The sequence below is a fragment of the Microscilla marina ATCC 23134 genome, from assembly GCF_000169175.1.
Taxonomy (GTDB): domain Bacteria; phylum Bacteroidota; class Bacteroidia; order Cytophagales; family Microscillaceae; genus Microscilla; species Microscilla marina.
Map to the genome: position 1 here is coordinate 115343 of NZ_AAWS01000011.1, position 57671 is coordinate 173013.

40 protein-coding genes and 4 tRNA genes (2 of these 44 running past the window's edge) are annotated in these 57671 nt (G+C 40.2%); 34 read left to right on the forward strand and 10 right to left on the reverse strand.

Features of this window, described 5'->3' with window-relative positions; genetic code table 11:
- Window positions 1-2423, forward strand: the 3' portion of a protein-coding gene (gene polA / locus M23134_RS12090) for a DNA polymerase I (RefSeq protein WP_002696374.1). 445 nt of this gene lie to the left of the window's left edge; the window shows 2423 of its 2868 coding nt (coding positions 446-2868); its start codon lies off the left edge, out of view; its stop codon occupies window positions 2421-2423.
- A 1483-nt stretch (window positions 2424-3906) separates the two neighbouring features.
- Here the strand turns inward: polA and M23134_RS12095 are convergent.
- The gene (locus M23134_RS12095; protein WP_045113450.1) at window positions 3907-4389 is read right to left on the reverse strand and encodes a hypothetical protein; all 483 of its coding nucleotides are present in this window, start codon (window positions 4387-4389) and stop codon (window positions 3907-3909) included.
- A gap of 919 nt (window positions 4390-5308) precedes the next feature.
- Between M23134_RS12095 and M23134_RS12100 the strand changes: the two genes are divergently transcribed.
- From M23134_RS12100 to M23134_RS12135, 8 genes are all read left to right on the forward strand, one after another.
- Complete coding sequence (locus tag M23134_RS12100; RefSeq protein ID WP_002696380.1) at window positions 5309-6058, forward strand: helix-turn-helix transcriptional regulator; 750 nt, start codon at window positions 5309-5311, stop codon at window positions 6056-6058.
- 193 nt (window positions 6059-6251) lie between these two features.
- Complete coding sequence (locus M23134_RS12105) at window positions 6252-6968, forward strand: hypothetical protein (protein ID WP_002696383.1); 717 nt, start codon at window positions 6252-6254, stop codon at window positions 6966-6968.
- A 296-nt stretch (window positions 6969-7264) separates the two neighbouring features.
- The gene (locus tag M23134_RS41080) at window positions 7265-7660 is read left to right on the forward strand and encodes a hypothetical protein (protein WP_157558456.1); all 396 of its coding nucleotides are present in this window, start codon (window positions 7265-7267) and stop codon (window positions 7658-7660) included.
- A complete protein-coding gene (locus tag M23134_RS12115; RefSeq protein ID WP_002696387.1) occupies window positions 7639-8448 on the forward strand; it encodes a sensor histidine kinase in 810 nt (269 codons plus the stop codon). Before M23134_RS41080 ends, M23134_RS12115 begins: the two co-directional genes overlap by 22 nt.
- A 54-nt stretch (window positions 8449-8502) precedes the next feature.
- Window positions 8503-9174 (forward strand): response regulator, encoded by a 672-nt coding sequence (locus tag M23134_RS12120; protein ID WP_002696389.1) that lies wholly within the window; start codon window positions 8503-8505, stop codon window positions 9172-9174.
- 79 nt (window positions 9175-9253) lie between these two features.
- Complete coding sequence (locus M23134_RS12125; RefSeq protein ID WP_045113453.1) at window positions 9254-9514, forward strand: hypothetical protein; 261 nt, start codon at window positions 9254-9256, stop codon at window positions 9512-9514.
- Between the two features lie 165 nt (window positions 9515-9679).
- A complete protein-coding gene (locus M23134_RS12130; protein ID WP_045113454.1) occupies window positions 9680-10255 on the forward strand; it encodes a hypothetical protein in 576 nt (191 codons plus the stop codon).
- A gap of 182 nt (window positions 10256-10437) precedes the next feature.
- Window positions 10438-12678: a helix-turn-helix domain-containing protein gene (locus M23134_RS12135; RefSeq protein ID WP_053337300.1), complete on the forward strand. Its 2241-nt coding sequence runs from the start codon at window positions 10438-10440 to the stop codon at window positions 12676-12678.
- A gap of 400 nt (window positions 12679-13078) precedes the next feature.
- On the opposite strand, the gene M23134_RS12140 is transcribed toward M23134_RS12135, so the two are convergent.
- The 5 genes from M23134_RS12140 to M23134_RS12160 all read right to left on the reverse strand — a co-directional run bounded on the left by M23134_RS12140 (window position 13079) and on the right by M23134_RS12160 (window position 23275).
- Complete coding sequence (locus tag M23134_RS12140) at window positions 13079-14560, reverse strand: RelA/SpoT domain-containing protein (RefSeq protein WP_002696399.1); 1482 nt, start codon at window positions 14558-14560, stop codon at window positions 13079-13081.
- Window positions 14561-14740: 180 nt separating this feature from the next.
- On the reverse strand, window positions 14741-16225 hold the full coding sequence (locus tag M23134_RS12145) for an FG-GAP repeat domain-containing protein (protein WP_075164020.1): 1485 nt from the start codon (window positions 16223-16225) through the stop codon (window positions 14741-14743).
- 86 nt (window positions 16226-16311) lie between these two features.
- Window positions 16312-17853 (reverse strand): PorP/SprF family type IX secretion system membrane protein, encoded by a 1542-nt coding sequence (locus M23134_RS37990; protein WP_002696403.1) that lies wholly within the window; start codon window positions 17851-17853, stop codon window positions 16312-16314.
- 77 nt (window positions 17854-17930) lie between these two features.
- Window positions 17931-21665 carry a T9SS C-terminal target domain-containing protein gene (locus tag M23134_RS12155; RefSeq protein WP_002696404.1) on the reverse strand — a complete coding sequence of 1245 codons (3735 nt, stop codon included), beginning with the start codon at window positions 21663-21665 and terminating at the stop codon, window positions 17931-17933.
- Window positions 21666-22657: 992 nt separating this feature from the next.
- Entirely contained in the window at window positions 22658-23275 is a 618-nt protein-coding gene (locus tag M23134_RS12160) for a class I SAM-dependent methyltransferase (protein ID WP_002696405.1), read from the reverse strand.
- A gap of 501 nt (window positions 23276-23776) precedes the next feature.
- Here M23134_RS12160 and M23134_RS12165 point away from each other — a divergent pair.
- The 6 genes from M23134_RS12165 to M23134_RS12195 all read left to right on the forward strand — a co-directional run bounded on the left by M23134_RS12165 (window position 23777) and on the right by M23134_RS12195 (window position 32387).
- Window positions 23777-24301 carry a DinB family protein gene (locus tag M23134_RS12165; RefSeq protein WP_002696407.1) on the forward strand — a complete coding sequence of 175 codons (525 nt, stop codon included), beginning with the start codon at window positions 23777-23779 and terminating at the stop codon, window positions 24299-24301.
- A gap of 507 nt (window positions 24302-24808) precedes the next feature.
- Complete coding sequence (locus tag M23134_RS12170) at window positions 24809-26101, forward strand: pyridoxal phosphate-dependent aminotransferase (protein WP_002696408.1); 1293 nt, start codon at window positions 24809-24811, stop codon at window positions 26099-26101.
- A 159-nt stretch (window positions 26102-26260) separates the two neighbouring features.
- Window positions 26261-27556 carry an aminotransferase class V-fold PLP-dependent enzyme gene (locus M23134_RS12180; protein ID WP_002696409.1) on the forward strand — a complete coding sequence of 432 codons (1296 nt, stop codon included), beginning with the start codon at window positions 26261-26263 and terminating at the stop codon, window positions 27554-27556.
- 185 nt (window positions 27557-27741) lie between these two features.
- Window positions 27742-27957 carry a hypothetical protein gene (locus M23134_RS12185; RefSeq protein WP_002696412.1) on the forward strand — a complete coding sequence of 72 codons (216 nt, stop codon included), beginning with the start codon at window positions 27742-27744 and terminating at the stop codon, window positions 27955-27957.
- Window positions 27958-28662: 705 nt separating this feature from the next.
- Window positions 28663-31917 carry an IPT/TIG domain-containing protein gene (locus tag M23134_RS12190; protein WP_198145010.1) on the forward strand — a complete coding sequence of 1085 codons (3255 nt, stop codon included), beginning with the start codon at window positions 28663-28665 and terminating at the stop codon, window positions 31915-31917.
- Window positions 31918-31943: 26 nt separating this feature from the next.
- A complete protein-coding gene (locus M23134_RS12195; protein WP_075164021.1) occupies window positions 31944-32387 on the forward strand; it encodes a lipocalin family protein in 444 nt (147 codons plus the stop codon).
- A gap of 506 nt (window positions 32388-32893) precedes the next feature.
- Here M23134_RS12195 and ccsA read toward each other — a convergent pair.
- Window positions 32894-35899, reverse strand: coding sequence for a cytochrome c biogenesis protein CcsA (ccsA, locus tag M23134_RS12200; RefSeq protein WP_002696418.1), 3006 nt, complete (start codon window positions 35897-35899; stop codon window positions 32894-32896).
- A gap of 881 nt (window positions 35900-36780) precedes the next feature.
- Between ccsA and M23134_RS12205 the strand changes: the two genes are divergently transcribed.
- The 10 genes from M23134_RS12205 (at window position 36781) to M23134_RS12235 (ending at window position 49163) form a co-directional block, all read left to right on the forward strand.
- Window positions 36781-38004, forward strand: a complete 1224-nt coding sequence (locus M23134_RS12205) for a 4-hydroxy-3-methylbut-2-enyl diphosphate reductase (protein ID WP_002696419.1) — start codon at window positions 36781-36783, stop codon at window positions 38002-38004.
- Window positions 38005-38483: 479 nt separating this feature from the next.
- A complete protein-coding gene (locus M23134_RS41085) occupies window positions 38484-39053 on the forward strand; it encodes an IS110 family transposase (protein ID WP_002696422.1) in 570 nt (189 codons plus the stop codon).
- A 2-nt stretch (window positions 39054-39055) separates the two neighbouring features.
- On the forward strand, window positions 39056-39406 hold the full coding sequence (locus M23134_RS42060) for a hypothetical protein (protein ID WP_002696424.1): 351 nt from the start codon (window positions 39056-39058) through the stop codon (window positions 39404-39406).
- Entirely contained in the window at window positions 39313-39603 is a 291-nt protein-coding gene (locus M23134_RS42705; protein ID WP_082226559.1) for a transposase, read from the forward strand. Before M23134_RS42060 ends, M23134_RS42705 begins: the two co-directional genes overlap by 94 nt.
- A gap of 125 nt (window positions 39604-39728) precedes the next feature.
- On the forward strand, window positions 39729-39857 hold the full coding sequence (locus tag M23134_RS42485) for a hypothetical protein (protein WP_262492903.1): 129 nt from the start codon (window positions 39729-39731) through the stop codon (window positions 39855-39857).
- A 994-nt stretch (window positions 39858-40851) separates the two neighbouring features.
- Window positions 40852-45021 (forward strand): SpoIIE family protein phosphatase, encoded by a 4170-nt coding sequence (locus M23134_RS12215; protein WP_002696433.1) that lies wholly within the window; start codon window positions 40852-40854, stop codon window positions 45019-45021.
- 94 nt (window positions 45022-45115) lie between these two features.
- The gene (locus tag M23134_RS12220) at window positions 45116-45667 is read left to right on the forward strand and encodes a SiaB family protein kinase (RefSeq protein ID WP_002696435.1); all 552 of its coding nucleotides are present in this window, start codon (window positions 45116-45118) and stop codon (window positions 45665-45667) included.
- Between the two features lie 122 nt (window positions 45668-45789).
- Complete coding sequence (locus M23134_RS12225; RefSeq protein ID WP_002696438.1) at window positions 45790-46185, forward strand: DUF1987 domain-containing protein; 396 nt, start codon at window positions 45790-45792, stop codon at window positions 46183-46185.
- 252 nt (window positions 46186-46437) lie between these two features.
- Window positions 46438-48462 carry a tetratricopeptide repeat protein gene (locus tag M23134_RS12230; RefSeq protein WP_002696440.1) on the forward strand — a complete coding sequence of 675 codons (2025 nt, stop codon included), beginning with the start codon at window positions 46438-46440 and terminating at the stop codon, window positions 48460-48462.
- Between the two features lie 305 nt (window positions 48463-48767).
- Entirely contained in the window at window positions 48768-49163 is a 396-nt protein-coding gene (locus M23134_RS12235) for a DUF1987 domain-containing protein (RefSeq protein ID WP_002696442.1), read from the forward strand.
- A gap of 37 nt (window positions 49164-49200) precedes the next feature.
- On the opposite strand, the gene M23134_RS12240 is transcribed toward M23134_RS12235, so the two are convergent.
- Together M23134_RS12240 and M23134_RS12245 are read right to left on the reverse strand one after the other, a co-directional pair.
- Window positions 49201-50052, reverse strand: coding sequence for a hypothetical protein (locus M23134_RS12240; RefSeq protein WP_002696444.1), 852 nt, complete (start codon window positions 50050-50052; stop codon window positions 49201-49203).
- Window positions 50049-51038, reverse strand: a complete 990-nt coding sequence (locus tag M23134_RS12245) for a vWA domain-containing protein (RefSeq protein ID WP_045113492.1) — start codon at window positions 51036-51038, stop codon at window positions 50049-50051. The genes M23134_RS12240 and M23134_RS12245 overlap by 4 nt, the downstream gene beginning before the upstream one ends.
- A 392-nt stretch (window positions 51039-51430) precedes the next feature.
- Here M23134_RS12245 and M23134_RS12250 point away from each other — a divergent pair.
- From M23134_RS12250 to M23134_RS41090, 6 genes are all read left to right on the forward strand, one after another.
- Window positions 51431-51517: transfer RNA gene (locus M23134_RS12250), tRNA-Ser, on the forward strand.
- 20 nt (window positions 51518-51537) lie between these two features.
- Window positions 51538-51612, forward strand: a tRNA-Pro gene (locus M23134_RS12255).
- A gap of 60 nt (window positions 51613-51672) precedes the next feature.
- Window positions 51673-51746, forward strand: a tRNA-Arg gene (locus M23134_RS12260).
- Window positions 51747-51923: 177 nt separating this feature from the next.
- Window positions 51924-51998: transfer RNA gene (locus tag M23134_RS12265), tRNA-Pro, on the forward strand.
- A 351-nt stretch (window positions 51999-52349) separates the two neighbouring features.
- Window positions 52350-52550 carry a hypothetical protein gene (locus M23134_RS12270; protein WP_002696450.1) on the forward strand — a complete coding sequence of 67 codons (201 nt, stop codon included), beginning with the start codon at window positions 52350-52352 and terminating at the stop codon, window positions 52548-52550.
- Between the two features lie 415 nt (window positions 52551-52965).
- Window positions 52966-53415 carry a hypothetical protein gene (locus tag M23134_RS41090; RefSeq protein WP_157558458.1) on the forward strand — a complete coding sequence of 150 codons (450 nt, stop codon included), beginning with the start codon at window positions 52966-52968 and terminating at the stop codon, window positions 53413-53415.
- On the opposite strand, the gene M23134_RS12275 is transcribed toward M23134_RS41090, so the two are convergent.
- Entirely contained in the window at window positions 53333-54475 is a 1143-nt protein-coding gene (locus M23134_RS12275) for a hypothetical protein (RefSeq protein ID WP_157558275.1), read from the reverse strand. The genes M23134_RS41090 and M23134_RS12275 overlap by 83 nt on opposite strands.
- A gap of 262 nt (window positions 54476-54737) precedes the next feature.
- Here M23134_RS12275 and M23134_RS12280 point away from each other — a divergent pair, with 262 nt between their 5' ends.
- The 3 genes from M23134_RS12280 to M23134_RS12290 all read left to right on the forward strand — a co-directional run.
- The gene (locus M23134_RS12280; RefSeq protein WP_002696452.1) at window positions 54738-55352 is read left to right on the forward strand and encodes a leucine-rich repeat domain-containing protein; all 615 of its coding nucleotides are present in this window, start codon (window positions 54738-54740) and stop codon (window positions 55350-55352) included.
- Window positions 55353-56021: 669 nt separating this feature from the next.
- A complete protein-coding gene (locus tag M23134_RS12285; RefSeq protein WP_002696454.1) occupies window positions 56022-56984 on the forward strand; it encodes an IS110 family RNA-guided transposase in 963 nt (320 codons plus the stop codon).
- A gap of 296 nt (window positions 56985-57280) precedes the next feature.
- Window positions 57281-57671: the beginning of an ATP-binding protein gene (locus M23134_RS12290; protein ID WP_002696455.1), read on the forward strand. Its footprint extends 1736 nt past the window's final position; only the first 391 of its 2127 coding nucleotides appear in the window; the start codon lies at window positions 57281-57283; its stop codon lies off the right edge, out of view.

Genomic DNA, 57671 nt, shown 5'->3' on the forward strand with positions numbered 1-57671 from the left:
TGTACAAACCCTCGTACATGGGCAATGGCATTGATATTTGGGATGTAAACAAGGTGTTAGAAAAGTTTGACATTGAGCGGGTAGATCAGGTGATTGACTTTTTGGGCATGCAAGGCGATGCTGTAGATAATATACCAGGCATACCAGGCGTAGGTCCCAAAACTGCCGTGAAGTTTTTGAAGGCGTATGGCTCGGTAGAAGGCTTGCTGGAAAATACGGATAAACTGAAAGGCAAACAAAAAGAAAAGGTAGAAGCCAGTCGAGACCAAGCGTTGCTCTCGAAAAAACTTGCCACGATTAATATAGAAGTGCCCATAGACTTTAGCGAAGAAAACCTGAAGTACGAATCGTTTGACAAAGACAAAGTGAAGGCGTTGTTTGAAGAGCTGGAGTTTAGAACCCTCACCAGACGTTTGTTTAAAGAAGATGCCCCGGCTGGTGCCACCAAGAAAAAGACCAAGCGTAGCCCCAAAGTAGCCGCCAACCAAATGGGGTTGTTTGGTGATGGCACCCCTGCCGATGATAGCCAAGCCACAGCCCCCGCCACCAGTCTGGCAAATATTGGCAACACCGTACACCATTATTATGCTATAGATACTCCCGGAAAACGTACCGAGCTGATTGCCCATCTCAAGCAGCAAGACGAGTTTTGTTTTGATACCGAAACTACGAGTTTAGTAGCTCAAGATGCCGAATTGGTAGGAATCGCCTTTGCTACTTATGCGGGCGAGGCGTACTATGTGCCTACACCTGCCGATCAAAAAGAAGCCCAGGCAATTGTTGATGAGTTTAAAGAGGTTTTTGAGGACGAAAGCATTGGCAAAATTGCCCAAAACCTAAAATACGATTGGGTGGTGCTCAAAAACTATGGCATTGAGCCCAAGGGAAAGTTTTTTGATACGATGTTGGCGCATTACCTGCTGCAACCCGACATGCGCCACAATATGGACGTGCTTGCCAAGAGTTACCTCAACTATGAGCCAGTAGAAATTACGAGTTTGATTGGCAAAAAAGGGAAGAAGCAAGGCAGCATGCGCGATGTGGAACTAGATAAAATAACCGAGTATGCAGGCGAAGATGCCGACATTACTTTGCAATTGAAAGAAATTTTTGATGCCCAGATAAAGGCTCAAGACTTGCGCCACCCTGCCCCTGAAGATGGTGGCGAAAAAGTAACCCTAGAGAAGTTGCTCGACGAAGTAGAAACCCCTTTGATTGAGGTGCTTGCCACGGTAGAAACCAACGGAGTAAGGCTAGACTCGGAGAGCTTGGCAAAATTGTCGAAAGAACTTGCCAAAGAGGTGGTGGTGTTGGAAGAAAAGATTTACAAAATTGCGGGTGAACAGTTCAATATTGCCTCCCCCAAACAACTGGGCGAAATCTTGTTTGGCAAACTACAGCTAGACCCCAAAGCCAAAAAAACCAAGTCGGGGCAATATGCCACGGGCGAAGAGATTTTGGTAAAGCTTGCCGACAAAAACGAGATTGTGCAGCACATCTTGGATTTTAGAGGCTTGCAAAAGCTGAAGAACACTTACGTAGATGCTTTGCCTGAATTGGTCAACAAAAAAACGGGCTTGATTCATACTTCTTATAACCAGGCCGTAGCTGCCACAGGTCGTTTGAGTTCTACCAACCCCAACCTGCAAAACATTCCTATCCGTACCGCTCAAGGGCGTGAAGTGCGTCGTGCTTTTATTCCGCGCAGCGATGAGTTTGTATTGTTAGCAGCAGATTATTCTCAAATTGAGTTGCGTATTATGGCAGAGTTTAGCCAGGATGCTACTATGATCAAGGCTTTCCAAAATGGCGAAGACATTCACGCCACTACCGCCAGCAAAATATACAAAGTACCGCTCGACCAAGTAGACAGCGACATGCGACGCAAGGCAAAAACTGCCAACTTTGGGATTATTTACGGTATTTCGGCGCATGGGCTTTCCGAGCGTTTGAACATTCCACGCAAAGAAGCGGGCGAGATCATCAAAGCCTATTTTGAAGAATTTCCTGCGGTGAAGCAATACATGGATGACATGATCAATAAGGCACGCGAGCAAGAGTATGTAGAAACCATACTAGGGCGTCGTCGTTATTTGCGCAACATCAATTCACGCAATGCGGTGGAGCGGGGCAATGCCGAACGCAACGCTATCAACGCGCCCATCCAAGGAAGCGCCGCCGACATGATCAAAATTGCGATGATTCGTTTGCACGAATTTCTCAAAAAAGAGCATCTCAAAAGCAAAATGATTCTGCAAGTACACGATGAATTGGTGTTTGATGCCCACAAAGATGAACTGGGCATACTAAAACCCGCCATTGTAGACTTGATGAAAAATGCTTTATCTTCTATTAATCGCACCATGCAAGTGCCTATGGAGGTAGAAGTAGGAGAGGGGACGACTTGGTTGGAGGCGCATTAGATAGCATTCAGTCGATAGCTTCTACAGCCTCAAGTCCTTAGATGCCGATGCATATCGGTGCTTCAAGTTTGACGCTGCTCTACAAGCAACTTACCGATTTTATAGGACGTTGATTTTTAGCGGTTTATAAAATCGGTAGGTAGAAGTTTTATAAACCCAACCAACGCAAGCCAAAAGTAAAACTACTTTTCAAAGCACTGGTGCAAGCTTAGCATGAGCGTAGCTTGTACCTAGTATTGGGGAAGCTTGCAGCTTCCATTGCGCAAGCAAAACAAAGCCCAGTTCAGGCAAGCATGAATTGGGCTTTTTGTTATGCTTAGAGTAATTTGTTTTTTGCAAAAACCTGAAAGCAGGATGCTTTCTCAATAAACTAGCACAAGCTACACTGCGTTAAGCTTGCGCTAGGGGGTGTCTGGCTCAACATCCCCCAACCGACGCAAGCCAAAAGTAAAACTACTTTTCAAAGCACTGGTGCAAGCTTAGCGTGAGCGTAGCTTGTACCTAGTATTGGGGAAGCTTGCAGCTTCCATTGCGCCAGCAAAACAAAGCCCAGTTCAGGCAAACATGAATTGGGCTTTTTGTTATGCTTAGAGTAATTTGTTTTTTGTAAAAACATGAAATCAGGATGCTTTCTCAATAAACTAGCACAAGCTACACAGCGTTAAGCTTGCGCTAGAGGGGTTTTTCCTAGCCGACGCAAGCCAAAAGTAAAACTACTTTTCAAAGCACTGGTGCAAGCTTAGCGTGAGCGTAGCTTGTACCTAGTATTGGGGAAGCTTGCAGCTTCCATTGCGCCAGCAAAACAAAGCCCAGTTCAGGCAAGCCTGAATTGGGCTTTTTGTTATACTTAGAGTAATTTGTTTTTTGCAAAAACATGAAAGCAGGATGCTTTCTCAATAAACTAGCACAAGCTACACTGCGTTAAGCTTGCGCTAGGGGGTGTTTGATGCCCCAACCAACGCAAGCCAAAAGTAAAACTACTTTTCAAAGCACTGGTGCAAGCTTAGCGTGAGCGTAGCTTGTACCTAGTATTGGGGAAGCTTGCAGCTTCCATTGCGCCAGCAAAACAAAGCCCAGTTCAGGCAAACATGAATTGGGCTTTTTGTTATGCTTAGAGTAATTTGTTTTTTGCAAAAACATGAAAGCAGGATGCTTTCTCAATAAACTAGCACAAGCTACACTGCGTTAAGCTTGCGCTAGGGGGTGTCTGGCTCAACATCCCCCAACCGACGCAAGCCAAAAGTAAAACTACTTTTCAAAGCACTGGTGCAAGCTTAGCGTGAGCGTAGCTTGTACCTAGTCTTGGGGAAGCTTGCAGCTTCCATTGCGCAAGCAAAACAAAGCCCCAGTTCAGGCAAACATGAATTGGGCTTTTTGTTATGCTTAGAGTAATTTGTTTTTTGCAAAAACATGAAAGCAGGATGCTTTCTCAATAAACTAGCACAAGCTACACTGCGTTAAGCTTGCACTAGGGGGGGATACCTTATTGACAATACTTGATTGTTGTTACATTTACATTTAATATTCCATTTCGTACAATGTTCTCTACAGAAAACAAAATATTTCCTACATAGATGTAAGTCTGACCATTAACATCACCGTGCATTTCAGAAATTTGGTTACTAAAATTAATAGTCGCCTGATTATTTCCAAAAACGTTTAATCTAATAAACCCTCTTACTCCTTGAGGATATGTAGTATTAGAAGCTGATGCTATTAGTGGATCACCTCCAAAGTCTAGTTGAGTTCCAGGCTCTAATCTTTCTTCCCATGTTCCTTGTGTTGGGTAAAGGAGGCTAGACATTATGGTAATATTCCACTGAACGTTTTTGGGTAACTCTTTAATCTTGTTGTCAATAGTTACATTTACGCTACGTAAGTAAGTAGAATCATTTATTGGAGTTGGTCCAAGTACACTTAACACTCCTTCTTGTATTACATTTAATTTTTTTTTTGAATTTGACATGATGTTAATAACTTTTAAGTTGGATTTACCTACTCTCTTCAAGGCTTTTCGGCAACCGCCTATTGAATAATCAACATTGCAAACCTAGCCCAAAACTTACCTTCCCATTTTCTCAAAAAGGACAACTACTTGCTGAAAAAGGACTTTTTAACATCATCTCCGTGAAAACCCCGAGAAACCTCTGAGAAAACCCCTATTTTGTCAAAATGCCAGTTTCCCCCGATGGTATTAGATGCCCTTAAGTGAGAATTTTACTCCCGATTTAATTTACAATAGTCCATAGCATTTAGTCGATAGTCCATAGCTGATTTGAGTAAATATTCACCTTGTTAAATGCTGTAAACCAGTGTTTTATATTAAGATTGTGTACTCACTTTATTTTTAAAAGTGTTTCGGTTTTACGCCTAAGTGATCTTTCATAAATAATTTGAGCCATTAAAGTGTATCTATTGCCCTCATTCTTCTCAAAAAAAAAGCTTCATAGCTTTGGCTATGCACCGTTTTTTTTGAATCGTCTGAGAACAATATATTTTCTTGAATTGGCACATCTTATTTTTTCCAGATCACTAAACACCCAATTAAATAGTTTTTAAATTCATAAATAACTGATAACCAGCAACCAACTTTGACTAAAATCACTGCGGAGTATTGATTTATCTGCAATTTATTTTTAGAACCCCTGCTCATTCATCTATTAGGAATGGTGTAAAAATAAATTTACATAGTTTAGGCTAAGATTTTTTCGTCAGGTGAGGCAGGGCAATATCCAGTGGATGTTGAGCCAGCCCTGCGGGACGGCGTCATAGCAGCGCTATTGAAAGATTTTACAACGAAACATGGCGGTAAAACATAAGCTTAAGAATGTAAATTTATTTCGGTATCATTCCTTAGATGAAAAAGTATACTCAACCTATGTAAAATGATGACCACCGATTTTTTTATCATGATTTTGGGCGAAGCAGTAGCAAGCCCAAAAGAACTATCAAAATTGAGAGCGTTTCAGCCCGAGCTTTTATGCTTTGCTGCCTCAGAGTTTACAGACCAACACATAAGTTTTTTGCGCACCACCCAAACCCCAGAGTTGACAGCCAATGACTGTAATATTTGTCAGGAGGCAAAAAATCAAGCAATGAAGAATCCCCAAACGACTGTGATTTTGCATAAATCAGCCACGGGGCAACTGAACCTGCTATCTTTTAGGCAAGCTGCTGGCGGATGTCACCACAGTAAAAAAAGCTTGGTAGAAAAACTGGCAGAGATAGAAGAAATGCTGTTTGGTTACAGGCAAGTGAGTCAGCTACAACCTTTGCTTTGTCAGGCAATTGTGCACCATACCCTAAGCGATAAAGACCGCAACTGGATCAAAAGCTTAGAAAATGCCATAGAGCAACACTTGAGGCAAGCTTCTCTCAAGGTAGAAGAACTTGCCTCTATTGCCTGCCTGAGCAAACGCCAATTGAACCGACGCTTGCAATCAGTATTGGGGGTTACCCCAGCCCAATTAATCAGAGAAGTACAACTACAGCTTGCCTGGCAAGAACTCGCCAACGGAAAGCCCGAATCGGTTATTCAAGTAGCATTGAACAGCGGCTTTGAGCACGCCAGCACCTTTTCTACTTTGTTTAAACAACGTTTTGGACGTTCACCCAAGCAGTGCTTAGCACAATAGAAAAACTGAAGGTGTCCTCCGTGTTTATCCTGATTTTTATCAGGGTAAACACGGATATTTGTTGAACAAGTACTTGTTTAATTGATTGACTAATAATGTTTTATGGTTTTAAAGGCTTGTCAGTAAATTGCTTTACTCGCTAGAAGTAAGCAACTTTACAACAATTTTTTTATTTACTTTAATCTGTTTGCTAATGGCAATTATTATTGATAAGCTGGAGCTTGACGAGCTTACCCAATGTTGGGCAGTACACATTGATCGGGACAAACCTGAAGATTTGTCTAAATACTTTATAAATAGCAATGGGTATTTTATAGAAGGGTATGAAATTTCATTTAATGAATATTTAGAGTTGATTAATTCGGTGGGTACGCACATTTTTAAAGTGCGTTTTGCCTTAATGAAAAGCTCATTGTCAACAAACCTTCTGTTTACCATTGTGCTGTGGGGAGAAGATAAAAATGGTAACCCAACCACTGGTTATCTTAAGCTAGAAGAAAACGATGCAAGGTTTGGTGGTAAAAAAAATACACCAATACCTGACGTGCTTGCCAACGAACGTTTAAAAGCTTGGGAAGCGTTAAAAGATGTGACCACTCCTTTAAAAAGGATATTTCAGTTAGATGCCTACGGTGGAATGAATTTGCGGGGGTATAATTATCAGTTAGACGATTTTTTTGATATTCTTAAGGGACTAGAGAATCAAAAGTCTGAAGATATAAGCATTCATTTTAAGTTTTGTTGCTTGATTTATGATTTCCAAAAGAATGGGAAAACGCAAATAAAGGAACCTCAAAATGGGTATTTTGATCTGATGATAGCGTCATCTACTGAGGCTTATGATCAAGTCCTTCATAACTTGTTTTATGACGCAGGAGCCCCTTGTCCGCCTATGTGTGGGGAGAATTAACCTGCTGGAATTTAGATAAGATATTACCTAATTAATCACCTGCAAATTTGAAAACCCTTGTTTATACTGTATTTGCCTTCATGCTTTTTTGGGGAGTGGTTCCAATAGTTATAGGACTGTTAAAGTATCACTCCCTTTCATTCCACAAACGTTTAATATTTGTGCTGATGCTTTGCTCTGTGGGTTTAAACCTTACGCAAATTATACTGGCATTGCATCACATACCCAACCTGTTTATTGGTCATATATATACATTGTTTGAATTTGTATTGATTGCTTTCATCTACAAAAGTACATTGAGCAAATTCATCCCAAACATTGCTTTTCCCCTCATTTTGGTTGTTTTTATACTTTTCTCTTTATTGAATGCCTTCTTTATTCAGGGGCTTCATGCCAATAATTCTTACCAAAGAACAGTGGAAGGTTTGCTGGTAATTCTATTTGTTTTGCTGTACTTTTACAACACCGCCAAAGAACTCAAGGTAAAAAGGATTGAACAAGAGCCTATGTTTTGGTTTAGCGTGGGTGCTTTGCTGTATTTTTCGGGTGCTTTATTCATTTTCATTTTCAGCAATTATTTGCTTTATTACTCCAAAAATTTAGGGGTCACCTTTTGGGCAGCCCATGCTGTTTTTCTCATCATATTTTACATTAGCGCCGCTATTGCTTTATGGATCAAACCCAAGAAATAGAGTTTGCCTGGTTGCTTACTACTGGCATAGGCATTACCTTTATGTTGGCTGTGGCAATCATCTTATTTGTAGTGTTTTACCAAAAACGCCTCTCTCAACAACAGTTGCGCATGCAAGCCCTCAAAAACGAACAACAACAACAATTGATTTCGGTAACCAACCAAGTGCAAGAGAAAGAACGCAAACGCATTGCCCATGACTTACACGACGATGTAGGGGTGGTGCTCTCTACCGCCAAGCTCTACCTAAGCCATTTGATGAACCAACCAGAGGCGCAAACCGTTGCCCAAAAGATAGACCAACTCGTTGCCACGGCTGCCCAAAGTGTACGGCAAATTTCGCACAACCTAAGCCCACAAAACCTAGAGAAGTTTGGGCTCGTGAGTGCCATCGACGAAATGTGCAAGCATATACGAGAGGCGCATCAAACAGAGGTAACGTTTGAACACAATGATGCGCAGCGTTTAGACCTAGACAAAGAACTGGGAGTATATCGCATTGTGCAAGAGTTGTTGAACAATACCCTCAAACACGCCCAAGCAACCTATATTAACTTAGCTATCAAATTTGAGAATGAACAATTAATCCTGCAATACCATGACAATGGGGTAGGGGTAGACCTTGAAGGCGTGGCAAACACCCATCGTTTTGGCTTAGGTCTGCAAAATATGATAGGCAAAGCTGAGGCACTCAAGGGGCAAATCAAATTTCAGTCGAGCAAAGGCGAAGGTTTTCAAGCAACCCTAAACATCAAGATAAAAGCTCACTTGTTATCCGATAAATCGTAATAATTTGTACTTTTAAGGATAGAGTTAACCAATGATCCTTAACGTAGAAAATGTATGAACACCATCACTATAGCTATTGCAGACGACCAGCAGCTCTTTAGAGAAGGGCTTACTTTTATTATTCACCAACATGCCGATTTAAAAATTGCATTGGAAGCCGAACACGGGCAAGACTTGCTCAACCAACTAGCACAAGCCGATAAACTGCCCGAGGTGATACTTATGGACATTAAAATGCCCCAAATGGATGGTATGGAATGCGCCAAAATACTCAAACAACGTTACCCAAAAATCAAAATCATAACCTTGACTGTATACGACCAAGAAGACTATGTGCTACACTTGCTCGACTTGGGGGTCAATGGCTATTTGCGCAAGCTCACCTCGGGGCAAGACGTGTGCAAGGCTATCCGTACAGTGTGCGAAAAGGGCTACTATTTCGACGATTTTGTTACCCAAATTATGTTGAGTGGGCTCAAGCGAAAGCGGCAAATTAGCTCTAAACCCAAGGTAGACGATGACGTACACATGACCCCTCGAGAGCGTGAAGTATTAGCCTTGATTTTGAAAGAATATACCACCCAAGAAATTGCCGACCAGTTGTTTGTGAGTATTCGCACTGTAGAAACGCATCGAAAAAATTTATTGACTAAGTTTGGGGTAAAAAACGTAGTGGGTTTGGTAGTCAAAGCTTTGCAAATGGGAGAATTTTCGGCAGCCTCATGAAGATAGAAGTAAGGCTGAATTGAAACCCAAAGACAAGAACCTTGCGTAAACAAAGGCATTGATCAAACTTTTAAAAATTATGAAACATACCATCCAACGTTTTGTCTTGCTTCTATTAACGAGCCTGACTTTTGTCCAATGTAGCAACAATCAGGTGCACACTACTTCTGCTCAAAACACTGTTTTTATTTGGGACTTTAGCAAGCCTAAAAAGTACATTTATCGCTATACCAAAACAACTACTCAAAAAAAACACCCCTTTTTCTCAGGAGATGACCTAGACAAAACAGTATCCCAAACTATTCAAGCCCAACTAGTACTTAGTCAAGGTTATATTTAGGGATAACTGCGGCGAATAATTTTGTCATTCTTTGTTGCAAAAAAAACTTGCGTAGCTACAGCTATGCGCGTTTTTTGCGCCTCGCCTGACTGCATTATTCATCCACATTCTATCCCCAATCCAAGCATTGACTAAGCACTGGTGGTAAAAGTAAAAAGCAATCAAATGGCAGATTTGATAGTGACTGATATTCGGGAGAAAAACACGATTTTTGATAAAGAGAAAATGTTTGGTAAAGGGCATCTTGGGTCAAATGTTCAGGTAATTTATCAGGATTATCCAGCAGGTGGGCAAACTCAAATTTTGCGGGGCGACTTTACCTTGAGTACCTTGTTTCCTTTGCCTCCTTATGACTTTGCCAAGGGGGGAAGCGCCAAAAGCCCCGTAAAACTACCTTTTCGCCTACAGGCTTCTACTTTGTTTGTAAATGGTTATCATAAGTTGTATTACAAGGAAAAAGCCAAAAAAATGCAACGAAATTGCGCCGTTTTAACCAGTCATTGGAATGTGTCAGACTTGAAAATACCAGAAGAACTGGAGGCTGAGGCAACATTTGAGGGTAAGGGCAAGGGGACTTACTTTTTTGATTATGAAAATCATTGCTTCGTTTCTTCTCAGGTAACCTTGCACACCAAAATGTATGTAGACCTGAAAAGCGACACTTTCAAAAGCCTCAATAAAACTACAGTTGATGCCACTATAAAAATAGCGCTGAAGCTGATGAAAGTAGAAGAGGAATGATCTATGGTCATCAAAAGTCATCAAAACATTTGAAAAAAATGTGCACTCCTGCTTAGGTATGACTAAAATGGGTACGATGTGCATGAGCGAGTGCCCAAATCTATACTTGACTTTGGTTGATTAAAACCTGTCTAATAAATTGCATTTCAGCCTTGACAAGCCTTAATTTGACCATGCAAAATATGGAACTTTCGGAAGTGGCACAACTAGCCGTACATTATGTAAATGCGACCCATCGACATATATTTTTGACAGGCAAAGCAGGGTCGGGTAAAACAACCTTGCTTAAGTACATTATCCAAAATACTTACAAAACTACCGCAGTAGCGGCACCCACAGGCATTGCCGCCATCAATGCCGGAGGCGTAAGTTTGCACTCTCTTTTGCAATTGCCCATTGGTAGTTTTGTGCCTGAAGATGACCCCCAGGTGCCCGCCCACACCAGTAGCAATCGACGCTTTTATACCCCCAAAGTTGTACTGGCAGAGCAACGCATTGGTAAGGAAAAACGAAAACTACTCCGAAAGTTAGAATTACTCATTATTGATGAGGTGAGCATGTTACGTGCCGATTTGCTTGATTGTGCCGACCTGATTTTGCGCAAGGTTCGCCGGGATTCAAGCCCTTTTGGAGGTTTGCAAGTATTGTTTATTGGCGACCTGAACCAACTGCCCCCCATTGTACGCCCCGACGAATGGCAGGTATTGAGAAATTATTACTCCAGTATCTTTTTTTTTGGTGCCAGGGTGTTGGCGCATCACCCACCCGTGTATATAGAGTTAGACAAAATCTACCGCCAGTCTGATCAACGTTTTATCCAGTTACTCAACCGTTTAAGAGACAATCAATTATACCCCGAAGATATACAACTGCTGAACCAATACCACGACCCCGACCTGACAGCAGATACTAAAGAGGGTTATATCAATATTACTACCCACAACCACCAGGCAGACACGATCAACCAACGGGAATTAAATAAAATTTTGTCTGCGGTGCATCAATATCCGGCCGAGGTATCCGGCGATTTTCCTGAACGTATGTACCCTTGTGCCGAAAATCTGGAGCTTAAAAAAGGAACACAGGTAATGTTTATCAAAAACGATTCGGGCGAAAGCCCTCGCTACTATAATGGTAAAATAGGCAAAGTGGTAGCACTGGAAAATGACGCCATTGGTATAAGGGTAGACGACGAAACAGAAGGCAAGCGGCCTAAGGTGATTTATGTAGCGCCTTTTGAATGGGAAAACAAACGATATATTGTAGATAAAGAAACTGGCGAAACCGAAGAAGAAATTATTGGTACTTTTACTCAATATCCGCTCAAACTTGCCTGGGCAATCACCGTGCACAAAAGCCAGGGGTTAACCTTCGAAAAAGCCATGTTAGACCTTTCCAAAACCTTTGCTCCCGGGCAAATGTATGTGGCACTTTCCCGCCTGACGGGTTTGCAGGGAATGGTGTTGGCTGCCCCGATTCCCCCCCGACGAATTGCCCAAGACCCCAATCTGATAAATTTTAACCAGCAAAAAGCTTCGGCAGCTGTGCTCAGCGAAAACCTGGAAAAAGAAAGACAAAGTTTTGTGATGAGGTTTGCCTACAAGGCTTTTGACTTGAGCGGGTGGGAAAGCCTGCTCAAAGAGCATTTGCAGTCTTTTGACAAAGACGCGAAACTGTCGACAAAACAAGCTTTTAAGGGTTGGACACAAGACCTATTAGCCGAGTTTGTGCCCCTGCGGGAGGTAGGCGATAAGTTTGTGAAGCAAATTGCCCGAATGTTTTCTCTGCCTCAGTCTCACCAAACCATAGAGCACCTGCAAGAACGGGTGGACAAGGCTACCGCTTATTTTTTACCCCAGTTGTTGTCTTTATACGATAAGCTTGAAGCCCACAAAAAAGAAGTAGGGCAAAAGAAAAAAGTTAAAAAATACCGCAAAGAGCTGACAGAAATCCAGCAAAGCCTGGTAGACTTGAACAAACAAATAGTAAAAGCCGAGCTGTTGGTAAATAGTGTAGCCAACAACGAAATACTGAGCAAAGAAAGCCTGGAAAGTTCATCGAACTATCAAGCCCAAAAACAGCATTTTTCTGTCGCCCAACCAACCCCCAAAACCACCACCCACGACCTTAGCCTTGAGCTATACCAGACGGGCAAAAGCCTCGAAGAAATCGCCGTAGAAAGGGGATTGACTCCTGCCACTATAGAGGGGCACTTGTCGCGCTTTGTAGAGAGTGGGCAGCTGTCGGTCACCGATTTTTTGCCCCAATCAGACCTGGACATTATTTTGGCAAAGGCGGCACTTTTGCAAACTACCAGCCTCCAGGTTCTCAAAGAAGCGCTACAGCATGTCTATGACTACCCTCAACTAAAAATGGCGCTGGCACACCAGCGGTTTTTAGAGGGCACACCAAGCAAAACTTAGGTTTGCATTGAATGATAAAAAAAAGCAGAAATTTTACCTGGCAAGTTTTCAAAAACCTGCCAGGCAGGACTGAAAGCTACTACTAAAGGTGCACATTGATAGGTGTGCACCTTTGGTGAATGCTTAGTAACGTATTCAAAATAGGTGTCTGAATTTTGGGCAAAGACTCAAAACTGACCGAGGCATTTAGCCATCGGTTTTTGCGTCCATAGCATCGCTATGGGCAATAAAAACTCATAGTCCCGGCGGAACGAAGGACAGTGAAGAGAACCGCAGAACGAAGTTCAAGCTCTGCGAAGCTAACTTATTCTAAACCAGACAGCTTCAAAGTCCCGATTTCTTATCGGGGTTATTGTTGAGGGCTACGCCCGAAATCCCGTTTACGGGGCGAACACGTTACTTAACCTACTCCGAAAGTCGTCCTTAAACTTGCACTAGCTTCTATTTCTTTGGTAATACCCTTTTCAGCACTTGCATAAACATCTTTACTAATTTCTTTGAGTAATGCACCTTCTTCTGAGTTCAGGTTGAACGATTGTCCGTAGTCAATGCTAGCTATGAGCCATCTAACAAAAGCAATCTTACGGTCGTGTGTCTTGGGGTTGAATGGGCCTAGAGTGGTGCTTAGCCCTGTTTTGTTTTGGTGGTTGGCAATGGCTTTTTGCTTGTTTGCCCGCAAAGTTTGTAGTACTGGCTGTAGTCTGTCAACAGCTTTTTTGGGGTCATCGTTGAAATTACTAGTTTTTCCTTCGTCAAAATCCCTGATTAAGCGGTACAAGCCGTGTCCACCCGCATGTTTACTTTCTACCATGCTTTGTAGGTGGAGCTGTAGCTCGCCTATATGCCCCGTGCTTAATTTTACATTTATTTTCATATCTTGGTAGCCGGTCTCGGTAGGGTGCCCAATGGAGTTTTTGGTACCGTATACTGTAAAACACTGATAGATGTAATCTCGCCCCTGTACAAGATCAGTTACAGAGTTAAATACCAAAGTACCCCTTACCAAGTCTTTGATTAGGCTAGCATCACGGTATTTATTTTGTTGTTTGTCATAAGCCCTGTCCCAACCCTTGATGTCAGACTTATGTGCTGTTACCTTCCTGTGACCCTTCGATAACAGTTTTTGAACTTCCAATAGTTGTGTATCAAACTCCTTTTGTGATAAATTTGCTTGAATAAATAATTCGTCCAACGCTGCCTTACTATCTACAGGGTGTTGCAAACGTATCCCTTGGTGGAGCTTGCCTCGATCGTCTTTTTTGGGACGCCTGCTTTGGCTACCACTCATTTGGTCTATATACTTTGCTTTCTCTTTGGGATCTTTATGTAAATCCTCTACTTTGTCTGGGTACATCTGTTGATCCAGTTGGCTGTTCATAGTACCCGCGGTCATTCCTCTACTTCTTGGGTCTTTTACAAATAGAGGAGCCATATACTTATGCATTTGCAGTGCTAAGTCTGCAGCGTCTAGTCTTTTAGGATCAACCCCATCTCTGCCCACTAAATATTTCATAATGTGCGCGTGCAAATCGATCTTATCCATCTCTAAATCCTTAAATTCTTTTTTGAGCAATTTTAAGGTGTGGGTTACTTGAGCATCTACACGTTTATCACTTAGGTCAAACCTAATGCTGTGAGGGTCTCCTGACCCTTTGAGTGGTACTGATTCGCTTACTGTTGCTAGGTTTGGATGTTTAGAGCTATGTGGCGGGTGTTTAGATTTATGTGGCTTCTTGTGTTTAGAGCTATGCAGTGGTTGGCTTGATTGATTACCTGATTGGGCACTTCCCCCTTTTGATTTTTTCTTTTTTTTCGATTGACTTTGACTACTCTGAGCATTTTGAGTATCCTTATCCTTTTTATTTTTCCCAAATAATGGCATAATTCCTTTCTTTAATATTTTTTATAGTTTATAAAATAAGAAAGAAGGCAAGAGGCGTTTTGTAATGTAATTAATAGATGTATTTATATGGTTTTAAGATGTTTTTATGTTAATGTGAATAAAAAAACCCCTGTATTACTTGCAATACAGGGGTTTTTTACAGAAGATAATGTAATGGTTTTACTGTACTACAAAAGATTTTTCTTCCGAAAATTTAGAACTTTTAAAAGCACTGTTAATGGTTTGCACGCTCCAGTAATATTTGCCTGGAGGCAGGTTCTTAATCACCCAATGATCGTGGTGTTGGGCATTGCCACTGTTGGCCACCAACCTAAAGCCACTCTGGGCATTTGCCATAGGCGATAGTCGGTCGTGTTTACCCGGAGCGGTGCCAATTCTTATGTTGTAAGTAAGCCCCTTAGTATCTTGCACCTTTTTCCATGTCAACTTTACGGCTTTGTTATTTACCTCGGCGTCAAGGTCTGAGGGAGGCACAATGGCGATGTTTTTCCCCTTGTCTAAGGTATTCTGGTATATTTTGGTGTGTTGGTTAAAGTGCTGATCTTCGCCTGTAATTAAAATGTCCAGGTCGCCATCGTTGTCGTAATCGCCCCAGGCCACCGACCCAGCCGATAAGCCCATCAGTTGAGCGTTGGCATCCTTAAATTTACCCCCATTGTTTTGGTAAACCTTAGACAATCTTTTGCCATTGTTGTCCATGCCATTAATCAAAATATCGAGGTCGCCATCGTTGTCGTAGTCACCCCAGGCAAGCGAACTGCGCGATACCTGGATCAGTGGAGTAGGGGTCACGGCAAATTTGCCTTGGTGGTTTGTATACAATAACGTGGTTCGCTTACGGTTGCTGGCAAGTCCACTCATCAACAGGTCTAAATCTCCGTCATTGTCATAGTCACCCCATACAGCCGTGCCACGCGACAAGCCTGTCATAGGAGCGCCAATATCGGTAAACTTGCCGTTGTCATTGCGGTAAATTACACACTTTGCCAGTTTTTTGGTAGGATGATACCTGCCCGATACCAAAATGTCCAAATCACCGTCGTTGTCGTAGTCACCCCACGCAGCTGTTCCGCGCGATACCCCCAACAAGCGAGCCTTTATATTTACCAGTTTGCCTTGGTCATTCCTGAAAATTTGGGTTTTTCTACCACCACTTTTGGTATTGCCCGCCATCAACAAATCCAAGTCGCCGTCGTTGTCATAATCGCCCCACACTACAGTACTGGCATATACTCCTCCTAGTTTTTGAGGCATTTCTTTGAAATAATTGCTTCCTTCATTGCTAAATACCTTGGCAATTCGGTTAAAACCATCCTGCCCGGTCAGCATCAAATCCAAATCATTGTCGTTGTCCAGGTCAGTCCAGGCAAGGTTGTTCGACGCTACACTGTTTACCCCTGGCAAACTCGCCTCAATGTCTTCAAACTGCCCTTGGTTATTATTATAAATGCGAGTGACACGTTTTTTGCCGTTCCACCCCATCACAAATATATCCAAGTCACCGTCGTTGTCCTGATCACCCCAGGCAACCGAACTGTACTTAAGGTTGACAATGTTGGTTTTAATTTCTTTAAACTGAGCCTGGGCTTGTTGTATGCCCACCAGTAGCCCAAAGGTGCAAGCAAAATATGTTAGATATTTCATTAAGTTTTGTCTTTGTAAGTGATTGACCAAAAGTACTTGAGGGTATTTCTGATCAATCACTGGTGTATTGATATGATTTTTTTAAATTACTTACTATCCGATTGATCCGGAAACCTCATCTTAAATGCTACCCTACGGTTTTTCTTACGATTGGGCTCATTTACGTTGGGCACCAACGGACGGTTGTCGGCATACCCAGCCGTTTTAATGCGTTTGGGGTCAATACCATCGTATTCCATCAAGTATTTACGCACTGCCTCGGCACGTTTTTTCGATAATCTCAGGTTACCCGCTTTGGTACCAATGTTACAAGTGTGTCCCGATACCTCAATCTCTGCCTCTGGAAACTCCATCATTTTTTGGGCTACACTATCCAGCAAAGCCTTCGACTTTTCGTCCAACTCGTCACTGCCCAGCTTAAAGCGGAAAGCGCCATCTTCGAGCCCTGGCTTGGTTTTCGGCTTTTCTTTGGGTGGGGGAGGAGTAGGCACCATGGCCATAGGAATCGCCCCTGGAGGTACAGGGTTAAACTTCATGCCTGAGTCTGGGTCGATGGGGGGGATTTCGTAGTGAGGTTTTTTAAGGGGCTTGCGCTTAAACTTAAATCCTACGGTGATTTCAAACACACTGTGTCCCTGCCAGATGGTAGACGATTGAGCCGTTGGCCAGTCAAAGTTAAACGCTACAAAATAAGAAGGTTTGTGAAACTCCAGCGATGCTATAATTGCCTTGTTGAGGTTGTACCAGGCACCCACCCCTACTTTGGCATCTTTGAAATAAGGCGCGATTTGGCCTAAGATAAAAGGACTGGCAAAAACCCAGGCACCCGCATTGATCTGGTTGTTTCCAGTTCGGTTGATCCATCTAAAGTTAGGAAACACCGAAAAGTTTCGGTTTTCCCATACCCTCATTCCCCCTGTCATCGTAAACTTTCGTCGGATGACATCTTTTACTTCGTTGAAAAACGACTGGTTGGGTTCGTTGATGTTGTACAACGATATGCCCAAAAAAGCCTTGGTGTTGCCCAGCGTATCTTCGGCTTGCCACATCATACCCGCACTGGCCGAAAAATAGCTTTGCGAGGTATTGGCTGCACTTTCGCCCAGTCCGGCGTTGGGGTTTACGGTTCCCCCCTGAAACTGAGCATCAGTGGTGAGGTTGTCAAAGCGAATAGAGCGCTGAAAGTAGCCCCCTTGTGCCCCAAAACTGATATGATGCTTGCCCCAGTTTTTGGTATAATACTTATCGGTTTTTTTGCCCAAAAAGTGTGAACCAATCTCGTGGTTATAGGCAAAAGCTCCGGTAAACCCATTGGTGTGCAGGAAAGTGCCATTTTGGTCATTGACAAAGCCCAAGGCTACCCCTCCCCATCTTTTTTGGGTGTTTTTGTTGATCAGCGGGTAGACCCCGGTAGCCATAAAAAACCGGTAGTTTTCATCGGCCACATTGGGCTGATTACGGTAGTTCAAAAAAATCTGACGATCGTTGCTTGCCGCAGCTCTTGCCGGGTTGGTAAGCAAAGGCGTATAATGGTATTGGGTCATGTTAAAGTCTTGTGCCTGCCCCAGGGTATGCAACCCCAATAACAAACCACAGATTACCCAAAAATTTTGTGTAAAATTTTTCATCTGTATTACTTAGTTAAGATGTAGCTGTTTTTTTAGTAAGAGCAACGCTGTCACCCGTTGCTCTATGTCTGAATAATTTATCTAAGTAGGTTAATTTTTCCGGCTTTTGCCCCCTTGAAGCTTATTTCCCGTCCATCTACAAAAGCTCCGGTAATGCTCCAGGTATACATACCTATAGGTTGATTTACCCCATCTTTGGTACCGTCCCAACCAGTGGTGGTTGCCTCATCTACCGAGTTGGTTTCATAAATCAAGTGTCCTGAACGGTCAAATACCCTGAAAGTAATTCTTTGAATGCCTGTACCCCTTACAATAAAGCGATCGTTTTGACCATCTCCATTGGGTGAAAACAGCGAAGGAATAAATAGGTCAGTCTTAGGATTCACTATCACCTTGAGGCTGGAAGGTGCCGCGCCCTGACATCCGGTAGCACTCGTAGCAGTTACCACATAAGTAGTAGTACTGGTAGGAGCCAATACTACCTGCGCACCATCTGCCGATTGAGAGTTAATACCTGTGGCAGGAGTCCAGGTATAAGTAGCCGCTCCGGTAAGATCAATAGTGATACTTTCACCTTCGGTAATCGTTACCTCATTATTGCTAATAGTGGCACTGTTAGTCGCAAAAGTGATAGTAGGCAACGCATTGACAGTGACCAATATTTCATTAGAATTTACTGTTTGGGGACAGCTTATATTGGCTTGCATCACCACAGTAACGGCGTCGTTATGACTAAGCGCATTAGAGGTGAAAAAACTTTGGGTGGCACCCGCTACATTGTTACCATTGACTTGCCATTGGTAGGTAGGATTGGTTCCTCCGTTGGTGGCAGTAGCAGTAAAGGCAATGCTTTGTCCGGCACACACCGCGTTGTTGTTGGCGTTAGAAGCAATCGTTACCGATGAGTTTATTTGATTGAAGGTAACTATACTTGCTTCTGACGTATTGGTACAACCACCCACCAACACGGTTACTGTATAACTACCTGCTTCGGTTACGGTGAGCTGGTTGCTATTGGTGCCAATGTTGGCTCCCTCTTTTTTCCATTGATAAGTAGCTCCGGTTACAGCAGTAGCAGTAAGTACCCCGCTGGTACCACAAAAAGACACTTTGGCTCCATTAGCAATGGCAACAGTAGGCCCATTGAGTGAGACCGCAAAAGCCGGAGATGTATTGGTACAACCTTCTTTTTCGATAGTAAGCGTATAGTCTGCACCAATGTTGGCGGCTTGTATATTGTTAATGGTCAAGGTTTGTGAATTACCTACTTCAACTCCTCCTTTTTTCCAGCTATACGAGGTGGCCACTGTTTCGTCGGCAACCAGGGTAAGTGTACCACCCAGACATACATCGGTAGTTCCGGTAAAGCTTATGTGGGGAAATATACTTACCTGAAACGATTTACTACTTGTACAACCGTTTTTGACTACAGTAAGGGTATAGGTTCCTTCATTGGCAGCAGCCATACTGGCAATTGAAAAAGTTTGTGTACTGGCCACTTCAACTCCCTCTTTTTTCCAGCTATAAGAAGTAGCCCCTGTTTCTTCTGCTGTAAGGTTGAGGGCATTGCCTACACAAGCACTGGTAGATCCGGTAAAGTTAGACGAAGGACCAGCCGTTACTATAAAAGAAGCACTGCTGTTGCTGTTGCCATCACTTACAAATACCGTAATAGTAGATGAGCCACTTTGCCCACTGGCAGGGGTCACCGTAATGGTACGGTTAGCACCTGCTCCACCCAATACAATGTTTGCTATAGGTACAATAGTAAGGTTGCTTGATGAAGCGCTTACCGTAAGCGAACCAGCCGCGGTTTCGGCATCGCCTACAGTAAAGTTAATGATAGAGGTAGCATTATCAGCACAAACTGCCTGATTGCCAATGTTAGAAATATTGGGGGCTGTGTTAATGGCAATATTGATGCTGGCTGGTTGGGTAGCAAAATCACTCCCGTTGCTTCCATTCCAGGCAACAGATACGTTTCCTGTAAAGTTATTAATCGGGGTAAAAGTGATATTGTTTAAGTCAGCAAAATTAATCTCTTGATTGAGGGTAATGGCTACTCCGTTCAACTTAAGTACTCCCTCGGTACCAGAAGGCAAAGATAATATCTTGATCTTGTTTAAGGTTACATTGCCAGGGTCAGAGTATTTGTTGGTAAAATCAGTGTTGGCAAAGGCAATGTCGGCATTTTTTACCCCCGATTTCTGAATATCACTCACTACGGGCAAAGATCCGTTATTACATTGCGATGTACTGGTAACAATGGTAAAGTCAAATCCGGCAAGCCCCAGGTCAATTGCATTGAACCATGAGTTCATGGTGTTTTTATTTCCATTGTTATTTTCGTTGTTATTACTGCTGTAAGTCCAAACCCTTGGTGTGTTAGCGTTGATCACCAACTGACTTTGTTTGGTTACTGCCATCGCATTGGTTCCCGACTTATCCGCCCAGTCGCTAATGTTAGAATCGTCCCAGTAAAGCGTAGGGTTTAGTTTACTATAAGGGCGTATCGAAGAAGTAGTAATACCACTCAAAGACTCTACATCGTAGAGCGGGAAGTGAGCAGGACCACGGGCAAGAAAAGTACCCGAAGCAGTAAAGTTACCATCAGTAAGCAAGGTACCATTGGCGTCTTTTAAGTCCCATACTAACTTGTTTACCCCAGGTGTAATGTCCATATACAAGGCACGGTCATTCGTGCCCACTACAAAACCATCGCCGTTGGCATCAATCAAAATAGTGGCTTTTCCAGAAACGTTAGACTCCACCGTAAAGGTAGCCGAACTTGGGTCGGGGCAAGTACCTGCATTTCGGGTAATGGTTGGCTTGTTGGCGCTCAAGTCAAGTTGTTGAGGGGATCGGTTATAGTCGTAGTCATAAAGCTGGGTGTTGTCAAGCCAGGCTTTTACTACCGGAGGTGGGATGTTATTGGTAGGGAAAGCAGCTTGGTCGGGATCATTCAAAAATATTTTATACTCACCTATACTGGTAGAGCCCAACACATTCCCCTCCTGGCTTTGCTGTCTTACAATTTGTTCGCCGGTAAGGGCAGTACCAAACGAGTTGGCAACAAAGTCAAAGACATTGGGCTTCATTTCATACTTCACTTTATTTACAAACTCGTCAGCAGTGAATACATAAAATTCGGCATTTACCGGAAAATTAGTAAAACTAGTGGTAGAAAGGCTCCATTGCTGAGACCACAAACGTCCCGCCGATCGGTTAGGGTCATCAGGGTTGGTGATAATGTTGTTGGCAGCGTCAGTAACGGTTACATCAAGGAAGGACAATTCTGCGTTATTATCCCCGGTAAATTCTATGTAGTGATTACCAGACGAAGCCGCTGTATATACAAAAGGCGTAGTGTACCCACTGGTAACGGTGCTACCGTTGAGTTTTACCCCGTTAGGACCAGACACCGCCTCAGTGTAGGTGTCAATATAACCTGTGCCCGCCGAAGTAGGTACCGAGGTTTCGGGAAATACGATGTTGTCACCTGCATCTTTTATTCTAAATTTTACTCCAGTGCCATCACTCAGCTGCATACCAAAGTGCATTTTTTCACCTACATTCAAGTAAATATTCATCCTCTGTTGCGTATTGGCTCCATACTTGGCAAATGGGTCTATTCTAATGTATAGACGGTCGGTAGCATTGGGCATCAATTGTTTGGTACCCTCTTGAGCGTTGGCTAATTGTGCCAAACCCAAAAATAACAGCAATAGTAGGTGTAGGGTAAGGTGTTGTTGAGCGTACCAGCGCATTGCCTGTTTTGTAGTGGCTGGTATAATAGTAAAATGTTGTCTCATGATCCAATGAATTAATTTTAGCAGTCTTATTTTTAAGCGCTATGTGAATAAGTTCGTGTTTCAAAGGTCGTTTCTTCCTCATGCTGAGGGGAGAGATAAACCTTTATAAAAAACCTGTTGTTAGTGAAAATCATTTTTCGGGTGGCAAACATAGTAGAAGATGAAATCTAAAAATATTTCAAACTATTTCAGCCAGGCTACTTGTTTGGTTCCACGCTTTGTCGTTTTAAATCAATGTTTTCATTTGTTGCATTTTGGCTTTTAGGCATTGTTTTTTTGGTGTAACTTTTATTTTTTTATGCTGTTTTTTAGTTTTTTTTCGGTAAACTGTTTGAACACCAAGGCAAATGGCTGTTTTTAAAGGATAAATGACAATAACTGCTTGTTGCGAAAACCTTGTAATAATTCTGATTTGTCTATTCTTTGATGATATTTTTATGTGTATGTATTTATTTACTTAGTCAATGCTGGTCTTGGAAACCTCTTGGGTTGATAGTGATTAAGCTTGTGCTAAACTAACTGCGAATGTAGTATATGTATTCGCTTACAGCAAGTTGAATGCATATAATCAGCTTAAAAACAAGTGTTTATACGTGCAAAATACAGTAGTATTTACAGCTGATATTTTTACAATAATCAACCTAAATGACTATAGGATTGGATTGGAGGTGCGAAGGTAAATAAAACTTGTTTGGGAGGTGTTTTGGAAGCGTAACAGGAGTGTAAGAATTGTAAAAAAGCCACTAATCATTCAGATTAATTGGCAACTCTGGTACTTGTTAATAAGTATATTTTACCTTCAAAACATAAGGGTAATTACTTATTTGTGTGGTAATATATTTTATAGTTGTTGTCTTTTATGTCTTTTTATGCTAAAGTATATCCGTGTAATAAAAACACTTAAATAAATTTAATTTCCTGCTTGAGTGAAAAAAAATAAATAAAATTTTACAAGGAAAATATTGGAGAGAGGAAAAATAAGATTCTAGGAATTATATATTTTTTTGTATTACCCAGGTAGTCATTGCCCGCAGGTTTTGCACGTTGGTAGTTTTGATAGGTTCGATGAAATGAGCATCCATTTTTTGGGTCATTTCAATCAGCTGAAGTTCAGTGACCAAAAAGCGACTGCTACCATCAGGTAAGTGATACCATCCGTTTTCAAGGGGAGTGATCAAGTCGCCAATGCCAATGTCGGAGGCAAGGCGGGCAAACAAAACTCCGGTAGGTTTCAATACCCGCATCATTTCGGTGACCATGGCTTCAAAATGAGCGGTGTTTTTGGCAAAGTGTAACACGGCACTACTAATGACCCAATCGAAGTGAGCGTTGGGATAAGGCATTTGGGCTACATCTCCTACCTCGAATTGTTTGAGGGAAACATCAGGGGTCACTTGGGAGAGTTTATTGTGTAAGTACTCAATGGCTTCGGGTGATTGATCAATGCCAAAAACCTCGAAACCAGTTTTAAGCAAGTATTCATCGTTACGTCCGCTACCACAACCTGCATCCAGTACCCGCATACGAGGCATAAGTCGCCCTTTGAGTATTTGGTCGATCAGGTAAATATCAATATTACCTAACAATTGGGTGAGTTGGGAGGGGTGCATGGTTTTTCGTTTTTTTTATAATAAACTGTGATTGTACACAATACTCCGCAGTGATTTTAGTCAAAGTTGTTTGCTGGTTCTCAGTTATTTACGAAAATAAAAACTATTTAATTGGGTGTTTGGGCGTAAAACCGACACACTTTTAAAAATAAATTGAGTAAGCAATCTTAATATAAAATACTGGGTTACAGCATTTAACAAGGTAAACATTTACTCGAATCAGCTATCGACTAAATACTATGGACTATTGTGTACAGGTAAATATACAAAAAAGCTTCAGGAATGATTACATAATCAATTATACATTGAACATTTTGACTAGCAGGTGTTTAGGAGTATAAAAAGTGCGTAATTAGGGTAACTCCCTTTGCGTTGAGGGCTAATTTTACTCCCCTTATTTGCCCTCCTCCAAATATTCATTAATTTGCAAATACAAAAACATTCCCTCAGACAATAAAATCGTTATTGTTAGTTACTGAATTCAAACATTAATCATTGATTATGAATACCCGTCTATTGCTCATCATTGTATTTTGTATAGTTGGTGTATCGGCACACAGCCAGAGCAATTTTGCCATAGAGTTTGGTCCTGTGTGGCAGCGTGCCAAGACCTATACTATAAAAATGGCAGAAGCAATGCCCGAAAAGTTTTATCAGTACAAACCTACCAAAGACGCCAAAACTTTTGAAGAAGAGCTCACCCATATTACCAACAACATAGGGTTTTTGCAGTATTATGTAACAGGTGTAAAAGCCAATTTTTTGGATGGCTTCAAAAAAACAGGGAAGTCTAAGTCCGAAACCTTGTCGATGCTTAACAAAGCGTTTGACGCCATTACCCAACAGATAGAAAAACTACAGGACAAAGAGGCTAAACACTCAGTAAAGTTTTTTGCCAAAAATGTCGCCATGACCAAAAAAGGCATTTATTACCTCATTCGTGATCACCTGACGCATCACCGCGCTCAGTTGGTCGTATACCTTCGTCTTAAAGGGATTAAGCCCCCACGTTATGTAGGGTGGTAACAAACGTAGGGTAGCTCCCGAAACGTTGAAGGGTTGCGATATTGAGGTTTGACTTTTACTACTCTACCCAGCTTTTAACTTCGTTGAGCTCAGCACAGTAAAACTGTAGCTTCGGTTTTTAAAAGTAGCCTCCCCGCCTCGGTTGCGTGTCTTCACCAATTGATAAACCCGATACGGGGGCGATCGAAACCCTAAAATAAGCCGTTTTTAAGCTTGTGGGTGAGGTGATTTGTGAAGACACAAATCAGGGCGAAAAATAGTAGGGTAGAGTAGATTTTTACTATATATTATAGTATTTTTTTGTGGAAATTTTGTCTGTTTTTCGTTATAATAAATGATTGTTTACCTCAATTGGGGTAAAATGCCAGTACTTTGGCAACTCAGTGTACTAAGCTTTATAAAGCGTGTCATCTTATGAGAAAGAGTAAAATATAGGTAATTATATTTTATTTATACAGTGTTAGAGTACCAAGGCAGTTCCAAGCATACAGTCAACAAATAAGCAATATGAGCATTCAAAACGTAAGCCTTAACCTCAATGTAAGAGGGTTGGGTAAGTCCGCAACTTTGGCGATTAACGAACGAGTGGCCGAGTTACAAAAAGCAGGACGAGAAATTTACTCATTTGGGCTAGGACAATCCCCCTTTCCAGTACCCCAATGTGTAGTCAATGCCCTACAAAAACACGCCCACGAAAAAGACTATCTACCAGTACAAGGACTGCCCCAACTGCGTGAGGCAGTGGCAGAGTTTCACCGCCGCGAAGACCACGTAAACATTCAACAAGAGAACGTGATGATTGGACCTGGGTCTAAAGAATTAATGTTTTTACTACAGCTTGCTTTTTATGGCGACATTCTCATTCCTGCTCCTTGTTGGGTTTCCTATATCCCTCAGGCAAAAATCATAGGACGGAAAGTGACCATGATAGAAACCGCCTATAAAAACCGCTGGACTCTTTCGCCCCAAGCCCTGGAAGCCCAGTGCCTGGAAGAAAATGATGTGGATAAACCCCGGTTGTTGATTCTTAATTACCCTTCTAACCCTTATGGCGATGGCAATACCGTAGAAGAACTAATGCAAATAGCCGAAGTAGCCCGCAAATACAATATCATCATATTGTCCGACGAAATCTATGGGCAAACCAATCACCAGGGCAAGCATATATCTATCGCACGTTATTACCCAGAAGGTACCATTATCAGTTCAGGTTTGTCTAAATGGTGTGGAGCCGGAGGGTGGCGTTTGGGTACTTTCTCGTTTCCGGCAAGTTTACGTTGGTTGCTCGATGCCCTGGTAGTAGTGGCAAGCGAAACCTACACTTCTGTATCTGCCCCCATTCAGTATGCTTCAGTGGTAGCTTTTAGAGGAGGCGACGAAATTAATGAGTATTTGCTGCATTCGCGTCGAATACTCAATGCCTTGGGCAAGTGGATTGTACAACAGTTGCAAGATGCCAAAGTACGTATTCACCCGGTAGAAGGAGCTTTTTATATTTTTCCCGACTTTGAGCATTACCGCCAAGCCTTGCTTGAGGTAAACATTAAGAGTAGTACAGAGTTGTGCGAACGTATTCTTGAAGATACAGGAGTAGCCGCTTTGCCAGGAAGTTCTTTTGGACGCTCTAAACATGAATTAAATTTAAGAATGGCTTATGTCAATTTTGACGGAGAAAAAGCTTTGCTTGCCAGCAAAAAAGTGCCGCTGGATCAACCCTTGGATGCAGAGTTTTTGACACAACATTGTGCTTTGGTAGTCACTGGGATCAACCGTTTGATTGACTGGCTCAAACAGCTGTAGTAAACTTACCAAACACCAAGAATATTTGGTGTAGATAAAAAAAACCTGGCAAAAATTGGCTTGTTAGTATACTTTATTGCGTACTGTATGTATTTTGGCGTTTTTATATACCACTTACCATTGATAAACCAAAAGTGAAAGTATACTTCTGTAAAAGCCATGAATAATAAAAACCGAAGAAATTTCATTAAACGCCTGACTGCCACCCTGGGTACTTTTTCTTTAGCAAGCTTGCCTGGAAAAGCCGATGCTGTGGCTATGCAAGATGCCTGGCAACAATTTAAATCATTGCCTGAAGAGGTAGCCGTGACTAACGAAAAACTATGGCAACAAATAAAACAGGCTTTTAGTGTCTCATCTAACTTGCTTTACCTCAATAGCGCCGGGTTGTGTCCGCAGCCCAAGGGAGTACAACAAACCGTAGAAAGCTACAACAAAATGGCCAATGGTGCCCCTACTTATTATGCCAACAGGATGTTGCGCCAGGATTTGGTGATTGTCAAACAAAAACTAGCTGATTTGGCGGGTTGCGATAGCAGCGATATAGCGCTGCAGGCAAATACCATTATGGCTATGTATCACGTTATTTTTGGCCTAAACCTGCAACCAGGTGACGAGATTATTTTGACCAAACAAGATTATTCGTCGGTAAAAATAGCCTACGAACAGTTGGCAAAACGAGATAAAATAAAGCTGGTGTGGCTCGATCTTGACTTGGTTGAAAGCAATGAGGCAGCCATTGTTGAGCAGTTTGCTAAGGCCATTACCCCACGCACCAGGTTAATAAACATTACCCATATGATCAATTGGACCGGGTTGATATTGCCCGTAAAAAAGATCTGTGATGTTGCCCGTGAAAAAAACGTGTTGACTTTGGTAGACGGTGCCCAAACATTTGCCCATCTCGATTTTAATATTCCTGACCTGGGCTGCGATTTTTTTGCGACTAGTTTGCACAAGTGGCTATGTGCACCGTTTGGCACCGGAATGCTCTATGGGCGCAAAAGCAGTGTAGCTAAAGTATACCCTTTGTATGGTGCCCCTGACCCCACCAGCGATAACGTAGGTAAGTTTGAGCACGTAGGCACCATCATGACAGCGGCTCAACTGGGCATAAGCAGTGCCATCGATTTTCACCATCATATAGGCAGTGCCCTCAAAGAGAAGCGTTTAAGGTATTTGAAAAACTATTGGATCAGAGGCATCAAAGATTTACCTGGTGTACAAATCAATACTCCCACAGCCGCAGAAAGGTCTTGTGGGGTGGCACATTTTAGTTATGATAAAATGACTTCTTATGACCTGTCACTTTTTTTAAGTAGCAAGCACCGTATCCATGCACTGAGGGTCAACTTGCCTCAGGTAAAAGGTATCAGAGTCAGTCCCAACGTTTTTACCACCACCCGTGACCTTGACCGTTTGATAAAGGCAATGCACAAGGTGGCTAAGGTATAATATTTCTAAAGCAAATGACCATAGAAGGAGCCAGCTTGATCGCTGGCTTTTTTATGTGTAAAAGTAAAGGTTTGACTATCAAATGTTTACGTTTTCCGCCTGGCACAGGGTGAAAAAAAATAATTTTTTCAGGGTACAAAAGGCGGCTCTTTTACTCTTTTATGTAGAACACAGGCAAAAAAAATATGAACACTCAACCTACCACTACCAATCGTTTATTAGGAGCTATTACAGGAGTTTTGTTAATGTTTATGCTGCTACTGGCAGCAGAATTGATCAAAGACAAAAAAACTACCCCAAACCTCTCAAACCAACATTTATCAATAAAAAAAGCTACCTATGAGGTAGCCGAGGTAGCCAAAACATTAAAGCACCCAAGTGGTGCTCAAAAAACAGATTGAAATTTTATATGTTAGTAACAGCTTAGTTAGGGCATCTATTAGGGCGAAATACGCCAAAATAGATGCCCTATTTCATTTTTTTTCCAAAGGTAAAAAACAAGGAGAGAGAAGGACAAATAACTGCTTGCTGTAATAGAAAAGCATGCCACAATGAAGACAATAGCCCCATGCTCCTAAGCTTGACAAGCTTGGCCAAGCACTGCTCAAATTCCTTTCTTATTACACCCCATCGGGCGTCGTTCAGTGTTGCTACACACCAATGATATAGAGAAAAAATCCCCTATAAAATGATTGGCTGCACTTCAAACTTAAGCCTACTTGCTACTAAAGTACCCCCCAACAAGTGAGAAAAAATCCAAAAAAAGTTTTTTATAACTCCAACAAAATATAAGCACTTGATTTTCAGACAACAGAAAGTGTAATACTATCAAGAAAACTTCGGTAGTTAAGTGACAGGGAGCCCCTTTTTTGAGGAGCTCCTGCGTCTTTTCAGAGGTTGCCCGCGACTAGAGTTTTGACATAATTCAACAAATAAATATTTACAATAACTATTAAAACACGAAATGGTCATTGCTGCTTCATCAGCCTGTTAAATTTTTAACATTCAGTGAATAAATGGTAAACAACACCTTTGACAAGGTTTACAAATCATTGATCGCTTCAGGAGTGATGACCACGATTCAAACTCTAATTACAATCCAAAACATGAAAAAACGATATATTCTACTATTATGGGCCATTGTCTGCTGTACAGGCATACTACACGCCCAAAAAGTGATGAATTACAAGTTTAGGGCTTACCAGGGAACCTTCACTCCCTTGGTCAATGCTACTTCACTTCTAGATTTTAGTACAGGTAGTGCCTATGGAAATAACTATTCCATAGGTTTTCCTTTTAAGTACGCCAGCAAAACCTATGATAAATTTGCAATATCTACCGATGGTTTTATCACCCTGGGACAGGGCAGTACTCATTTGACTAGTTCATCTTGGGACAATAACCTTAGAAATGGACTAAAAGGAAAGCGCCCCATCATTGCTCCATTGTGGGATGACTTAAGCCTGTATAATGGTTTGGTTTCTTACAAAACCGAGGGCATTGTCGGCAACCGGACTTTGACTGTGGAATGGCTAAAAGCTTATTGGTACAATCGTATTATCACGATTAGTGTTCAGGTAAAACTGTACGAAGCCAGCGGGAAAATTGAATTTATCTATCGGCGAGAAGGATCATATTTACACAGTAATTATCGTGGTGCTTCTATTGGAATCACGGGTGAAAACACTGGGATACAAAGCTTTTTGTCCTTACAAGATGTCAGTACATCTCCCACAGTTAGTTCAACCAACGAAAACGGGGGGCTCAACTCACGCCCCGCTACTGGACAGGTATACGCCTTTGCCCCTCCGCCTCCGCTTGCCATTACCAGTTTTAGCCCGGTCCGGGGCAGGGTGGGAACCAACGTAACCATCAAAGGAAGTGGTTTTAGTACTACTGCCACCAACAACGAAGTCAAGTTCAACGGGATCAAAGCGACCATTACTTCGGCTACCCCCACCGAACTGAAGGCAAGGGTACCTGTAGGTGCCACTACCGGAAAAGTGAGCGTCACTGTCAAGAGCGAAACAGTGACTAGTAACAACAACTTTACAGTGGTTGTTCCTCCCAGCATTACAAGTTTTACCCCAGCTCAAGGGGCTATACGCAGCCTGGTGATCATCAAAGGTGCCAATTTTAACCCCGTAGCCGCCAACAATACGGTCAAGTTTAATGGAAAAACAGCCACTGTAAACGCAGCCAGCGCCACCGAACTACAGGTAAGCGTACCTGTAGGTGCCACTACCGGCAAAATCACCGTGACAGCCAACGGCGAAACCATTACCAGCGCCACCAACTTTACCGTGGTGCTATCGGCCAATGCCCCCCGAATTACCAGTTTTACCCCTACCAGTGGTCCCGAAGGAACCAACGTAACCATCAACGGAGCTAACTTCAGTGCCACCGCCGCCAACAATACGGTCAAGTTTAATGGAAAAACAGCTACTGTCACTGCGGCTACTACCACTGCGTTGCAAGTAAAGGTACCCACAGGAGCTACTACCGGAAAAATTACTGTGGAAGTAAACGACGAAACTGCCGTTAGTACAAACAATTTTATTTTGCCGCCTACCATCACAAGTTTTACACCTGCTCGTGGTTTGGTAGGAACCAATATGATCATTAGAGGTAAAAACTTTAGTACCACCGCCGCCAATAATACGGTTAAATTCAATGGAAAAGCAGCCACCGTTATCTCGTCTACTACCACTGCGTTGCAAGTGAAGGTACCCACAGGGGCTACTACCGGAAAAGTGAGTGTAGAAGTGAATGGCAAAACTGCTACTAGCGCCACTGACTTCACGGTTATTTTCCCCCCTACTATCACCAGCTTCACGCCCGATAAAGGAGCCATTCGTTCTAAGGTAACCATCAAAGGGGCTCACTTTAGCCCCACTGCTGCCAACAATACAGTGAAGCTTAACGGGAAAACAGCCATCGTCACTGCGGCTACCCCTACCGAGCTACAAGTAACCGTACCGGTGGGTGCCACTACTGGCAAAATCACGTTGACAGTCAATGGCATCACCATTCGCAGTGCCACCAATTTCTCTGTGATTCTCTCCGCCAATGCTCCTCAAATATCGGGTTTTACCCCAAGCCAGGGCTCAGTAGGAACCAAAGTAACTATTAGAGGACGTAACTTTAGCACCATCACCGCCAAGAATACGGTCACGTTCAATGGCAGAGTGGCTACCGTCACTGCGGCTACGGCTACCACATTAGAAGTAACCGTGCCTTCGCGCGCCAGCACCGGGAAAATCACCGTAGAAGTAAACGACGAAACCGCATTGAGTACGGGAGATTTTACCGTAACATACCCTGCTCCTACAATTACCCGCTTTACCCCAGATAAGGGAAAAAAAGGTGCCTACGTGACGATTGAAGGAACCAATTTTAGTAGTACCAGGCAAGATAATACAGTGAAGTTTAACGGAATAGAGGCTACCATAGACTATGCCACTGGTACTCGAATCCGAGCTACGGTGCCTAGAGGTGCTACCACCGGAAAAATTACCGTAGAGGTTTATGGGCAAACCGCCACCAGTGCCACCGACTTTACGGTGATATCTACTGATCCTACCATTACCAGTTTTACTCCAGAGCGGGGAGGTAAAGGAACTACAGTGACTATTACCGGAACTAACTTCAGTAGTACTCGCTTGTATAACACTGTAAAATTCAATGGTAGATCGGCTACTATTATCTCTGCCACCCCCACCGAAATCAAAACCTCGGTGCCGTCTAGAGCCACTACTGGAAAAATCACGGTAAGAGTAAACTTCAAGACTGCTACCAGTGCTACCGATTTTATCGTGAACTCGTCGTCACCTACTGCTCCTACCATTACCAGCTTTACTCCAAGTCAGGGAGGAGAAGGCACCAATGTAACCATTACTGGAACTAACTTTAGCAGTAACCCATTGGGTAACCTGGTAGAATTTAATGGTATGCCAGCCATTGTTACTTCTGCTACTCCCACCGAAATCAAAACCTCGGTACCACTTTTAGCCACTACTGGAAAAATCACGGTAACAGTAAATTTCGAGACTGCTACCAGCGCCACCGATTTTACGGTGGGCGATGTTACTGGGCTCCCTCAAAACCTCAAAGAAGCCCAACTACTGCTATTCCCCAATCCATTTGTGGCTAATATGACCATGGAAGTAAAAGGCAAGGTGAGTAGCAATCAGGTAAAAGTTGTAGTGTTCAATAATAAAGGCAAAGCGGTATTGGCAGCCAAACGAACGCTGGAAAATGGGCGCCTGGTATTACCAATGAAGGAGTTGTCCTCAGGAAACTACCTGGTAAAAATTTATATAGGAAAAGAGACTGTATTGCGTCGTATAGTAAAACTTTAAATGATTAACTAACAATGAATTATCAAATGAAAAAGATTTTTTTATTCTCAATAATCGCCCTGGTAATGGTTTTTACACAGGCTTGTAAGAAAGGTGGCAATGATAACCCTGCTCCTACGCCTACTCCACCAGGAGGTGGAGCTACAAACCAAAATTTACTCAAAACCTGGAAAGTATCCTCTGTAATGGAGGGCAACCTGGATGTCACCAGTGAGTACAGCAGTTACTTCTTAGTTTTAACAGAGTCTGATGGTAATAAGGTTTTTACCCTGATAGATCATCAAGGCAATAATACCGAAGGTACCTGGAGTATTACCACTGATGAAACCACTATTACCCTCAATGAAACAGAAGGAGCTACTACCACACTTTCGGCGGTAAGCATTAGTGCTAGTCAGTTGAAATATACAACCAGTGAAACAGGAAAAACTGGCCAGGTGACGCTGTCATTTACCCTCATTCCATCTTAAATTTAATCCTGGTATTCTTTCTTGACATAAGCCCTTTTGATCACTCAAGAGGGCTTTTTTTAGTGCTTTGCTTACACTTTTGGGTCGTTTTTTGAAATGTATGATGGTTGTTCAGAATACCTGGAAGCAATAATGTAGCGTTTCTTCAAGTGCGTTGTTTTCTTACCCTGTTTTTCAAAAAAAAACTTTTTTTCTGAGTACATATTTTACCCACCTGCCTTTTAGTAATAGAATGTGAGCAAAGAAATATACACGATCATAATGGATAGCAACCGCTGGCTCACCATTTATTAAAGTTAGTTTGAGTAAGTGACCTATCACCAAATAATGTCAAAAATCATTACGAATTTTGAAGTTAATATCTTGATATACAGAAACTAAAAATATTTATAAATTTTATACGTTAGTAACAGCTTAGTTAAGGTGCAAACACCTGTCATAATGTTTATGACAGGTGTTTTTTTTTATGATACAAATTCATTGCTTAAATCATACTCCAGCTTTTACTATTCTATTCCTTTGTCTCGCATCTTCTTAAACTCTACATAACGACGACGAGTGGCAATACCAAAGCCAAACACCAGCACAAAAGTACCCAACCACAACACATTAATCAATGGCTTGGCCATGGTCTTCATTACTACATGGTCTTTGCGGTCAGTAGTATTGATACCAAAAGTAAATTCTCCGGTTTCGGCATCTATTTTATCAATAAACATCCTAATCCCCAACTCAGAAGATACATCCTGCATTTTGCCTACCTTGCCGCCTACCATTATATAAGAAGGTGACATTTTATAAGGTTTAAAACCCTTGCCCAACACCGTAATATTAGCTTTGATACCCTTGGCTCCGGTTAATTGTTTGATTTCTTTAGGAGAGAGGTTAACCACTTTGTCAAACACAATTTCATAATTGTTGAAACTTAGCGTGTCTTTCACTTTGGCATTGAGCGTTACTGGCAAAGTGCTTTGGGCATTGCTGGAATCACTGTTTCTTATGCCAAAAGTAAACTCACTTGTCTGAGGGTTAATCTTCTGGATGGCTACTTCAAGCCCCAACTCTTCTACTACATCGCTTGGGTTATTGATTTGTTTGCCTGCAATTACATATAGTGGAGCCACTGAGTAGGTTTTTTTGTCCTTGTCCAATACACTTAGGATGGTTTTTATGCCTACATCTGGCACCGAGTGATCCTTTTTTACTTTTCTGAATGGCGCCAACTCTTTGGTGTTCATTTCGGTGGTTCCGTCAAACACCGCAATGTAGTCGTTGATGTATAAGGTATCTTTTACCTTCGCCTTCATTTTTTTCAAAGGCTTCCAGTCACGCCCCTTAAAAGGATCAGGGTAAATGTTAGACAAATAAGTATACAAATCGCGGTCTAGTTCGCGGTGAATATCAGGCGAAGCAGCCGCATTTTCGGCAGAGCTAAACTGTACCTTAGGATACATGGTAAACATTTTACCCTTTTCATCGCGGTAATCTAAACGATAGTACACGTTTTGTGGGTGAATGCTCACCGTGTCGCCCTCTTCAAAGAAAAGCTTGCCTTTGTAGCTTAGGTTTTCTCTGGCCAATGCCTTGTCTACATCTATAGGAAACAAATTAGTTTGTTTGACATACTCAGGAAACCCCTTTACATCAGCATAATTGCCCTTATAGGTTACCTGATAACCCTTGATAGGAGTAGGTTGATTCAGGTAAAGGGTGACATGGTTTTTATTAAAGTCTTGCGATGCCTTGTCATTCTTTTTGGTTCTTAGTTTTCCTGTCAGGTTTTTGGTCAGGGTATTTGAGTATCCGGCCGAAAACAGCATTCCAATCAACATCATGGCAATGCCTATATGGGCAATGGCTCCTCCCGAAAGTTTGTAACTGCGTGCTTTGAGCAAACGCCCCAATACCGTGATGTTGGATACAATAGAAAATGTACCCGCAGTAAAAAGCAGAAGGTAAGTATAAAAACGCAGGCTTTGACCAGAAACCAATTTGGCAAAAATAGACTCTTTGGCCCTTACTGTTGCCGAAGGTTCCATCACAAGCCCTACTCCGGTGCTTCGGGCAATAATGATAAACAACGAGGCAAACAAAAAAGTAATGGTGAGGCTCACCAACAAGTCATTTTTGATCTTGGCTCTGTCAGGCTTTTGCCACCATAAAAACTGCCCAATGCCTGAAAATATGGCGACCAAAACCCCTCCCCAAATTTGAAACTTGTTGTAATGGTCGGGCTCAGGAGGTGCCAGGTTAGAAGTAAAACCAAAAGCTTCGGCTATTTTGTTAAACACAGGCAACGACGTAGAAATGATTACCTGAAAGCCCGCCAGACATAAGGTAAGTGCTCCAATAAAAATCCAAAACTCCTTAGAATAAGTTTTTAGCTCTTCTTGAGTCGTGGGGATATGTCGCCAGTGACGTGCCGCCAATATAATAGACAAGATCGCAAAGGTGAGCAGGTAGATCAGTAATTGACCCGAAAGACCCAAATCAGTAAAAGAGTGTACCGACGCATTGCCCAATATACCACTACGGGTAAGAAAGGTAGAATAAAGAATTAAAACGAAAGTGGCAATGTTGAGAATGATAGAAGCCTTCAGCGCAATATTACTTCTTTTAAAAGCAATCATTGTGTGCAACGAGGCAATAAGGATAAGCCAGGGAACATATACGGCGTTTTCTACCGGGTCCCAGTTCCAGTATCCCCCAAAGTTAAGGGTTTCGTATGCCCAATAACCCCCCATAAGAATACCCACGCCAAGAATAGCACCACCTACCGATGCCCAAGGCAAAGCAGGACGAACCCAGTCTTGGTATTTGCCTTGCCACAAACCCGCAATTACATAAGCAAAAGGCACCAATGTAAGTGCAAAACCTAAAAACAGGGTAGGAGGGTGGATCACCATCCAATAGTTTTGTAACAGGGGATTCAAGCCAGTACCATCTTTGGGTACCATACTGCTGTCAGGCACAATGCCAGCATCCCAGAGGGTGATAAAAGGGTTACTACCCAATTTGGAACCAAATATGACTACTCCCAAAATCATTGACATCAGAAAAGCCTGCACCAATGCAAAGACACTCATCATGGGAGCTTCCCAAAACTTATTTACTCTAATAAGTATCACGCCTAATATCACATGCCAAAATATCCAGAGTAAGAAGCTACCTTCTTGCCCCTCCCAAAATGCCGATACCATATAGTGGATAGGCAAACTGTTGGCAGAGTGATTCCAGACGTAATAAAATTGATATTGGTGGTGATAAATGATATAAAAAAGACAAAATACGGTACCCATCACCGCTATGCCATGTATATAAAAAAATACCCGGGCGAATCTTTTCCAACTGTCTATTTTAAGTTGAGTTTGATTATTAGGTTCGTTTTTTTGCATTTGTGCTGCAAAAAAATAACTCAACGATGCTACTATTGCCGAAACAAAAGCAATGATCACAAACAGGTGTCCTAAATTACCCACGCCTAAACTTCCTACTAATGTTGGTATATTCATTATGCCACTTTAATTGCTTGTTTAACAGAGGTTTAGCTGTGTCTTGAAGTAAGCATTATCAGCCTAAAACCAAAATAAAGGCAAAACTACAACCTAAAAATTTGAGAATCTAACTTTTTTAATTAAAAGTCTTTATGCTAAAGTTGTATTTAGTGCGGCTAACACATTGTACCTGTAAATTGTTACAAAATTTGTTACAATAAATAGGGCAGCAGGGGTATAGTGATTGATTCTCTATCTATTCAAACAAACTTTTCTATCTTCGTTGCCAAATAATCAAACCTATTGGTCATTTATTGGTTATTTTCAAGAAAGTACCAAAGTCTAATGGCTTGTTACTCACCTTTTATAAGTAATAAGACAGCACGCTAGTACAATGGGGATTAAGTAAATAATGAATTAATTTGGATGGATTTTGTTCTCTAACGAATCGTTAAAATGGCGGATAGTTCGCTTTTTGAATTCCGATGCATATCGGAACCTTAGCTATCTAACTTTTTGGCGATGAAGTAAGAGGGCAAAAGTCGCTGAATAAATCATTAGGAATTTAGTTCCCGTTGTACTAGTACTCTAGCTTCTAAGTAGGTAAAGTAGAGGTTTTGATGAATTAACTACGTTGAGCTCGCGAAAAGCTCGGTTTTGGTTACTGGCGATCTTCAAAAACCGATGGCTACAGCTTTGCTGTGCCGAGCCCTGCCAAAGGCTAATTGAGCATAGCCGTAGCTATGGGATGTTTTTTAAGAGAAGCTAGTGAACAAAAGGCGCGAAATAGTGCTTTACATATTTAGTGCCTGATGCACTAGTATTGTGCACCTAAGCTTATGCCTTTACTTGCTGTTGATGGCTAAAAACTTGTTGCTTATTTTAAAAAAGACATTCTAATGAAACAATTTGATATACCCGAATTTTATCGTAGCCCTATCATTGGTCAGGTAAAGCAAATACGCAAAGAAACCGACCCACGTAAACAAGATTTTTCCCCTTTTGGGCTTGACTTTGGTAGCGTGCAAGTTTTTGTGCCCCGCCATTTTGGTTTTTGTTATGGCGTTGAGAACGCCGTAGAAATTGCTTATCGAACTGTGGAAGAAAACCCCGATAAGCGGGTATTTTTATTAAGCGAAATGATCCATAATCCGTTGGTAAACGACGACCTACAGTCAAGAGGCATTCGCTTTATTATGAATACCTCAGGCGAACAGCTCATTCCCTGGGAAGAAATCACTGCCGAAGATATTGTCTTGATTCCGGCATTTGGTACTACCATAGAGATAGAAGAACGCCTGAAAAAAATGGGCATCGAAACCGAGAAGTATGACACTACCTGTCCTTTTGTAGAGAAGGTATGGAAAACTTCGGCAAAACTGGGGCAAAAAGATTATACCGTGATTATTCATGGAAAAGCCAACCACGAAGAAACCCGTGCTACTTTTTCGCACAGCAAAAGCGAAGCCCCGGCAATTATTATTCAAAATATGGAGGAAGCCCAAAAGCTTGTTGGAGTAATCAAGGGAGAAGTAAGCCCCCAAGAGTTTTATACCTTGTTTGCTTCTCGTTTTTCTGAAAACTTTGACCCCTCCCGTGATTTGCAGAAGGTAGGTGTAGTTAACCAAACCACTATGTTGGCGTCCGAAACCCAGGATATTGCCGATTATTTTCGCCAGACAATGGTAGACAAATACGGCAAAGACCAGGTCAAGCAACATTTTGCCGATACCAGAGATACACTGTGTTATGCTACCAACGACAACCAACGGGCTACTTATGGTTTGTTAGAGCAAGACGCTGACCTGGCAATTGTCATAGGAGGGTACAATAGCTCTAATACCACCCATTTGGCTGAGTTATGCGAAGAAAAACTGCCCACTTATTTTATCAATTCTGAGCGTAAAATTGAGTCAAAACACACCATCCAACATTTTAACTTTCATACCAAACAAGAGCAAACCACTTCGCCTTTTATTCCTGACAAGGAAAAAGTAAGACTATTGGTCACTGCAGGAGCTTCTTGCCCCGACTCGCTGGTAGACAAGGTGATTCAGCATTTGGTGTCTTTGTTTGAGCATACCAAACCTATAGAAGAAGTAATGAAAGAAGCTCTAGCTTAGGAATCAATAGTCCATAGCACCGACAGGAGCAAGCTTTAAGCAACAAGTCCTTAGATACCGATACATATCGGTGCTTCAAGTTGCCTCCTGTTCCAGAGACAACTAACAAAATCATAGTATACTTATTTTCAGTGATTTATGAATTTGTTAGTTAAAAGCCCCGACAGGTTTGCCTGTTCCCCAGGCAACTACCTAAGGATTCGTATAGCCAAGACAAGTAGCTTATTAAGTTGCAGTATTATTTGATTACTTCAAATAGTATAGATATTTGTAAAGAAGAGGGTTTGTCAGACACCGTTAGTGCAGTGATGCTTTAAAGCTCGCTTAAAAGCTTGGTGCAAATAGGTTCAATGATTCCCCTAATGGTGGAAAGTCTTGACAGAGACTTTACCCCGCTTAAAAGAATATTACATGTATATAACCTATTGTCAAACCCTCTTTTTACTCAATAAAGGTTCAATTTAGTGCATTAATCTGTGATGAAAAAATCGGAGACTAAAATAAAAAGTAGCAAAGCCTCTAAAAAGGTGAATTTGTCTGATGAGCTAACCAAGGTTAGGTTAAAAGTGGCCGGGGTAGATATTGCAAACAATATACATTATACAGCTGTTTCACCACACCTGACAAAAGATAACATCAGAAACTTTGGTGCTTTTACCGCAGACTTGCATCGCATGGCAGATTGGTTTAGTGAACTGGGGATAGAAAGTGTGGCAATGGAAGCCACAGGTATATATTGGCAAAGTTTATATGAAATTCTTGAGGACAGAGGTTTTGATGTGGTCTTAGTAAACGCTCGTTATCCTAAAAATGTAAGTGGACGCAAAAGTGATGTTTCTGATTGTAGTTGGATACATACATTACATAGTTATGGATTATTGCCTGCTTCTTTTATTCCTACACAGGATGTCAGAGAGTTTCGCACCTATGTACGCCAGCGGCAACAATTGACCAAGCAAAAAGTGCAACACATGCAACATGTAGGTAAAGCCTTGCAGCTGATGAATGTCAAAATACAGAATGTGATTCAGATATTGAAGGTAAACTAGGAATGAAGGTTATTCGTGCTATTGCAGCAGGAGAGCACTCCAGTGTAGAACTGGCAAAACTTCATAATAAAACACTCAAAGCCACCAAAGAAGAGTTTACTTTATCACTTGAAGGGAACTTTCGTAAAGCGCACTTATTTTCTCTCCAACAAGCGCTTAGTGCCTATGATTTTGTCCTGAAACAAATCAATGAATGTGAGACAGAAATAGAGCAAATACTCCATAAATGGGATACAGGAGAAATTGTGGCAAAGGAAGATTGGCAAAGCCGAGTAAAAAAAAAACAAAGAGGAAGAATGAATATTCATTTGATTCTGCTTCTTATCTCAAAGATATTACTGGGGTCGATTTAACAGAAGTAGATGGTTTTTCAGAAAATACGATTATCAACATTTTAGCAGAAACAGGAATTGATATGAGTCATTGGAAAAATGCTAAACATTTCACGAGTTGGGCAGGGCTTGCACCCAGAAGAAAAATATCAGGAGATAAACTCTTGGGGCATTTTAAAAATATGAATAACAGTCGGATACATCAAGCATTTAATTAGCTGCTTGGGGGCTCAATAATAGCAAATGTCACTTGGGAGCCTTATATCGGAACCTAAGTCTTAGAAAAGGTTCAGGGATTGCTGTTCAGGCAGTTGCCCGAAAACTAGCTACTATTTTTTACAATATGATGAAATACAAAACACCATATCGGGGAAAAACAGCAGAGGAATATCAAGAGCAAAACAGAAAACGAAAACTCAAAGCCTTAGAAAGACAAGCCCGAAAAATGGGCTTGAAACTAGAAAAAATATAAAATTAAAGTACTGATAAACAGGGTACTTATGAAATCGGTAGTTAAAAGTATTTAGTCGATAGTCCATAGCTGATTCGAGTAAATGTTCACCTTGTTAAATGCTGTAAACCAGTATTTTATATTAAGACTGTATACTCACTTTATTTTTAAAAGTGTTTCGGTTTTATGCCTAAGTGATCTTTCATAAATAATTTGAGCCATTAAAGTGTATCTATTGCCCTCATTCTTCTCAAAAAAAAAGCTTCATAGCTTTGGCTATGCACCGTTTTTTTTGAATCGTCTGAGAACAATATATTTTCTTGAATTGGCACATCTTATTTTTTCCAGATCACTAAACACCCAATTAAATTGTTTTTAAATTCATAAATGACTGATACCCGAGCCTCTGGCGAGTTCAACAAAGTTAATCAGCAAACAACTTTGACTAAAATCACTGCGGAGTATTGAGGAATAGTACCAAAATAAATTTACATTTTTAACGTCATATTTCGCTGACAGAATTCGTTAAAAAAACTTGCCGTAGCGCTGCTATGCCGCGTTTTTTAGCCTCTCCTGCCAACAAAATATTTTGGCGTTACTATAGAACTTTATTTTTACACCATTCCTTAGTGACGTGGGCAAAATAATTGTTCGGTTTTTAGAAAATTTTTTATTGTCAGGCAACTTACAAAATTGATGAATAGCAGGGCTATGTAGCTATTTTTTAGGAAGCACGACGATAAAAATTAAAGGCAACACAGACAGTTATAACACAATTGTCGCTTTACTTAAGCACGCTTGTTAAGAATTGTACATAGTTTGTCAAGGGCTGTGTATCTTTTTGTTTGCGTGAATGATCACTTGAAATAAAAAAGGGGAAGGTTGTTTTTTTATACAGCTTTTTCCTATTTTGGATCAAACAATGAAAGTTTGACTAAAATTTGGTATTATTTTTTCACTGGCACACTCAGTCACCAATATTACAATCAATTATAAATAACCGAATACAATCTCAATGGGCATAATTAAAAACCTGATTTGCGTTATTTTTGTAGGGTTTTTCTTCTTTTCGGTTGAGGCTCAAAATACCACATCTACACAGTTTGGTTTGCCTTTTTTGCAGAATTACTCTGCACAAACATATAAGGCAGATTATCAAAACTATGCAATTACTCAAGACAAAAGAGGAGTAATGTATTTTGGCAATCAATTAGGCGTACTGGTGTTTGAAGGGGTACATTGGCAACTCATTAGTTTGACCAATCAAAGCCCGGTAAAATCGCTGAAGGCCGACAATAAGGGGAGAATATACGTAGGAGGAGTAGATGAGTTAGGCTATTTACAGCCCGACAAAGCAGGTACTTTGCAGTATGTATCATTGGTTGAAAAGGTACCCTTACCACATCGGCCTTTTGGCGATGTACTCCAGATATTTGATACCCAGGCAGGCATTTACTTTATCACGTCAGAAGCCATATTTAAATGGCAAAATAAAAAAATTACTCATATAAAAACAGCCCCAAAGGTATTTGTCAAAGCTTTTGAAGCCAATAATCAAAGATTTGTACAAAGCCAAAAAAACGAGTTGTTAGCACTAGATGTGGCTACCAACCAATTAAGGCATATTGTCACCCTTAACGAACCACTGGCAGCAGTCCTTCCTTATAAATTTACCCAACAACTTTTAGTCAGTCAATCGGCTAAGTTTTATGTGCTAAGGGAGGGCAAACTCCTTCCCTGGCAAAAATTAAACGCCGCATTACTGCAAAATCAACAGGTTAACTGTGCCATTCAATTGTCAAATGGTTCTTATGCCATTGGGAGTAAACAAATAGGGTTGGTAATTGTAAGCAATACTGGGCGTTTAATCAGACATTTTGAAAAAAATACTGGATTGCTTTCCAATGGTATTTTAGCGCTTCACAGCGACCGGTGGGAGAACCTTTGGTTAGGTATGAATCGGGGCATTACTCAAATGGCGCTCAATGCTCCGTATGCTTTGATAGATGAACGTCAAGGTTTGCAAGGGCAAATTAATCAGTTGTTGTTTCACAATAACAAATTGTATGCGGCTACTTCTTTGAGTATGTTCAGAAAAAGATGGGCACACAACCAGGCTTTCGAACGTGTACCACTTGCCAATGGCAATGTGAAAGAGATGTTTTTGTGGAAAGATCAGTTATTGGTAGGCCACTCTCAAAACCTGCTCAATGCTCAGGACTCAATATTGAAGGTTGCTTTGCCTCAAGTAGTGGTCAGGTCGCTTACTCGCTTGCCGGGCGATAGCTTGCATTTACTGGCATTGGCTAAAAATAAAATTTTATTGCTAAGGTGGAGCAAAGACAAAGGGCAGTGGGAAGTTGTCAAAAAGTTGCCTGGGTTTGGTCACAAGGTTGCCCGGCTAATGGCCGATCAAAGTGGTAATATATGGCTTCCTCACTTTACTAAAGGTGTATACAAACTAAAGCTCAATGCTGCGTTGTCAAGATGGGAGCAAAAAGTGCTTTACACCACCAAACAGGGGTTACCCTCAAATATTAAAAACACTGTACATAAGTTGGGTAATGAGGTTGTTTTTGCTACTCAAAAAGGAGTATATGTTTTCGATGAAAAACAAAAAAGATTTACTCCCCATCCTCGTTGGCAAAACACACCTTTGCATAACAAGGTGATAGAAGCACTCGCCCAAGACCAAAAAGGAAACTTGTGGTTTGCTACTGAGGTAAAAACAGGGGTGCTGAAATTCTCAAAAAACAACCAGCCTATAATAAAATATCTGCCCCAGGTACACAAACCTTCTCAAATATTGCCTCTACCTGATCAGAGCGTGGCGTTTGTAGCCCAGGAAGGCATTGTGATTTATGATCCAAAGCAAAAAGCAAATGTTGCTTCTGACAGTTTACGCGTCTTGATTCATAAAATAGAAGAAGATGCTATGGGAAAAGACACAGTGTTTTTTGGTGGAGCGTTTGCCAACAATGACCATCGCATTGTAGAGGTTCAAAATCAACAAAACAAGTTAGCACTACCCTACAAAAACAACTCTTTGAGATTTGTATTTGCTTTGCCCTATTATCAAAACTCACAAGACATTGTATACCAACACATACTTGAAAACTTTGACACAAAATGGTCGCAGTGGAACAAAAACACTGAAAAAGAATACACAAATTTGCCAGAAGGCACTTATACATTTAAAGTAAAGGCGCGCACTGCCGAAGGTTCCGAAAGTTTGGTCACCCAATATACTTTTGTCATACTTGCTCCTTGGTATCGCACGTTTTGGGCGTACACCTTGTATGTGTTGGGCGTAGGGTTGGGCATATTTTTGGTGATGAAAATAAGTACCAGAAATCACCGAAAACGACGTGCCATACTACAGCGTAAAATAGACGAAAACACTGCCAAAATTCAGGAGCAGAAAGAAATCATAGAAGCCTCGTTAAAAACTGAAACAGAGAAAAACTATAGACTTAAGTCGCAGGAAAAAATATTAAGAAAACATCTCGATCAATTAAATGCTGCACAAAAAGAAGTAGAGCAAAAAAGCAAAATGATTGAGACCCAAAAGAAGAAACTGGAAAAAATTCTGTCAGAAAAAATTGAGCAAAACGATCAGCTACAGGCACATGAAGAGGTGATGCAGGTACAAATGGATAAACTCATAAACGCACAGGAAGAGTTAAAAGCAGCCAATGCTAACTTGCACCTGAAAGAAGAAGAAATGCTGAAAAGCAAGCAAGAGGTAGAGCGTGCATTGGCAGAAGCCAGAGACAAAAACGACATGATGGAGGCGCAAGAAGAAGAAATGCGTCAGAACATGGAAGAACTATTGACCACTCAGGAGGAAATAGAAAAAACCCAGCTTGAGTTGAACAGTCAGATTAAAGCCATTGACAATAGCCCCATTGTCAAAGCCGAATATGACTTGCATGGCAAAGTGATCAGTGCCAATAAAGCTTTTTTGGAACTGTTTTACTACGACGATGAACAAATTGGGGAACTATATCACCAAATGCTGGTAGCTCCCCATTATGCCTCTTCTTTTGAATACGATTTCTTTTGGGACAACTTACGCAATGGGTCTTTGCAACCTGGTGAATACAAAAGGTTTAGCCAGCAAGAAGACGAAATATGGCTCAATGCTACCTATTTTCCTGCTGTAAATAAACGAGGGCAGGTGTTTAAAATAATTATGCTTGCCTTTGACATTACTGAAGCTCGCCAATTGCTGAGAGACTTTCAACGTCAGGCCGAAATTCTCAGGGTACAAGAGGAAGAACTTCGCCAAAACATGGAAGAGTTGGTGTCTACCCAGGAAGCGCTGCAAAAAGAATCGTCAAAAATAGAAAGCAAGAATCGCTTGATCATGTCAAGTATTCAATATGCACAAAATATTCAGCAGGCTATATTGCCCACTAAAAATACTATGAAAGAATTATTTGAAGATTCTTTTGTCGTGTTTATACCCAAAGATATTGTCTCAGGCGATTTTTACTGGACTACCCAAGCCAGGAGGCGAGTAAAAATACGTAATGATGCAGCAAAAAATCCTGACGAAGCAATGTTGCCAGGCTTTCAGGTGTTTACATTCCTTGCGGTGGTTGACTGTACCGGGCATGGGGTACCTGGAGCATTTATGAGCATGATAGGCAATTCTCTGCTAAATGAGATTGTGAATAACCAAAAAAAGTATAGCCCCGCCCGTATACTACAGCTGATGCACGAAGGTATAAGAACCAGACTGATGCAGTCAGAAACGAGCAATCGCGACGGAATGGATGTCTGTTTGTGCAGGCTCGAATACCGCGACGATGATAAGATAGAAATGACCTTTGCCGGGGCAAAACGTCCCGTGTTTTTGGTAAGAGAAGGGGAACTGACAAGAATTACCGGAGATATGGAGTCGATAGGAGGCTGGCTGGAAGGCATGCAACGAGACTATGAAAATAAAACTTTTGAGTTAGAAAAAAATGATACTTTGTACCTGACTTCTGATGGTTTTGTGGATAGTGCAAGCCCAAGAAGAAAAAAGTTTGGTGAAAAGCGGTTTCGTAAGATGTTGGCAGAGCATGGACACTTGTCTATGAATGAACAACGAAAAATTGTAGTAAAGGCGTTGGCTGAACATCAACAAGATACAGAACAACGAGATGATATTACCATTGTTGGTATAAAAGTGTAATAAACCAATGATTCTTAAGGCATTCATGACAGTTCGCCTATTTGTTTGGGAATCTTTTTCTTTTTTGTTTACTTCGCAATATATTTAAATGACTATGAGTAAAGAGGTTACCAAGGAGTTTAACTTTTTTGAGTATCACGATCAGATCAATCAGGAGAATATCATTCTTTCTTATAAAGGACCGATTACAGCAATGCTTATTGCTGAGTTGAGCAGGGATATAAGAGCAGAAATACAGGGCAACAGAAAGGCTTCAAAGAAAGTATTTTCTATTTTTATGGAATTAGCCCAAAATGTTCTATATTATTCCAGTGAAATAAATCTTTTTGGTGACAAAAACAGGGTAGGGACTATTTTTATTGTAAATGAAGATGAGCACTACAAAGTAATTGTGGGGAATATGGTTAAAAATACAATCACCTCTGACCTGAAAGAACGTTGCCATAAAATAAAAGAACTCGAAAGAAGTGAGCTAAGGGCTTATAAGCGTGAACTTAGAGATCACCCATATCATAATGATGAAAGCAGTGAGGCAGGCATTGGCTTAGTACAGGCTGCATTGACTGCAGATAGCTTTGAAATGAAAATTATTGAAATGAGCAATGAATATTCATTTTTTGTGTTATTTTTAACTGTACAAAAATAAAGTATTTTTTTTACAAGATTTTCATAATAATATGGTACGCTTTTAGTATAACTTATGCTATAATAAAATTGTATTAACTTGTATTTTGGCGAAAATAAATAATAATATATAATTATTAAAAAATGGAAGATTTAGAGATTAAAGGTGAAAGCGGTGTTTTCTACATCCCTACTGTACATTTGAATGCTTCTACGGGTGAATGTGAAATTTCTGGCGAATCTTACCTTGAAGACACCGACGAATTTTATAATACAATCATCAAATGGATTGAGCAATATGTTCAAGAGGTAAAAAATGCGATTACCTTTAATTTTAGACTTACTTACTTCAATACGAGTTCTTCTCGTGGAATATTAGATGTACTGCGTGCATTGAAGAAGTACGAAGATGATGGAGGTTCTGTAACAATTAACTGGTACTATCCTGACGATGATGACAGTATTGCTGAAGAAGCCGAAGATTATATGAAAAGTACCGGACTTAAAATCAACATGTTCTCTTTTGAGCCAGAAGATTAAGAACTCTATATTGTTATTTAAAACTTTGTATACTCACATAAGTACATGTTTTGAAAAACTTGTTTCAAAACATGTACCTATTACAAAAGTTGCGTATACCTTGATCTAACAGAGATATTAAAAGCATAAAAAAGAGCTTTTATAATGGAAAATGTGTATTTTGTGGAATAAAATTGCCCAACAGTATTTCCATATTCAACGGCTTTGTTATTTTGGAAAATGTACTCTGTATGAAGGTGAATAAAAAACTATATGATTAATAGTGCTAATATTGGCTTAAAAGTATCAGGTTATACTTTACTGTTTGTAGTAATGCTATTACTTGCATGTCCTGTTTTAGGGCAACCTACCAATAAAAAGCAACTATTACAAGACAACAAAATTGAACGACTTAAGCTTCTCTACAAAAGTACCAAGTCAGACACCAGCAGGGTTAAGATACTTAACCAACTCTATAAAGAACTTATTTCAAGTGAACCCCTCCAGGCTAAAAAATACGCCGAAGAAGCCCTTAACATTTCCGAAAAACTCAATTACTTTCTTGGCATAGCCAAAAGCTCCGACAATGTAGGCAATGTGTACTATGACCAGGGAGCTTATCTACAGGCTTTAGAATACTACCATAAATCGCTCAAGTTTAAAGAAAAACTCGGCAATAAAATACAAGTAAGTAAGGCATACAACAAACTTGCAAATACTTATGTACGCAAAGGAGACCAAAAATCTGGTAGAGAGTTTTACGAAAAATCACTGAAACTAAGCCAAGACATTGGCTACAATAAAGGTGTGATTACTACCTTGACCAACCTGGGCAGCTATTACAACTCAGTAGCTGACTATGAAAAAGCCCTTGAGTATCACTTAAAGGCAATTCAGGTAGAAGGTTTAGACGATAAAAAAGTACTTGCCTATAATTACAACAGAATAGGGGATTTGTACTTACGTAAAAGTGATTACTCTTTAGCGTTGCGTTATTACCGACAAGAGCTATTGGTGGCACGCACTGACGGTGATGACGTAGAAATGCAAAAAGCTTATCGGGGGATTTCTGAAGTATATGCCAAACGCAATGACTATCAAAAAGCCTATGAGTATTATCAGCTTTTTGCCCAAACCAAAGAGTTGATTACTCAAAGAAAGAGCAAAGAAAAAATTAAAGAGATTCAATCGCTGTTTGACGCCCAGAAAAAACAAAATTTAACCGAGATATTACTGCTTACCCAAAACCAGAAAATAAAAGACGATCGTATTGCGCAACGTAATAAACTTTTGGGAGTAGTAGCTTTTGCCTTTGTAGCAGTACTTACCTTGGCATTTTTCTTTTATCGCAACAATGTGCGTACCCAACGTATCAATCAATTGTTAGAAAAGAAAAGTAAAGAACTGGAAGAAAACAGTACTGAGCTCAAAAAGCAAATTCAGCAGAACATTGCCAAAGAGGAGGCCATTAACCGCCAAAAACGTACCCTCGAACAGGCATTGGATGAGATTGAACGTAAAAACAAAAATATTACGGCAAGTATCAATTACGCCAAGCGTATCCAAGAGTCAATGTTGCCGTTCAGTGAAGAAATTACCCGACACCTTCCCGAACACTTTATATTTTTTAAGCCCCGCGATATTGTAAGTGGTGATTTTTATTATTTTACTACCAAAAACGGTAAAATAATTATTGCTGAAGTAGACTGTACCGGACACGGGGTACCTGGTGCGATTATGTCAATGTTGGGCAACGATTACTTGAATCAAATTATCAACCTGCAAGGCATTACGTCGCCCGATCAAGTACTAAACGAACTACATAAAAACATACGTACTACGCTCAAGCAAGACGAAACTGAAAATCGGGATGGAATGGATATAGCACTCATTGTGATTGATCCAGAAACCCGCACCCTTGAGTTTGCTGGAGCAAGTAGCCCACTTACACTGATGCAAAATGGTGAAATGGACATCTTGTTGTCGAGTGAACTGCCTATTGGAGGCTTTCAGAAAGACAAAGAGCGCGTATTTACCAAACATACCGTATCATTTGCCGAACCTACCACCTTTTATGTGTTTTCTGATGGGTTTCAAGATCAATTTGGCGGACCAAGAGGACGACGTTTTGCCAAGAAAAAACTTCGCAAACTGCTTTTCGAAATCCACGAAAAACCAATGGTAGAGCAAAAGAAAATGCTGGATAATACCTTGAAAGACTGGATGTATGACCCAAAGCATAAAAGGGAACACAAGCAGATAGACGATATTTTGGTGATAGGTGTACACCTTGGCTAATCAGGCCATTAAATAATTTCCCCTTGCATAATTGATTTTGAAAGTTATTTCACTATTTTTAAATTTCAACTCAAACTTCTGATGACTTCATAAATAATCACAATCGCTTATATAAATAAGAATGATGTATCAAACATTTGATGCTGATTGTTGTGAAACGTATAATGTCAAGTATAATACAAGGTGTACCCCATTCATGAAGACATTGATGCCTTATATAAAAGCTTGTCAGTGATTATATAGTAGAAGTTTTTCAGGAAAAAAAAATACTAATAGCACAAAGTGTCCACACGCGATATATTTTTATGATGGAAGAATTATTTGTTGAAGAGACGGATACTACCCCTCAGGTTCATTTTAACCCAGAAGAAGGTAGCATTGAAATTAAAGGTATTTCTATCCCAGAAGACGCAGAAGCTTTCTATAACCCCATCTTGGCTGACCTTCAGGCATATATTGAAGATGAACCAAAGGCTCAAACAAATGTGTTGTTTAAACTTGTGTATATCAACACGGGAACTTCGGCTATGGTTGCAAAATTGATTAAAATTGTAGAGGCACTGGAGGAAAAAGAGAATTGCGAAATTAACATCACTTGGTACTACGAAGAAGAAGATGAGGATATGAAAGACCTGGGTGATTATTTCAGTTCGTTTACTGAGCTTGTCTTTGACTTTATACCAATGGAAGAAATAGAATAAACATTGGGTGAGGAATGTACTGCCTCACCTATCCTAATTACCAGTCAGGTTTACTTTTTTCGTACCCCTTTTTAGCCTTTTTATTGCGTCGTCTTTTTTGTTGTAAATATTGAATTTCCTGGTTTTTGAGGGCTTCAAATATAGTTTTGATCTTCTCCTGGTTAATATTTACTGCTTTGAGTTTATCTTCTCTTAGCTTATTTTTATCCTTTTTTTTATTACCTGTTTTCGAACCATCCTCTTTGCCCTCAGGGTCTTGTTTTTCGAGGCGGTCTTTCCCATTTTTTGATTCCTTTTTCTTGGCACGTTTTTCCTCAGAGTCACCTTCTCCTTCTTCAGAAACTGTTTTCTGCTTTTCACCATTGCCATTACTTTTGGTCTTTCTCGATTGAGACTTACGTTTTTTCTTAGAGGAATTCTTTTCGGCAAATTTTCTTAGTGCTTCTAGTTTTTTTCGTAACAACTCGTAATTATAGCGTGCCTCCAGGTTTTTGGGGTTCTTTTTGATGGCTTTCTTGAAAAGCTTGAGGGCAGTTCGGAGGTCTTCTATCGAAGAGTCTTGGTTATAGTTTTCTTCAGAGATCATACCTAATTGGTGATAGGCAAGTGAGCTTAAGGTAGGGTTTTCATTTTTAGATGCCAACACATAATACTTGCGGGCATTGAGCCATTTTTTTGTTTTGTAATAAGCGTGTGCCAGGTTAATATAAACGTTGGGATCATTTATTTGAAGCTGCTCCACCAAGTGTTCGTACCTGTGGATGGCTACTAGGTAGTTTTTGTCTTCGAAAGCTTTCTGAGCCTTCCACTGCGTATCGTTTACTTCAGATACGTAAGTAAGAGGGTTGATAACCAAAAACAATGATAATATGGTCAAATACTTGATCATAAACTAATAACTTTTACTGTAATTAATACATCAAGAAACAACAGTGCCAACGCTGCCCAGGCAAAATAAGCATATTTGTTAGAGGATACATCTATGTTGCGTACATCCAGTTTTTGCCCTTTTATTTCCTGAATTGTATTGATGAGTTCGGGAATTTCGTTTTTAGTTTCCGATACCTCAAAAAAGCGTCCATTGGTTTGTTCGGCAATGGTTTGCAAACTGGTAGTACTTAGTTTTGAAAGTACTACTTTACCTTTTTTATCTTTTTTAAAGCCCAGTGAGGTAGGTATTTTGCCTCCTTGTAAGCTACCTACACCTACGGTAAACACCCTGATGTTGTTTTGTTTATACTGGTCGACAATTGCTGTGTAACGATCGCCAAACTCCTCACCATCGCTAAATAATACCACCACTTTAGCGTACTCATTTTGTTGTTTTCTGTTCGACTTGTTTGCTTCTTGGTATTTTTTGAGTACCAGCTCTAAAGGAGCATAAAAATCGGTACCAGCGTTGCCTATGGGCATCAGGTTGGTATTCAGTATTTGGGTAAAAAGGTTAAGCGCTCCTTTGTCGTAGGTGAGGGGGCAATGCATAAATGCACTGGACGAAAAAATAACCAGGCCTATGCGATCAGACTTGAGCGTGTTGATGATATTGCTTAACTCGTATTTTATTTTCTCTAGCCTTGAGGGTGGTATATCGGTGGCTTTCATTGATAAAGAGAGGTCTACCGCAATAAAAATATCTTTGCCTACTACGGCAATAGATTTTTTGCCAAAACCAAACGATGGACCTAACAGGGCTATAATAAGCAAAGCAAAGTAGATAATGCGAAGCGGAAGTTTAAAGAATACCCATCGATAGTGGGTGTTTAACGCATGGGCAATCCGGCGTATTCTTAATATATAAAATGTAGTAGCTACTAAAAATGTGGCTATGAGTATATATTCAACTATGCCTATGTCCTGGTACCACTGTAATCCCATTGAGTTTGTGCGCAAATAGTTGGAAGGTTCTTGTGCATACAAGAAGGTGAAACATTCATTTATTTTAGTAATCATGCCCAAATAAGAGTACTCTAACTTGTTTGATTACTAAACAAAGGTACTAATAGTAAATTTAAATTTTATTTGTTTTGGATATTTTCCTTTCAATACTAAATTTGCATTCACATTGCAAAACGAAGCAGTATGAGTTATTGAAATCACTAACAAGGTACAAAAAAAGAGTACATTGATTGATAGATCATTTGCTGTTTAAATACTTGATTATAAAGAGCTTAAATTTTTTTAAAAAAAAGTTGAGTTTCATTTGATAATTAAAATACATCTGTTACCTTTGCAATCCAATTTGATAGAAACAATCAACAAACATTCACGGAGAGGTGGGTGAGTGGCTGAAACCACATGTTTGCTAAACATGCGTACGAGAAATCGTACCGGGGGTTCGAATCCCCCTCTCTCCGCTATTTGATTGTTATTTGTTCGGGGTGTGGCGCAGTCCGGTTAGCGTACCTGCTTTGGGAGCAGGGGGTCGCAGGTTCGAATCCTGCCACCCCGACTATCAAATTATCCAAAACCCGTAACGTTACGGGTTTTCTTTTTAAAGCATACTTTTATTGGTTCCATAGCTCAACTGGATAGAGCAACTGCCTTCTAAGCAGTAGGTTGATGGTTCGAGTCCATCTGGAATCACAAGTATAAAGTGTTGGTAATCACTTGCTTATCAACACTTCTTTATTTAAACTTTTTACTGCACTATTTTTCGGTGTAAATATAGTGTAAACAACTGTTTGACTCAATTTAGTTAATTTTGATATAGGTTAAAAAATAACCTTTCAAATTTTTATTTGAGTTTCCTAAAAAATTGTTCGGGGTGTGGCGCAGTCCGGTTAGCGTACCTGCTTTGGGAGCAGGGGGTCGCAGGTTCGAATCCTGCCACCCCGACATTTTAGAACCTGTCTTACGACAGGTTTTTCTTTTTCGAAGCCATTTCAAAAACCTTATCCATTCTAAAGTCTTTCACTTTCTTTCTGGTGTTAATATAGTGTAATAAAATAAGCTGCCTTGCTGAAAGCAAGAGAGCCATTTTTAGGAGCATTAATATATTTTTGACATAACTCATTATCTTAAGTATTTTAATTTTAGTATACAGCTTCTATGGCTATTTACTGAATTAAATATTTATTAGATGATAGGCGGTGTATCAAAAAAAATGTTGATTTTTAAATACACAATAAGTAAATACAAAGCCTAACAAAAAAATAAAAATGGTCTATGTGACCTAAAACACTTATTATGAAGAAATTTGATACTTTAGAAGAAGCTTTTCATCACTTTTTAGAAAACGTGTATCCTAAGCTTCCACCTGCAAGAAAAATCAAGTACAAAGATGCTCGGTACGATTTTTTGAAACGTAAGTCTATCTCGCACAACAAGATTGAATCTATTCTTGAAGATTATGCTACGATAAGGATGGAAGTTACTTTTGAAGAGTAGGCATCATTATTATCAAGATTGACCAGTAGGTTTTCCTGCTGGTTTTTTTAAAAAACGGTGGTTTTTGTGGACTCAAGGTAATTCTGCATAATATTAGAGTGTATTGTCTCAATGTATTTATCTATGCTAAATAATCGAGACAGATTTAGACAATCAATGATTTGGGTTGTTTTTGCTCTTTAAATCATTGAGCTAAAAAATCAGAATAAGAGATTCATACATTTATGGTAAGAATGATGAAAGGTTGGGGAGTTTATTTTAAAGTAAACTTGCTAATATTAAGTAGAACAACTTTTAGTCAGGACTAACAGTAAGCTTGATAGCTGGTTGTGATACTTTCCGTTGTTTAAAACAGTCTAATCTATTTATATTTGCTATGATTATTAATTTATAATTTTGTTACTACTTGCTTGGTATGAGTTACCTTGAAGAATTCTTACGCTTACTTAGCTCTATTGATACAACCAATGTCACTTTGGCACTTGAAATGGCTAAAGGATTACCAGACATTGATGTAGCCTATTACCTTAATAACTACAAAATACTTTACCAGCACTTCTTTGATGAGGTATTTGAAGACATTGATGGGGAACAAATTGTTCAAGTAAACGAATTGAAAGAGCTAGATATGTCATTTGAGACCTTTGAAAGGCTTTCTAAGCCACTTAGTCATTTATTTAGCTTACAAAATCTAATATTACATAATCACAAATTAATAGCTTTACCAGACGAGATTAAAAGCTTTGTTCAGTTACAAAGCTTATCTTTAATTTGTAATTATTTCATTGTTTATAACTATTTGATTTACAAATGTTTGCTATTAATTTTTCTTGCAAAAGGTCTAAAATATCCGGGTCTGAATTAAGGGTTCGCTGTATGGTAATGAACCCTTTTTTGTTAAAACCCTTCATTTGTTTTCTGATCCATTTCACCAGTTTTTGTGCGTGCAAGGCTACATAAGAAAATCGGTATAACTTGAATTCAAAACCTTTTTTGTCTTTTGTTCTGGCTTCCCCAATTTGGAGCACATGTTTGAGTAATTTGAAAAACTGTTCAATATAAGTTCTCTGAAACCAGTGTCTTCGCAAGGTTTTGGCGAAAATATGTTTACTTGTGCTATAAATAACACTTACTTTCTTTGATCCATTGAGCCGAAAAAACAGCAAAGTTACAGCTTGTTTCTTGCTACAATAATAGGCACTTATTCTCCTTTTAAAAGTGGTTTTATCTTCCTCAGGAAGCATTTTTTGACTCGCTTGATGAGCTTGCTCTGCTGGGATAAATTCTTTCTCAATCCAATCAGAGAGCTTTACCTTTTGACCCTCTATTACCACATAATGAGATTTTTTGGTTACACTGATGTAACAAAGTCCATTTTGGGCACAACTTTCTGCCAAAGCCTCATTACTATATCCATTGTCACAACTCAGGTGAAGTGTAGGAAAATCATACCCAGTTCTAGTCAGCTTTTTGCGATATTCTCCCCAGCGCCTCACAAGCTTTTGAGCTACTTTTGCTGGTTTCTGATAAGCGTTGGAGGTTTTCTTCTTGATAAAATCAAAGAAAAGTGGGTAAAATACCCCATCAATGCTCACCCCAAGGGTCAACACCCGAAAACCATACACACTTGTACCAAACTGACCACTAAAAAATTTCCCGTAGCACTCCTCAAAATCTTTCAAATGATTCTGAGAAGATAGCCAACACCGAAACACGCTATCATCCAACACAACAGTGACCGTTGTTTTTGACCAACAACTTGAATCTTTTTCACTCATTTCTTGGAGTACCTGACCCAACTGAGCCGAAAAAACCTCTTCAAATAGCTTCCGAATGGTGCTAATAGATAAATTAGAAGCCAACTTTTGATAGCTGATTTGAGCAGAATTGCTCACAACCCCATGCTTCACTAAGATACTGTTCAAAGTAGGTAAACCTACCAATTGACCCAAATAAAAAACCTGCAGAAGCTTTTCTAGTTTAGTGCATTCCTCTAAACTCAAACACGATTTATCAAATGTTTCCGAAATGGTAGTAAATATGTTGACCTCCTCACAAAAATGACCACGAAAATATTTTTTTACTAAAGAGGATAGTTCTTTACGAAAGTTTTTTTAAAATGTATATTCATTGTAAAAGCTATTATGATGTTTTAGGAGATATAATAATAACCTTTTGCAATGAATTATGGGTATAATTAATTGGAATTCAATTTTTTATACCCTTTTTAATTTCTACAATTTAATAAACAATCACTTGGCAGTTTTACCGACAGGTATCAATAAACTTTCTGAATTAAGAGTGTTGGATTTAGAGGATAACAGGTTGACAAAATTACCTATAAACATTGGTAATCTTACCCAACTCAAATATTTGAACCTATCAGATAATGAGTTAACCACATTGCCTGAAGATGTAGGGAACTTCACTCAATTACAAGAGCTGTACTTGTCAGAAAATCAACTGGTTACTTTACCTGAAAGTATTTGTAAACTAACCCGATTGCAAGTATTGGATTTATCTTTTAATCAGCTAATAGTTTTGCCTGAAAATATCGGAGATCTTTCCTTATTGAAGGATATAGAATTAGGAAATAATCAATTAACTTCTTTACCAGATAGTATTGAAAGTCTCAAGATGATAGGAAGATTAGATTTAAGCAATAACTGTTTGACCACTTTACCAAAAGGTCTTAGTAAATTGCCTCAATTACGGGAGTTAGTGCTGATCAGCAATCCAATTAAGTCGAAGGAACTCCGAAAAATCCAGCATTGGTTACCTGATTGCGAAGTGGTTTTTTGATACTTTTATCAAGTTTGGCAAAAATTAATATCCCTTCTTGTTGGTTTACTGATACTAACCTATCAAGCAATCACTACACGAATACTCACAATTCTCTGATTTTGAGTAGCTTGTGTTCGAAATAGTCGTTAGTCAGCTTATGCTAAAACCCAATGATTAAGGCATTGCTATGATTTTTTTGTTAAACAGGTGGTTTTTGTGGACTCAAGGTGATTATTATGAAAACAGGGTTTTGCTTTCAAATACTACGTCAAACTGATTAAAAACGAATATTTTCCGACTATTCTAAAACTATAATACTGAATATTATCTGACACAGTTCACTGAACTCTCTCAGTCTTGGTTTCAATAGTGGTGTTGTGGTTAATTGTGTATTTTTGTAAACAGCATAAAAGTAAACCCTTACAGTTGAGTACTTAAAATCCGTCAGGTTTGCCACAAAAACCTCATACATTTGACAATGTTTTGTGAAGGCAAATAAAATTTGTTTTTTTATAAAAAGGAAGTAGCACACTGATAAAACCTTAGGGCTTCACCCTGTCTGTCAAGATATGGCTACTTCCTATATTTCCGTATATGTTGGACAGTTCTTTAGGCATCAAGCCTGTGTAATGAAGATAATATCCATACGGAATTTCATTAAATAGCAAGATGTAAAATTAACAAATTATGGCACATTACATAGGTTTTGATATTGGGAAATTGACAATTCACTATGCTTATTATAAGAATGGAGAACTTGTTCAAGGGGAGTTGAAGAACCAATTAGATAAAATAGAAGCGTTTATAGCACAACTTCCTTCCGACAGTCATGGAGTAATGGAAGCTACTGGTTTGTATCATTTCCCTTTGGCTTATGCTTTACAGGCGCAAGGCTTTATTTTAACAGTAGTTAATCCAGCGGCTAGCAAAGGGTATTCTCAATCATTACTTTCTATTAGTAAGACTGATGCCTCTGATGCAGTGATGCTTCAAAGACTTGGTGAAGAGCGCCAGTTAAAGGGTATGATGCTTCCTGACAAGGATTGGCAAACCCACCGTCATCGTTTACTGAATCTACAGCATTTACAAAATGATATACAGAAGTTAAAAAACCGTATCAGTGAACTAAGCTTCCATCCCCAGCCTGATGATTTAAGTGTAATGATGATAGAAGACCAACTTGAATTGTTGCAACGTCAGCAAAAACAACTGGAGGAAAAAGTAACACAGGAATTGCCTCAAAATTATCAAAAGCAACTCGTGTATGGAGTAAGTGTCAAAGGTATTGGTAAAAAAACTGCCACTTTTTTATTACTTTTTACTCAAGGACTCAAGGACTTTTCTTCTCCCAAGGCGTTGGCTAAATTTATTGGGATTGCCCCTAATATTTACCAATCAGGAAGGTATCAGAAAAGAGGACGTATTTGTAAAAAAGGACATCCCCAACTGCGAAGCCTGCTTTATAATTGTGCGAAGTCTGCCAAAAGATATAATAGTGCTTGCAAAGCTTTATACGAAAAACTAAGAGCCAAGGGGAAACCACACAAAATCGCTATGGTTGCAATAATGCATAAGTTAGTAAGACAGTTTTTTGCCGTGATAAAAAATGAAACCCTTTATCAAGATGATTATCAACTCAACAAAGGGTAATAACAAATTTTATTTGGAGAAAAATTTGATTTTTAACACAGTTCTTCAACAACCACCCTATCCAAAAACTACCTCTTTTGCTGCCCAGCAATTGGAAAATGCAACAAGGTTAGGATAGCACCCCTTTGAATGAGGGGATACAATAATACTCAAAAGACGAACGGAAATTTTTGATGTATAAAGAAAATGCATATTTTACAACTTATTTTTCACTCATAGGATAAAGGCCTTTTCTATCTATCAACATTTTAAAAAACAAAACCTAAGCCGTGTATCCTTTTTAACCTTATTCAAATATGAGTATTGTCAATGCAATCCAAGGAGATATTGATTTTAATAAAGAAAATGAGGTAAAACAACGATTTGAAAAACTCATTCAAATAAATCAATATATAGGAGATTTGTACTCTATTAATTATGAAACTGCTAAAGTAGTTGTGCATGATTATCATCGTCAGCAGGTTGGTGGTATTCCGAGTTTATGTTTCCTAATAGCTACAAGAGTTGATCCTACTTCAGACAACATCGACTTTAAAGATGAAGACTCTTCATTTATTTTACTTCGTGTTATGGATTCTGCTCATCTGCCACAAGATAAAGAGGCTGAGCGAATTAGAGTTGAGACCGCACAGAGAATTAGCGGTGAAACAAATACTAATTGGGATGAAGAAGGAGCTATGGATTATC

Excerpts from the sequence above, each read along its gene's own strand:
- M23134_RS12095 (WP_045113450.1), bottom strand. The coding sequence starts at position 4,389 with ATGTCAAATTCAAAAAAAAAATTAAATGTAATACAAGAAGGAGTGTTA.
- M23134_RS12100 (WP_002696380.1), top strand. The coding sequence starts at position 5,309 with ATGATGACCACCGATTTTTTTATCATGATTTTGGGCGAAGCAGTAGCA.
- M23134_RS12105 (WP_002696383.1), top strand. The coding sequence starts at position 6,252 with ATGGCAATTATTATTGATAAGCTGGAGCTTGACGAGCTTACCCAATGT.
- M23134_RS12115 (WP_002696387.1), top strand. The coding sequence starts at position 7,639 with ATGGATCAAACCCAAGAAATAGAGTTTGCCTGGTTGCTTACTACTGGC.
- M23134_RS12120 (WP_002696389.1), top strand. The coding sequence starts at position 8,503 with ATGAACACCATCACTATAGCTATTGCAGACGACCAGCAGCTCTTTAGA.
- M23134_RS12125 (WP_045113453.1), top strand. The coding sequence starts at position 9,254 with ATGAAACATACCATCCAACGTTTTGTCTTGCTTCTATTAACGAGCCTG.
- M23134_RS12130 (WP_045113454.1), top strand. The coding sequence starts at position 9,680 with ATGGCAGATTTGATAGTGACTGATATTCGGGAGAAAAACACGATTTTT.
- M23134_RS12135 (WP_053337300.1), top strand. The coding sequence starts at position 10,438 with ATGGAACTTTCGGAAGTGGCACAACTAGCCGTACATTATGTAAATGCG.
- M23134_RS12140 (WP_002696399.1), bottom strand. The coding sequence starts at position 14,560 with ATGCCATTATTTGGGAAAAATAAAAAGGATAAGGATACTCAAAATGCT.
- M23134_RS12145 (WP_075164020.1), bottom strand. The coding sequence starts at position 16,225 with ATGAAATATCTAACATATTTTGCTTGCACCTTTGGGCTACTGGTGGGC.
- M23134_RS37990 (WP_002696403.1), bottom strand. The coding sequence starts at position 17,853 with ATGAAAAATTTTACACAAAATTTTTGGGTAATCTGTGGTTTGTTATTG.
- M23134_RS12155 (WP_002696404.1), bottom strand. The coding sequence starts at position 21,665 with ATGAGACAACATTTTACTATTATACCAGCCACTACAAAACAGGCAATG.
- M23134_RS12160 (WP_002696405.1), bottom strand. The coding sequence starts at position 23,275 with ATGCACCCCTCCCAACTCACCCAATTGTTAGGTAATATTGATATTTAC.
- M23134_RS12165 (WP_002696407.1), top strand. The coding sequence starts at position 23,777 with ATGAATACCCGTCTATTGCTCATCATTGTATTTTGTATAGTTGGTGTA.
- M23134_RS12170 (WP_002696408.1), top strand. The coding sequence starts at position 24,809 with ATGAGCATTCAAAACGTAAGCCTTAACCTCAATGTAAGAGGGTTGGGT.
- M23134_RS12180 (WP_002696409.1), top strand. The coding sequence starts at position 26,261 with ATGAATAATAAAAACCGAAGAAATTTCATTAAACGCCTGACTGCCACC.
- M23134_RS12185 (WP_002696412.1), top strand. The coding sequence starts at position 27,742 with ATGAACACTCAACCTACCACTACCAATCGTTTATTAGGAGCTATTACA.
- M23134_RS12190 (WP_198145010.1), top strand. The coding sequence starts at position 28,663 with ATGAAAAAACGATATATTCTACTATTATGGGCCATTGTCTGCTGTACA.
- M23134_RS12195 (WP_075164021.1), top strand. The coding sequence starts at position 31,944 with ATGAAAAAGATTTTTTTATTCTCAATAATCGCCCTGGTAATGGTTTTT.
- ccsA (WP_002696418.1), bottom strand. The coding sequence starts at position 35,899 with ATGAATATACCAACATTAGTAGGAAGTTTAGGCGTGGGTAATTTAGGA.
- M23134_RS12205 (WP_002696419.1), top strand. The coding sequence starts at position 36,781 with ATGAAACAATTTGATATACCCGAATTTTATCGTAGCCCTATCATTGGT.
- M23134_RS41085 (WP_002696422.1), top strand. The coding sequence starts at position 38,484 with ATGAAAAAATCGGAGACTAAAATAAAAAGTAGCAAAGCCTCTAAAAAG.
- M23134_RS42060 (WP_002696424.1), top strand. The coding sequence starts at position 39,056 with ATGAAGGTTATTCGTGCTATTGCAGCAGGAGAGCACTCCAGTGTAGAA.
- M23134_RS42485 (WP_262492903.1), top strand. The coding sequence starts at position 39,729 with ATGATGAAATACAAAACACCATATCGGGGAAAAACAGCAGAGGAATAT.
- M23134_RS12215 (WP_002696433.1), top strand. The coding sequence starts at position 40,852 with ATGGGCATAATTAAAAACCTGATTTGCGTTATTTTTGTAGGGTTTTTC.
- M23134_RS12220 (WP_002696435.1), top strand. The coding sequence starts at position 45,116 with ATGAGTAAAGAGGTTACCAAGGAGTTTAACTTTTTTGAGTATCACGAT.
- M23134_RS12225 (WP_002696438.1), top strand. The coding sequence starts at position 45,790 with ATGGAAGATTTAGAGATTAAAGGTGAAAGCGGTGTTTTCTACATCCCT.
- M23134_RS12230 (WP_002696440.1), top strand. The coding sequence starts at position 46,438 with ATGATTAATAGTGCTAATATTGGCTTAAAAGTATCAGGTTATACTTTA.
- M23134_RS12235 (WP_002696442.1), top strand. The coding sequence starts at position 48,768 with ATGATGGAAGAATTATTTGTTGAAGAGACGGATACTACCCCTCAGGTT.
- M23134_RS12240 (WP_002696444.1), bottom strand. The coding sequence starts at position 50,052 with ATGATCAAGTATTTGACCATATTATCATTGTTTTTGGTTATCAACCCT.
- M23134_RS12245 (WP_045113492.1), bottom strand. The coding sequence starts at position 51,038 with ATGGGATTACAGTGGTACCAGGACATAGGCATAGTTGAATATATACTC.
- M23134_RS12270 (WP_002696450.1), top strand. The coding sequence starts at position 52,350 with ATGAAGAAATTTGATACTTTAGAAGAAGCTTTTCATCACTTTTTAGAA.
- M23134_RS41090 (WP_157558458.1), top strand. The coding sequence starts at position 52,966 with ATGAGTTACCTTGAAGAATTCTTACGCTTACTTAGCTCTATTGATACA.
- M23134_RS12280 (WP_002696452.1), top strand. The coding sequence starts at position 54,738 with ATGGGTATAATTAATTGGAATTCAATTTTTTATACCCTTTTTAATTTC.
- M23134_RS12285 (WP_002696454.1), top strand. The coding sequence starts at position 56,022 with ATGGCACATTACATAGGTTTTGATATTGGGAAATTGACAATTCACTAT.